The sequence below is a fragment of the Microbacterium sp. ACRRU genome (assembly GCF_022346945.1).
GTDB lineage: Bacteria > Actinomycetota > Actinomycetes > Actinomycetales > Microbacteriaceae > Microbacterium > Microbacterium mcarthurae.
Map to the genome: position 1 here is coordinate 1 of NZ_JAKRNI010000017.1, position 57,671 is coordinate 57,671.

The 57,671-nt window shown below is 70.2% G+C and carries 45 protein-coding genes (1 of these 45 running past the window's edge); 18 read left to right on the top strand and 27 right to left on the bottom strand.

Features of this window, described 5'->3' with window-relative positions; all coding sequences use genetic code 11:
• The first annotated feature begins 24 nt into the window (after positions 1-24).
• Positions 25-1,395 carry a deoxyribodipyrimidine photo-lyase gene (locus MHY30_RS09525; RefSeq protein WP_239276668.1) on the top strand — a complete coding sequence of 457 codons (1,371 nt, stop codon included), beginning with the start codon at positions 25-27 and terminating at the stop codon, positions 1,393-1,395.
• 58 nt (positions 1,396-1,453) lie between these two features.
• Here the strand turns inward: MHY30_RS09525 and MHY30_RS09530 are convergent, their stop codons facing one another.
• Together MHY30_RS09530 and MHY30_RS09535 are read right to left on the bottom strand one after the other, a co-directional pair.
• The gene (locus MHY30_RS09530; protein ID WP_239276669.1) at positions 1,454-1,882 is read right to left on the bottom strand and encodes an Asp23/Gls24 family envelope stress response protein; all 429 of its coding nucleotides are present in this window, start codon (positions 1,880-1,882) and stop codon (positions 1,454-1,456) included.
• A gap of 121 nt (positions 1,883-2,003) precedes the next feature.
• Positions 2,004-2,249: a hypothetical protein gene (locus MHY30_RS09535; protein ID WP_239276670.1), complete on the bottom strand. Its 246-nt coding sequence runs from the start codon at positions 2,247-2,249 to the stop codon at positions 2,004-2,006.
• Between the two features lie 129 nt (positions 2,250-2,378).
• Between MHY30_RS09535 and MHY30_RS09540 the strand changes: the two genes are divergently transcribed.
• Positions 2,379-3,440: an LLM class flavin-dependent oxidoreductase gene (locus MHY30_RS09540; protein WP_239276671.1), complete on the top strand. Its 1,062-nt coding sequence runs from the start codon at positions 2,379-2,381 to the stop codon at positions 3,438-3,440.
• 112 nt (positions 3,441-3,552) lie between these two features.
• Here MHY30_RS09540 and pheA read toward each other — a convergent pair whose 3' ends face one another.
• On the bottom strand, positions 3,553-4,515 hold the full coding sequence (pheA, locus tag MHY30_RS09545) for a prephenate dehydratase (protein ID WP_239276673.1): 963 nt from the start codon (positions 4,513-4,515) through the stop codon (positions 3,553-3,555).
• A gap of 203 nt (positions 4,516-4,718) precedes the next feature.
• On the opposite strand from pheA, the gene pgm reads away from it, so the two are divergent.
• Positions 4,719-6,365 (top strand): phosphoglucomutase (alpha-D-glucose-1,6-bisphosphate-dependent), encoded by a 1,647-nt coding sequence (pgm, locus tag MHY30_RS09550; RefSeq protein WP_239276674.1) that lies wholly within the window; start codon positions 4,719-4,721, stop codon positions 6,363-6,365.
• A 771-nt stretch (positions 6,366-7,136) separates the two neighbouring features.
• Here pgm and MHY30_RS09555 read toward each other — a convergent pair.
• On the bottom strand, positions 7,137-8,177 hold the full coding sequence (locus MHY30_RS09555) for an NAD(P)-dependent alcohol dehydrogenase (protein ID WP_239276676.1): 1,041 nt from the start codon (positions 8,175-8,177) through the stop codon (positions 7,137-7,139).
• A 173-nt stretch (positions 8,178-8,350) separates the two neighbouring features.
• On the opposite strand from MHY30_RS09555, the gene MHY30_RS09560 reads away from it, so the two are divergent.
• Entirely contained in the window at positions 8,351-9,817 is a 1,467-nt protein-coding gene (locus MHY30_RS09560) for a sodium:alanine symporter family protein (protein ID WP_239276677.1), read from the top strand.
• Positions 9,818-10,053: 236 nt separating this feature from the next.
• Here MHY30_RS09560 and MHY30_RS09565 read toward each other — a convergent pair whose 3' ends face one another.
• Entirely contained in the window at positions 10,054-11,013 is a 960-nt protein-coding gene (locus tag MHY30_RS09565; RefSeq protein ID WP_239276678.1) for a LacI family DNA-binding transcriptional regulator, read from the bottom strand.
• A 49-nt stretch (positions 11,014-11,062) separates the two neighbouring features.
• On the opposite strand from MHY30_RS09565, the gene galT reads away from it, so the two are divergent.
• On the top strand, positions 11,063-12,238 hold the full coding sequence (galT, locus tag MHY30_RS09570; RefSeq protein WP_239276680.1) for a galactose-1-phosphate uridylyltransferase: 1,176 nt from the start codon (positions 11,063-11,065) through the stop codon (positions 12,236-12,238).
• Complete coding sequence (gene galK, locus MHY30_RS09575; protein WP_239276682.1) at positions 12,235-13,386, top strand: galactokinase; 1,152 nt, start codon at positions 12,235-12,237, stop codon at positions 13,384-13,386. Before galT ends, galK begins: the two co-directional genes overlap by 4 nt.
• A gap of 88 nt (positions 13,387-13,474) precedes the next feature.
• Here galK and MHY30_RS09580 read toward each other — a convergent pair whose 3' ends face one another.
• The 10 genes from MHY30_RS09580 to MHY30_RS09625 all read right to left on the bottom strand — a co-directional run bounded on the left by MHY30_RS09580 (position 13,475) and on the right by MHY30_RS09625 (position 28,102).
• Complete coding sequence (locus tag MHY30_RS09580) at positions 13,475-15,070, bottom strand: alpha-amylase family glycosyl hydrolase (RefSeq protein WP_239276684.1); 1,596 nt, start codon at positions 15,068-15,070, stop codon at positions 13,475-13,477.
• Positions 15,067-15,945 (bottom strand): carbohydrate ABC transporter permease, encoded by an 879-nt coding sequence (locus MHY30_RS09585; protein WP_239276686.1) that lies wholly within the window; start codon positions 15,943-15,945, stop codon positions 15,067-15,069. Before MHY30_RS09585 ends, MHY30_RS09580 begins: the two co-directional genes overlap by 4 nt.
• Positions 15,942-16,868 (bottom strand): carbohydrate ABC transporter permease, encoded by a 927-nt coding sequence (locus MHY30_RS09590; protein WP_239276688.1) that lies wholly within the window; start codon positions 16,866-16,868, stop codon positions 15,942-15,944. The genes MHY30_RS09585 and MHY30_RS09590 overlap by 4 nt, the downstream gene beginning before the upstream one ends.
• 106 nt (positions 16,869-16,974) lie before the next feature.
• Positions 16,975-18,285, bottom strand: a complete 1,311-nt coding sequence (locus tag MHY30_RS09595; RefSeq protein WP_239276689.1) for an ABC transporter substrate-binding protein — start codon at positions 18,283-18,285, stop codon at positions 16,975-16,977.
• Complete coding sequence (locus MHY30_RS09600) at positions 18,282-19,307, bottom strand: LacI family DNA-binding transcriptional regulator (protein ID WP_239276690.1); 1,026 nt, start codon at positions 19,305-19,307, stop codon at positions 18,282-18,284. The genes MHY30_RS09595 and MHY30_RS09600 overlap by 4 nt, the downstream gene beginning before the upstream one ends.
• A gap of 216 nt (positions 19,308-19,523) precedes the next feature.
• Entirely contained in the window at positions 19,524-20,507 is a 984-nt protein-coding gene (locus MHY30_RS09605) for an LLM class F420-dependent oxidoreductase (RefSeq protein ID WP_239276691.1), read from the bottom strand.
• A gap of 61 nt (positions 20,508-20,568) precedes the next feature.
• The gene (locus MHY30_RS09610; protein ID WP_239276692.1) at positions 20,569-21,537 is read right to left on the bottom strand and encodes a site-specific DNA-methyltransferase; all 969 of its coding nucleotides are present in this window, start codon (positions 21,535-21,537) and stop codon (positions 20,569-20,571) included.
• Positions 21,534-22,583: a lipoate--protein ligase family protein gene (locus tag MHY30_RS09615; RefSeq protein WP_239276694.1), complete on the bottom strand. Its 1,050-nt coding sequence runs from the start codon at positions 22,581-22,583 to the stop codon at positions 21,534-21,536. Before MHY30_RS09615 ends, MHY30_RS09610 begins: the two co-directional genes overlap by 4 nt.
• A gap of 4 nt (positions 22,584-22,587) precedes the next feature.
• Positions 22,588-24,753 carry an efflux RND transporter permease subunit gene (locus tag MHY30_RS09620; protein WP_239276696.1) on the bottom strand — a complete coding sequence of 722 codons (2,166 nt, stop codon included), beginning with the start codon at positions 24,751-24,753 and terminating at the stop codon, positions 22,588-22,590.
• A 70-nt stretch (positions 24,754-24,823) separates the two neighbouring features.
• The gene (locus tag MHY30_RS09625; RefSeq protein WP_239276697.1) at positions 24,824-28,102 is read right to left on the bottom strand and encodes a family 16 glycoside hydrolase; all 3,279 of its coding nucleotides are present in this window, start codon (positions 28,100-28,102) and stop codon (positions 24,824-24,826) included.
• A 524-nt stretch (positions 28,103-28,626) separates the two neighbouring features.
• Between MHY30_RS09625 and MHY30_RS09630 the strand changes: the two genes are divergently transcribed.
• The 3 genes from MHY30_RS09630 to MHY30_RS09640 are packed head-to-tail and all read left to right on the top strand — an operon-like array spanning position 28,627 to position 30,544.
• A complete protein-coding gene (locus tag MHY30_RS09630) occupies positions 28,627-29,253 on the top strand; it encodes a hypothetical protein (protein WP_239276699.1) in 627 nt (208 codons plus the stop codon).
• Between the two features lie 23 nt (positions 29,254-29,276).
• Complete coding sequence (locus tag MHY30_RS09635) at positions 29,277-30,293, top strand: WxL protein peptidoglycan domain-containing protein (protein ID WP_239276700.1); 1,017 nt, start codon at positions 29,277-29,279, stop codon at positions 30,291-30,293.
• Positions 30,290-30,544: an LPXTG cell wall anchor domain-containing protein gene (locus tag MHY30_RS09640; protein ID WP_239276701.1), complete on the top strand. Its 255-nt coding sequence runs from the start codon at positions 30,290-30,292 to the stop codon at positions 30,542-30,544. Before MHY30_RS09635 ends, MHY30_RS09640 begins: the two co-directional genes overlap by 4 nt.
• A 127-nt stretch (positions 30,545-30,671) precedes the next feature.
• On the opposite strand, the gene tatA is transcribed toward MHY30_RS09640, so the two are convergent.
• Positions 30,672-30,899: a twin-arginine translocase TatA/TatE family subunit gene (gene tatA / locus MHY30_RS09645; protein ID WP_239276702.1), complete on the bottom strand. Its 228-nt coding sequence runs from the start codon at positions 30,897-30,899 to the stop codon at positions 30,672-30,674.
• Between the two features lie 436 nt (positions 30,900-31,335).
• On the opposite strand from tatA, the gene MHY30_RS09650 reads away from it, so the two are divergent.
• The 4 genes from MHY30_RS09650 (at position 31,336) to MHY30_RS09665 (ending at position 38,515) form a co-directional block, all read left to right on the top strand.
• Positions 31,336-34,863, top strand: coding sequence for a PQQ-dependent sugar dehydrogenase (locus MHY30_RS09650; protein WP_239276704.1), 3,528 nt, complete (start codon positions 31,336-31,338; stop codon positions 34,861-34,863).
• Between the two features lie 88 nt (positions 34,864-34,951).
• Complete coding sequence (locus MHY30_RS09655) at positions 34,952-35,977, top strand: sugar phosphate isomerase/epimerase (protein WP_239276706.1); 1,026 nt, start codon at positions 34,952-34,954, stop codon at positions 35,975-35,977.
• 15 nt (positions 35,978-35,992) lie between these two features.
• The gene (locus MHY30_RS09660) at positions 35,993-37,264 is read left to right on the top strand and encodes a hypothetical protein (RefSeq protein WP_239276707.1); all 1,272 of its coding nucleotides are present in this window, start codon (positions 35,993-35,995) and stop codon (positions 37,262-37,264) included.
• Positions 37,265-37,336: 72 nt separating this feature from the next.
• On the top strand, positions 37,337-38,515 hold the full coding sequence (locus MHY30_RS09665) for a DUF916 domain-containing protein (RefSeq protein ID WP_239276708.1): 1,179 nt from the start codon (positions 37,337-37,339) through the stop codon (positions 38,513-38,515).
• A gap of 132 nt (positions 38,516-38,647) precedes the next feature.
• Here MHY30_RS09665 and MHY30_RS09670 read toward each other — a convergent pair whose 3' ends face one another.
• The 3 genes from MHY30_RS09670 to MHY30_RS09680 all read right to left on the bottom strand — a co-directional run bounded on the left by MHY30_RS09670 (position 38,648) and on the right by MHY30_RS09680 (position 42,452).
• Positions 38,648-39,829: an ROK family transcriptional regulator gene (locus MHY30_RS09670; RefSeq protein WP_239276709.1), complete on the bottom strand. Its 1,182-nt coding sequence runs from the start codon at positions 39,827-39,829 to the stop codon at positions 38,648-38,650.
• Between the two features lie 101 nt (positions 39,830-39,930).
• Complete coding sequence (locus MHY30_RS09675) at positions 39,931-40,980, bottom strand: ABC transporter permease (protein ID WP_374204601.1); 1,050 nt, start codon at positions 40,978-40,980, stop codon at positions 39,931-39,933.
• Positions 40,977-42,452, bottom strand: coding sequence for a sugar ABC transporter ATP-binding protein (locus MHY30_RS09680; protein ID WP_239276710.1), 1,476 nt, complete (start codon positions 42,450-42,452; stop codon positions 40,977-40,979). The genes MHY30_RS09675 and MHY30_RS09680 overlap by 4 nt, the downstream gene beginning before the upstream one ends.
• 313 nt (positions 42,453-42,765) lie before the next feature.
• On the opposite strand from MHY30_RS09680, the gene MHY30_RS09685 reads away from it, so the two are divergent.
• The 3 genes from MHY30_RS09685 to MHY30_RS09695 all read left to right on the top strand — a co-directional run bounded on the left by MHY30_RS09685 (position 42,766) and on the right by MHY30_RS09695 (position 46,094).
• Positions 42,766-43,815 carry a substrate-binding domain-containing protein gene (locus tag MHY30_RS09685; RefSeq protein WP_239276711.1) on the top strand — a complete coding sequence of 350 codons (1,050 nt, stop codon included), beginning with the start codon at positions 42,766-42,768 and terminating at the stop codon, positions 43,813-43,815.
• Positions 43,816-43,906: 91 nt separating this feature from the next.
• Positions 43,907-45,049 (top strand): Gfo/Idh/MocA family protein, encoded by a 1,143-nt coding sequence (locus tag MHY30_RS09690; RefSeq protein WP_239276727.1) that lies wholly within the window; start codon positions 43,907-43,909, stop codon positions 45,047-45,049.
• 40 nt (positions 45,050-45,089) lie between these two features.
• Positions 45,090-46,094, top strand: coding sequence for a sugar phosphate isomerase/epimerase (locus MHY30_RS09695; protein WP_239276712.1), 1,005 nt, complete (start codon positions 45,090-45,092; stop codon positions 46,092-46,094).
• A 63-nt stretch (positions 46,095-46,157) separates the two neighbouring features.
• Here the strand turns inward: MHY30_RS09695 and MHY30_RS09700 are convergent, their stop codons facing one another.
• The 7 genes from MHY30_RS09700 to MHY30_RS09730 form a co-directional block, all read right to left on the bottom strand.
• The gene (locus MHY30_RS09700; RefSeq protein ID WP_239276713.1) at positions 46,158-47,549 is read right to left on the bottom strand and encodes a nucleotide pyrophosphatase/phosphodiesterase family protein; all 1,392 of its coding nucleotides are present in this window, start codon (positions 47,547-47,549) and stop codon (positions 46,158-46,160) included.
• Complete coding sequence (eboE, locus tag MHY30_RS09705; protein WP_239276714.1) at positions 47,549-48,697, bottom strand: metabolite traffic protein EboE; 1,149 nt, start codon at positions 48,695-48,697, stop codon at positions 47,549-47,551. The genes MHY30_RS09700 and eboE overlap by 1 nt, the downstream gene beginning before the upstream one ends.
• A gap of 1 nt (position 48,698) precedes the next feature.
• Positions 48,699-49,598: a TatD family hydrolase gene (locus MHY30_RS09710; RefSeq protein ID WP_239276715.1), complete on the bottom strand. Its 900-nt coding sequence runs from the start codon at positions 49,596-49,598 to the stop codon at positions 48,699-48,701.
• Position 49,599: 1 nt separating this feature from the next.
• Positions 49,600-51,081, bottom strand: coding sequence for an EboA domain-containing protein (locus MHY30_RS09715; RefSeq protein WP_239276716.1), 1,482 nt, complete (start codon positions 51,079-51,081; stop codon positions 49,600-49,602).
• Positions 51,078-51,935 (bottom strand): SCO3242 family prenyltransferase, encoded by an 858-nt coding sequence (locus MHY30_RS09720; RefSeq protein WP_239276717.1) that lies wholly within the window; start codon positions 51,933-51,935, stop codon positions 51,078-51,080. The genes MHY30_RS09715 and MHY30_RS09720 overlap by 4 nt, the downstream gene beginning before the upstream one ends.
• Positions 51,932-53,131 carry an inositol-3-phosphate synthase gene (locus MHY30_RS09725; protein ID WP_239276718.1) on the bottom strand — a complete coding sequence of 400 codons (1,200 nt, stop codon included), beginning with the start codon at positions 53,129-53,131 and terminating at the stop codon, positions 51,932-51,934. Before MHY30_RS09725 ends, MHY30_RS09720 begins: the two co-directional genes overlap by 4 nt.
• A gap of 320 nt (positions 53,132-53,451) precedes the next feature.
• Positions 53,452-54,300 carry an alpha/beta fold hydrolase gene (locus MHY30_RS09730; protein WP_239276719.1) on the bottom strand — a complete coding sequence of 283 codons (849 nt, stop codon included), beginning with the start codon at positions 54,298-54,300 and terminating at the stop codon, positions 53,452-53,454.
• A gap of 1,226 nt (positions 54,301-55,526) precedes the next feature.
• Between MHY30_RS09730 and MHY30_RS09735 the strand changes: the two genes are divergently transcribed.
• A complete protein-coding gene (locus MHY30_RS09735) occupies positions 55,527-55,988 on the top strand; it encodes a MarR family winged helix-turn-helix transcriptional regulator (protein ID WP_239276720.1) in 462 nt (153 codons plus the stop codon).
• A 5-nt stretch (positions 55,989-55,993) separates the two neighbouring features.
• Entirely contained in the window at positions 55,994-57,370 is a 1,377-nt protein-coding gene (locus tag MHY30_RS09740; protein ID WP_239276728.1) for an MFS transporter, read from the top strand.
• A 10-nt stretch (positions 57,371-57,380) separates the two neighbouring features.
• Here MHY30_RS09740 and MHY30_RS15355 read toward each other — a convergent pair whose 3' ends face one another.
• Positions 57,381-57,671, bottom strand: partial view of a helix-turn-helix transcriptional regulator gene (locus MHY30_RS15355; protein ID WP_239276721.1) — the end only. 1,143 nt of this gene lie beyond the right edge of the window; 291 of the gene's 1,434 nt are visible here — the last part of the coding sequence; the start codon falls outside the window, past its right edge; the stop codon is at positions 57,381-57,383.

Here is a 57,671-nt window from a genome sequence, read left to right on the forward strand (position 1 = left end):
GGGGTGGCTGGATAGCGTCGGGGGATGGGTTCACCGTCTATTGTGTGGTTCCGCGACGACCTGCGGCTCACCGATCACCCGGCACTGCGGGCGGCCCTCGATCGGGGCGAACCGATCATCGGGCTGTACGTCCTCGACGACGAGTCCGACGGGGTGCGTCCCCTCGGCGGGGCGGCGAAGTGGTGGTTGCACCACTCGCTGGCATCCCTCGCCGAACGCCTCGGCGACCGGGGTTCCACCCTGGTGCTGCGACGAGGGCGCGCGTCCGACGTGCTCCCCGCGGTGGTCGACGAGACCGGAGCGGGTGCGGTGTTCTGGAACCGCCGCTACGGCGGGGCCGAGCGCGAGATCGACCAGGGCATCAAGGAGAGACTGCGCGACGACGACGTCACGGTCGCGTCGTTCGCGGCGAACCTGCTGTTCGAGCCGTGGACCGTCCGCACCGGCGCCGACAAGCCGTACGGCGTGTACTCGCCGTTCCGCCGGGCGGTGGAGAAGATGCCCGCGCCGCGCGCGCCGCTCCCCGAGGCGCGGAAGATCCCGGGGCCGTCGAGCACGCCGGACTCCGACGACCTGGACGCGTGGGCGCTTCTGCCCACCACACCGGACTGGGCGGGTGGTCTCCGGGAGACGTGGGAGCCCGGCGAGCCCGCAGCGCTCGCGCGGCTCCGCGAGTTCCTCGACGACGACCTCGGCGACTACGCCTTCTCGCGCGATGCGTTCGCCGGCGGAGCGACATCGAACCTGTCGCCGCGACTGCGGTGGGGAGAGGTCAGCCCGTACCAGATCTGGCACGCGACGCTCGAGCACCGCGGGTCGGGGAAGCACGCCGAGTCGGCGACCGGCTTCCTGTCCGAGATCATCTGGCGCGAGTTCGCGTGGCACGTGCTCTTCCACTCCCCCGATCTCGCGACCGTCAACTGGCGCCGCCAGTACGACGACTTCCCCTGGCCTCGGCTGAACCGCGCGCACCTGGAGAAATGGCAGCGCGGCGAGACCGGGATCGCGGTCGTGGATGCCGGGATGAAGCAGCTGTGGCACACCGGGGTCATGCACAACCGGGTGCGCATGGTCACGGCATCCTTCCTCACCAAGAACCTGCTGATCGACTGGCGCCTCGGCGAGCAATGGTTCTGGGACTGCCTCGTGGACGCGGATGCCGCCAGCAACCCGTTCAACTGGCAGTGGGTCGCGGGGTCCGGGGCGGATGCCGCGCCGTACTTCCGGGTGTTCAACCCGGAGACTCAGCGCGAGAAGTTCGACCCGCACGACGAGTACATCCGGCGATGGGCGCCCGAGCATCTCGACGGCGGAGCCCCCGAGCCCATGGTCGACCTGAAGCAGACACGACAGCGCGCCCTCGACGCGTACGACCGGGTGCGCCACGGCGGCTGATCACCCGCACGCGGAAAGGGGCGCCACCCGAAGGCGGCGCCCCTTGTCACGGGATTCGTCAGTTGACGCGGGAGTCCGCCGCGTCGTCCTCGTCATCGTCACCGGGGATGAAGACGTCGACGACGGTGACGTTGATCTCGGCGACCTTCATGCCCACGAGCTCGGTGATGGCCTGGTGCACGGCGGCGCGGACGTTCGAGGCCACGCGCTGCAGCTGCTCCGGGTAGTCGACCTGGATCGCGATGTCAGCGGCGACCTCGGTCTCGCCCACCTCGACGGAGACGCCCTGCGCGTAGTCCTTGGAGCCCACGGCCTGTCGGATGTTTCCGATCACGCGCGCCGCGCCGCCGCCGAGGGCGTGCACGCCGGGAACCTCGGCCGCGGCGATCCCGGCGACCTTGGCGACGACGGCGTCCACGATGACGGTCGAGCCGCCGTCCTTCGTGGGCGTGACGGGGGTGGTGGTGGCGGTGGTGTTCTGAGCCATTGCGCTTCCTTCCGTGATCTGCGGAACCGGATGTTCCGCGAAGTCACAGTGGAGACGTGCCGGGCCTGTGGTTCGTCACGCGTTCTCGACTGAGAGATTCCTGAGCGTCGCCGGGCGGCCCTTACTCGTCGAAGAATCCCCCGAACGGCACATCCAGGTTGCCGTCGTCACGCTCGTCGTACATGACGGTCTCGACCGAGAGCGCCACTTTTGTGCCGGGGGAGAAAAGAATGCTCACCTGCCGGTTGCCAACGGCGATGAACGAGACGAACCGCCCGCCGAGGTCCACGGCGGTTTCGATCCTCCTCCTCAAATCGTCGAGGTCCTGGCCCTGGGCCAGCGCGAAGACGGCGTCGTTGACGGCCATCTGGGTTCGAACCATGGTCTGTGCCCCACTCATGGGCGTGACGGTAGGGCCGTGCGGGAAAGGGCCGTGAGGGGGTTGCGGTGGGTGCACGATCGGAATACCCGGCATCGCGGAAGGGTTGACTCCGGAGTGACCGACGCGATCCCCTCCCTCTCCGTCCTGGACCTCGTCCCCGTGCGCTCGGACCAGAGCAGCGCACAGGCCGTGGCCGCCTCTCTCGATCTGGTGGAGCGCGCCGACCGGCTCGGGTATCGCCGCTACTGGTTCGCCGAGCATCACAACATGCCCGCGGTCGCGTCGACGGCGCCGCCCGTCCTGATCGCCGCGGCGGCCGCCCGCACGTCGCGCATCCGGGTGGGGTCGGGCGGGGTCATGCTGCCGAACCACTCCCCGCTCATCGTGGCCGAGCAGTTCGCCGCGCTCGAGGCTCTCGCCCCGGGCCGTATCGACCTCGGTATCGGTCGCGCGCCCGGTAGCGACCCCGTCATCACTCAGCTGCTGCACCGCTCGGGCACGACGAGCGACGTCTCACGCTTCCCGGACCACGTCACCGACATCCTCGCGCTGACCTCCCCCGAGGGCGCCACGGTGCGCTTCACCTCCGGCACCGAGTACCAGGTGAAGGCGACACCCCTGGCATCCGGGATGCCACAGGTGTGGCTGCTGGGGTCGAGCGACTACTCCGCGCAGCTCGCGGCGAGCTTCGGCCTGCCGTATGTCTTCGCGAACCACTTCGCCGGCGAAGGGCTCGACCGCGCCCTGCGCCTCTACCGCGACCAGTTCCAGCCGAACGAGTCGGGTGAGGGGCCCCGCACCTTCGTCACGGCCAACGTCGTCGCCGCCCCTACCGCCGAGGAGGCCGAGGAGCGTGCTCTCCCGCAGCTGCGCATGATGGCGCGGCTGCGCACGAACCGTCCGCTCGTTCCGCTCGAGACCGTCGAGCAGGCGAAGGCCGATCCGTTGGACGCGATGGCCGAGTCGATCATGGCATCCACCCGTCAGAAGTGGTTCGTCGGAACGGGCGACGACGTGCGGTCGCAGCTCGCGGCGTTCGCAGCCCAACACGGTGTCGACGAGATTATGCTGTCTCCCGTCGCCGGGGCGTACGACGGCGAGTCGCTGGAGACCTCTGAGGCTCGGACGCAGACGCTCGAGCTCGTGGCGTCCCCGTCCGCCGTCACCGCCGCCTGAGACGGGCGGCCCCACGGCGCCGCCGACCGTTTCTCGCCACCGGGTCAGTGCCCGGCGTGTCAGAGCGCCGCTTCCTCGGGCTGGCCGCGCGGGATCCCGCCCGGGGGTCTCGCTAGGACTCCGGCTCGCCGCTGAGCAGACCCCGCAGCCAATCCCGAGCCTCGACGAAGACGTCGTCGGAGTACCGCTGCGGATAGCGCACGATTGCGCGGTCGGCGCGCGCGTAGGAGCCGAGGAAGATCACCTTCGGGCTGAAGCGACGGAGGCCGAGCAGAGCGTCGGCCATGCGCTCGTCGTGCACGTGCCCGTCCGCGTCGATCACGAAGCGGTAGCGACCGAGCGCATCGCCGATGGGGCGGGATGCCAACAGGCTCAGGTTGATCCCCCGCGTGGCGAACTGCTCGAGGAGTTCGAGAAGCGCACCGGGGTGGTCCTCGGGGAGTTCCACGATGAGCGAGGTCTTGTCGGCGCCCGTGGGGGGCGCGGGGGCCACCGTGCGGCTGACGAGCACGAATCGCGTCACGGCGTTCGGGTTGTCGCCGATCTCCTCCGCGAGCACCTCGAGCTCGTGATGCGCGACGATCCCGGGCGCGGCGATCGCGGCATCCGCCCCGCTCGACCCGTCGAGAACGCCCAGCGCGCTGGCGACATTGCTCGCCGCGGGCAGGTGAGCGTGGGCCGGAACGTGATCGCGGAGCCATCCGAGGCACTGGCCGTAGGCGACGGGGTGCGCGGCGACGAGCGAGACGTCGGCGAGCGTCATCCCGGGACGCCCGACCAGCACGAAGTTGACCGGTACGAGGTATTCGCCGACGATCCGCAGGCCGGGCACGGTGGCCAGAGCGTCCTGCGCCGTCGAGACGCCGCCGTCCACCGAGTTCTCGATTGCGATCATCGCGGCATCCGAGCGTCCTTCGACGACGTCGGCGAGCGCTTCTCCGACGTTGCGCACGGGTCGCCAGATCTGGTCCCGCGCCTCGGGTACCTGCGCCAGGGCCGCCTCGGTGAACGTCCCCGCCGGGCCCAGGTAGCTGTAGGTACGGCGGGCGAGCGGGGTGTCGGTGTCGGGCAGCACGGCGTACAGCCTAGACCGGGGGTGGTGCCGCGGATGCCTCGGGATCGCCCCCGTCCACGGCCCGCCCCGGCCGGGGCCCGAGGAACCCGCGGCCCACCGCCGGCTCCACCCCGAACCGGGTCTGGGCACATTCCCGGGATGTTCTGCGCCGCGAATGGGCCGGCGCGTGTGCGCCGGGGCTCCGCAGCGGGCAGACTGTGGGCATGAGCAGTCGCGCAGGACAGCCCGCCGAGGCATCCGATCTCATCGACATCGACGAACTGATCGCCGCCTACTACGACCGCAAACCGGATGCCGCGGTGCCCGAGCAGCGCGTCGCGTTCGGCACGAGCGGCCACCGCGGGTCGTCGCTGAGCACGAGCTTCAACGAGGACCACATCCTCGCCACCACCCAGGCGATCGTCGACTATCGCGCGTCGCAGGGCATCACCGGACCGCTCTTCCTCGGGCGCGACACGCACGGCCTGTCGCTGCCGGCGGAGCGCAGCGCCATCGAGGTGCTCGTCGCGAACGGCGTCGACGTGCGCGTCGACTCCCGCGACTCGTGGGTGCCCACCCCGGCGCTCAGCCACGCGATCCTCACCTACAACCGCGGCCGCTCGATCGATGACCCGGGCCGCGCCGACGGCATCGTCGTCACGCCCTCCCACAACCCGCCCCGCGACGGCGGCTTCAAGTACAACCCGCCGCACGGCGGCCCCGCCGACACCGACGCCACCGGCTGGATCGCCGACCGTGCGAACGAGCTCATCGCCGCGGGACTGACGGGCGTGCAGCGCACCCGCCACGCCGACATCGACCTCGACGGCCTCGGCCAGTACGACTTCCGTGACGCGTACGTGCGCGATCTGGCATCCATCATCGACGTCGACGCGATCCGCAACGCCGGCGTCCGCATCGGCGCCGACCCCCTCGGCGGGGCGTCGGTGGAGTACTGGGCGCTCATCGCCGAGGTCTACGACCTCGACCTCACCGTCGTGAACCCCGAGGTCGACCCGACGTGGAAGTTCATGACGCTCGACTGGGACGAGAAGATCCGCATGGATCCCTCGTCGCCGTCGGCCATGGCCTCGCTCGTCGCCGCCCGCGCCGACTACGACATCCTCACCGGCAACGACGCCGACGCCGACCGGCACGGCATCGTCACCCCCGACGCGGGCCTGATGAACCCCAACCACTACCTCGCGGTCGCGATCGACTACCTCTTCTCGCACCGCGAGGGATGGCCGACGGATGCCGCGGTCGGCAAGACCCTGGTCTCGTCGATGATCATCGACCGCGTGGCATCCGCTCTCGGGAAGACGCTGCTGGAGGTACCGGTCGGGTTCAAGTGGTTCGTGCCGGGCCTGCTCGACGGCTCGGTCGCGTTCGGCGGGGAGGAGTCGGCGGGAGCGTCGTTCCTCCGCAAGGACGGCACCGTCTGGACCACCGACAAGGACGGCATCCTGCTGTGCCTGCTCGCCGCCGAGATCCTGGCCGTGACCGGCAAGACGCCGTCGCAGCGGTACGCCGAGCTCGAGGCCGAGTTCGGCGCGTCGGCCTATCAGCGCGTCGACGCCCCCGCCTCGCCGGCGCAGAAGTCGGCACTGTCGAAGCTGTCGCCGGAGGCGGTCACCGCCACCGAGCTGGCGGGTGAGCCGATCACCGCGAAGCTCTCGCACGCGCCCGGCAACGGCGCCGCGATCGGCGGCCTCAAGGTGCAGACCGAGTCGGCGTGGTTCGCCGCTCGCCCCTCGGGCACCGAGGACGTGTACAAGCTGTACGCCGAGTCGCTCCGCGGCGAGGAGCACCTGCGCGCCGTGCAGGAGGAGGCCCGCGCGGTCGTCTCCGCCGCCCTCGGCCAGGCCTGACGCATCCCGTGAAGCGGCGCCGTTCCCCCGGGAGCGGCGCCGCTTCTTCGCGGCACGCATGAACGCGATCCGCGCGCATCGGCGAGGGGCACGGCAGGCAGAAACGCGAGTCGGGGCGTCGGGATGCCACGGCCCCGACGCTCCGCGGCCCCGCCTGCCGCGGGCGACGCGCATCCGGCGCATGTCGCGCGACGGGCACGGCACGCATAAACGCCATCCGCGCGCAGAAACACGGTGACAGCGCGTTTACGCACGCAGATCGCGTTTATGCGTGTCGGGCGGTGCGGATGGCCAGCCCCGGGCGGTACGGATGCCGCGGCCCGCCGGCCCCGGGCGGCCCGGAGCTCCGTGGAACGCCGGCCCCGGGCGGTGCGGCATCCGGCACATGTCGCGCGATGGGCACGGCACGCATAAACGCGATCCGCGCGCAGAAACATGGGGACAGCGCGTTTACGCACGCAGATCGCGTTTATGCGTGAGCCGGGGCGTCGGGATGCCGCGGCCCGGCCCGCCGCGGCGCCGCCGGCCCGCCGCAGCCCCGCCGCAGCCCCGCCGGCCCCGGACAGCGCGGATCCGGCGCACATTCGGCGACGGGCACGGCACGCATAAACGCCATCCACGCACAGAAACACGGGGACAGCGCGTTTACGCACGCAGATCGCGTTTATGCGTGAGCCGGGGCGACGGAATGCCCCGGCCCCGGGCGGCGCCGGGCGTCGGGATGCCGCGGCCCCGACGCTCCGTGGAACGCCGGGGCCGTGGCATCCGGGATCAGGCGAGGGTCGCGGCGTCGATCACGAAGCGGTAGCGCACGTCGCTCTTCAGCACGCGCTCGTACGCCTCGTTGATCTGCTCGGCCGAGATGACCTCGACCTCGGGCGCGATGCCCTTCTCGGCGCAGAAGTCGAGCATCTCCTGGGTCTCGCGGATGCCGCCGATCGACGACCCCGCGAAGGAGCGGCGGTTGGTGAACAGCGTGAAGACCTGGATCGGCAGCGGCTCCGGCGGAGCGCCGACGTTGACCATCGTGCCGTTCAGGGTGAGCAGCCCCAGGTACTTCTTCAGCTCGAGCGGCGCGCTGACGGTGTTGACGATCAGGTCGAAGTGGTTCTTCAGCGTCGTGAAGGTCTCGTCGTCCTTGGTCGCGTAGTAGTGGTCGGCGCCCATCGCGAGGCCGTCGTCCTTCTTGCTGAGCGTCTGCGACAGCACCGTGACCTCGGCGCCCATGGCATGCGCGATCTTGACCGCCATGTGACCGAGACCGCCCAGGCCGACGACGGCGACCTTCTTGCCGGGACCGGCGTTCCAGTGGTTCAGCGGCGAGTACGTCGTGATGCCGGCGCACAGCAGGGGCGCGGCCTTCTCGTAGGGGATGGACTCCGGCACGCGCAGCACGAAGTCCTGGTCGACGACGATCTTCTGCGAGTAGCCGCCCTGGGTGACGGTGCCGTCACGGTCGACGGCGCCGTACGTGCCGATGTTGCCGTTGAGGCAGTACTGCTCCTCGCCGGCGCGGCAGTTGTCGCACTCGCGGCAGGAGTTGACCATGCAGCCGACGCCGACGCGGTCGCCGACGGAGTACTTCGTCACGTCGGCGCCGACCTCGGCGACCGTTCCGACGATCTCGTGGCCGACGGTCAGCGGGTAGGGCACCTCGCCCCACTCGCCGCGGATGGTGTGGATGTCGGAGTGGCAGATGCCGGCGTAGGCGATGTCGATCAGGACGTCGGCGGGACCGACCGGCCGCCGCTCGATCGTGGTGGGTTCAAGGGGGGATGTCGCGGATGACGCCGCGTAGGCGTTGACGTGCATGAGGCTCCTCACCGGAGGGAATGTCGAACCTCTCCATCCTTCCCTGGTTCGCCGCTCGAGGGGCGAGATCGGCCAACAGGGATGCCGCCGGGCTCGGCGAATGCGCGCCGCGCAGCGGTTCCGCGACCGTCGGCGAAGTGGCGGATGACGGCCGCGGCAACCAGACTGTCCGGATGGATGCTGTGAACGCCTGGCTGCTGACCTGGGGCGACAACCTGTGGACGTGGATCGTCCTTCCGATCGTCGTCGTCCTCGGCGTGTACTTCACGGTGCGCTCCGGCGTCGTGCAGTTCCGGCTGATTCCCGAGATGTTCCGCACGTTGCGGGATCGGACTCCGCGCACCGACACCGGAGAGCCGCAGTCGATCTCCTCCTTCCAGGCGTTCACGATCTCGGCGGCCTCCCGGGTCGGCGTCGGCAACATCGCGGGGGTCGGCACGGCCATCGCGATCGGCGGCCCCGGTGCGATCTTCTGGATGTGGCTGATGGCGTTCGTGGGTGGCGCCTCCGCCTTCATCGAGTCGACGCTGGCCCAGCTCTACAAGACGCGCGACAAGGACGGCTTCCTGGGCGGCCCCGCGTACTACATGCAGCGCGGGCTCGGTGCGCGCTGGATGGGCGTGCTGTTCGCCGTGATCCTGATCGTCTGCTTCCCCATCGCCTTCAGCTCCCTGCAGGCGAACACCATCCAGGCGACCATCTCCGGAAGCTTCGGCGGCGATGCCGCGGGGTGGCTCCCGGTGGTCATCGGAGCGTCGCTCGCGGTCCTCATGGGGCTCGTCGTCTTCGGCGGCGTCCGACGCATCGCCTCGGTCACGCAGACGCTCGTGCCCGTCATGGCGCTGCTGTACCTGCTCCTGGGTCTCGTGATCGTCGTCATCCACCTCGATCGGCTGCCCGGCGTCGTGGCGTTGATCTTCACCTCGGCGTTCGGGCCGAACGAGGTCGTCGGCGCCGCCCTCGGCTACATCATCCTCACGGGCGTCAAGCGAGGCATGTTCTCGAACGAGGCGGGGCTCGGCTCGGCCCCCAACGCCGGCGCCAGCGCGGCGGTGACCCACCCCGTGAAGCAGGGCCTCGTGCAGACCCTGGGCGTCTACTTCGACACGTTCCTGGTGTGCTCGATCACCGCGTTCCTCATCCTCGTCTCGGTTCCCGATCTCGCGGGCGCCGAACGCGGCATCGGGCTGACGCAGGGGGCCGTGGTCGACGCGCTCGGCAGCTGGTCCAACGTCCTCCTGGTCGTGATCATCTTCCTGCTGGCATTCAGCTCGATCCTCGGCAACTACTACTACGGCCAGACCAACATCGAGTTCATCACCTCGAACCCGTCCGTGCTCCTGGGCTACCGACTGTTCGCCATCGCGGCCGTGTTCGTGGGGGCGCTCGTCTCGGCGGACGTCGTCTGGAACTTCGCCGACGGGGCGATGGGCTTCATGGCCATCGTCAACCTGGTCGCCATCGCGCTGCTCTCGGGCGTCGCCTTCAAGCTGCTGAAGGACTACACGCAGCAGCGGCGGGAGGGCCTGGACCCGGTCTTCACGCAGGCCCGGCTCCCCGGGCTTCGCGGCGTCGAGGTGTGGGAGAACGAGCTGGCAGTCACGGGTCCGATCGATCTGCCGACGTCGCGGCGACGCTGACCGCCCACGGACTCGACAGCCGCCCCAGCCCTCGGCAGCGCGAACGACGGGGCCGCCCGACGGTGCGCCGGTCCCGGCACCACTCGAGGAGGAGGCACCCGGGCGTTCGGGGCGGGATCCGTGCACCGGGCGTTCGGGGCGGGATCCGTGCACCGGGGCGTTCGGTGACCGCCCCGGTGCACGATTTGCGCCCCGCCGCCGAGGGGACGCGCGCAAGCCGCGGGGGCGACGGGAGTTCAGCGGGTGCTGTCGCGGACGATGAGGGCCGCGGGGACCGTCTCGCTGGCGTGCGCGCCGCCCTCGATCGCGGCGACGAGCGCCTGCACGGCCCGCGCGCCGAGGGCGTCGAAGTCCTGCCGCACGGTCGTCAGCGGAGGCCGGAACTCGGCGGCATCCACGATGTCGTCGAAGCCGACGACCGCGACGTCGTGCGGGACGCGCCGCCCCGTGTCGGCGAACGCCCGCAGCGCACCGAGCGCCATCTGGTCGTTCGCGACGAACACCGCCGTCGCGTCCGCGAGCGCGGCGACGGCCGCATGACCGGATGCCGACGTCCAATCGCCGCGCACGGGCTCGGGCACCGGCCGCCCCGCGTCGTCGAGCGCGGCGCGCCATCCCCGCTCGCGTTCGGTCGCGGCGAAGGACCGCGCGGGACCCGCGATGTGGTGCACGGTGCCGTGGCCGAGCGCGAGCAGGTGCTCGACCGCCGCGCGCGCACCGGACGCGTGGTCGGTCTGCACGATCGAGAACCGCTCGTCGGGCGGCGAGTCGACAACCACGAGATGCAGGTCGCCCGGCGGGTCGACGTCGCGGGCGAGCTCGGTCGCCTCGTTGAGCACGACGGCTCCGTCGACGCCCTGCGAGCGCAGACGGGCGAAGGCCTCGCGGATGCCGCGCTCCCCCACCGTGACCACCGCGAGCGCGTAGTCGCGTGCCGCGGCGGCTTCGGAGATCGCCTGCAGCATGCGGGAGTTGCCGACGGATGCCAGGGTCGACACAACCAGTCCGATGGTGGAGGTCTGCCCGGTGCGCAAGGCGCGGGCCGCGCGGTGCATGCGATACCCGAGGTCGCTCATGGCCCGCTCCACGCGGGCACGGGTTGCGGGATCCACGCGCGGACTGCCGTTCGCGACGCGCGAGACCGTCTGCGCGGACACACCGGCCGCAGCAGCCACATCCGCCATCGATACGCGCATTCCACCCCCTCGTGTTGACGATATCACGCCCGGTCTGTAGCGTGTTATCGTGAACACGGACAACCCCCTGCCGGTGACCCTCGGCGCCGGAGTCGTCAAGCGCCCCACGCGCTTGGCCGATGGTCGCGAGCTCATCTACTTCGACGACGCCGACACCACGCTCGGCGCCGAGCGCTCCGTCGACGCCCGCACGCTCGACCCCCGGCCCACGACGGCGACCATGCGGCAGGACGTGCTCACCGGCGACTGGATCACCGTGGCATCCAATCGTCAGAACCGTGCCTTCCTGCCTCCCGCGCACCTCGACCCGCTGGCGCCGCAGACGCCGACGAATCCGTCCGAGATCCCCTCGCGCTACGACGTGGCGGTCTTCGAGAACAAATCCCCCTCGTTCGGCCCCGCGCTCGACATCGCCACCGGCGACGCCCCCGCGGCGATCGATCCGCCCCGCGACGACGACGACCTCGAGCACCTGGGCCTCGGCCGCACCCGCACCTCCGTCGGGCGGTGCGAAGTCGTGTGCTTCAGCCCCGAGCACGAGGGCTCGTTCGGCACGCTCTCCCGCACCCGCGCCCGCACCGTCATCGAGGCGTGGGCCGACCGCACGGCGGCGCTGTCGGCGCTTCCCGGCATCCGGCAGGTGTTCCCGTTCGAGAACCGTGGGCAGGAGATCGGCGTCACCCTCCCCCACCCGCACGGCCAGATCTACGCCTACCCGTACGTCACGCCGCGCACGCAGCGTCTGCTCGACACCGTCGCGCGCACCTCCCCCGACCTGTTCCAGCGCATCCTCGAGTTCGAGGCATCCGGTCCGCGCGTCGTGCTGCGCGGCGAGCACTGGACCGCGTTCGTTCCGTTCGCGGCGAGGTGGCCCACCGAGGTGCACGTGCTGCCGCACCGGCACGTCGCCGACCTCGCCGAGACGACGGATGCCGAGCGCGACGAGCTCGCCCCGTTCTACCTGCGGCTGCTGCGCGGCATCGACGCCCTGTACGACACCCCCACGCCGTACATCGCCGCGTGGCACCAGGCTCCGGTCGGGCGTGCGCGCGACAGCGTGCGGCTGAACCTGCAGATCACGTCGCCGCGTCGCGCGGCCGACAAGCTCAAGTACCTCGCCGGGTCCGAGGCCGCCATGGGCGCGTGGATCGGCGACATCACCCCCGAGGCGCAGGCCGACCGTCTGCGCGCCGCCCTCGACACCGTTCCGGAGGTGACGGCATGACCGCCGTCGACGACGCCCGCGCCCTGCTCGCCCGTCCCGCCGTGGGGGTGTGGTCCGCGCCCGGGCGCGCGAACCTCATCGGCGAGCACACCGACTACAACGAGGGCTTCGTGCTGCCGTTCGCGATCGCGCAGAGGACGGTCGCCGCCGTCGCGCTCCGCGACGACGACGTCATCCGTGTGCGCTCGACGTTCGCCCCCGGCTCGGTCGAGGTGTCGCTCGCCGAGCTCGACGCCCGCATCGCCGCCGGCGGGCTCGACTGGGCGGGGTACCCGTTGGGCGTGGCGTGGGCGCTGCGCACCGCGGCGCCGGATGCCGCCCCCCGCGGCGTCGACATCGCCCTCGCGTCAGAGGTGCCGGTGGGCGCGGGGCTGTCGTCGTCGGCCGCGATCGAGGGCGCCGTGGCATCCGCCCTCAACGACGTGTGGAACGCCGGGCTCGACAAGATCGCGCTCGCGCGGGTGGGCCGCACGGCGGAGAACGACGCGGTCGGAGCCCCCACCGGGATCATGGACCAGATGGCGTCCATGCTGGGCGAGGCCGACGCGGCGACGTTCCTGGACTGCCGCACGCTCGAGACCCGGCCGGTCGCCCTCGGCTTCGACGAGGCCGGGCTCGCGATCCTCGTCGTCGACACCCTCGTCGAGCACGCGCACTCCTCGGGCGGCTACCGCGAACGCCGCGCCTCGTGCGAGCAGGGTGCGGCGGCGTTCGGCGTCCCGGCCCTCCGCGACCTCACGGTCGACGATCTGCCCCGCGCCGCGGAGATCCTCGACGACGTGACCTTCCGCCGTGTGCGCCACATCGTCACCGAGAATCAGCGCGTCCTCGACACCGTGGCGGCCCTCGACGCCGACGGGCCGACCGCGATCGGCGACCTGCTCACGGCGTCGCACGCCTCGATGCGCGACGACTTCGAGATCTCGGTGCCCGAGCTCGACCTCGCCGTCGAGACGGCCCTGTCCGTCGGCGCGCTCGGGGCGCGCATGACCGGCGGGGGCTTCGGTGGTGCCGCGATCGCGCTGATCCCCACCGAGCTCGTCCCCGCGGCGACCGAGGCGGTGCACGCCGCGTTCGCGGCATCCGGCTTCCGCGCCCCGAACGTGTTCACGGTGACGCCGTCCGAGGGCGCCCGCCGCGACGCCTGACACCCCCGGTGCGTGAGTCGCCAGGATTTGTCGCCGGCGAGTCATCGCGGGCGAAATCCTGGCGACTCACGCGTTGAGGGCGGCGGCGTCAGCCGACCCAGGCGGTGGCGTCGGGCGGAAGCAGCCCCTCGATCAGCGGCTCCGACGAGAACAGAAGCTCGCCGGGTGGCAGCACGACCGGGCCGTCCCCCATCGCCACGACGACGCTCACCCCACCGCTGCGTCGCGCGATGAGGCGCACGGGGGTGTCTCTCGCCGCGGTGCCGCCGTCGTCCGCTCTCCACGACACCCCCTCGCCGGTCGAGAATCTGCCGGACGCGTGCAGGTCGGACCGTCGCGCCGTGGCCCGGCGGAACAGCGCCAGACTCGAATCGTCCGAGCCCTCCTGCGTTTCGACGGAGAAGCGCCCCCACCCCTCGGGCGTCGGCAACCACGACCGCTCCCCCGTGGAGGGGGAGAAACCGTGCGCACCGTCGGCGTCGGCCGACCAGGGCAGGGGAATGCGCGCGCCGTCGCGGCTGACGCCCCCGTGGTGCCACATCGGATCGACACGATCCGCCAGCGGCACGTCGACCTCGGGCAGGCCGAGTTCCTGTCCCTGAAAGACGTACACGGCGCCGGGAAGCCCGAGCAGAGCCGCCAGCGCAGCCCTCGCCCGGCGCCGGCCGCGTGCTCCGCCTCCGAACCGGGTCGCGGTCCGCACGATGTCATGGTTCTCGAGCGCCCAGCTCGGCGATGAGCCCGTCTCGTCCCGCACACGCGCGAGCTGCGCGCCGACCTCCTGCCAGCTCGCGGCATCCCACCCGAGCTTGATGAAGGCGAACGCGAAGGTCTGGTGGAGCTCGTCCGGCCGGGTGTAGCGCGCCGACCGCTCCGGAGGCAGATTCACCTCCCCGACGAGCAACCGGCTCGGCGAATACGAGTCGGCCACGCGTCGCCAGTGCCGGTAGACGTCGTGCACCGGTTCCTGGTCCATGGCGAGCGGGTTCGACCGCAGCCCGTCGATGACGGTCGGCACGGTCGGCGAGTCGGGCAGCCCTTCGGCCTTGAACAGGCCGTGCGCGACATCGACACGGATGCCGTCGACGTCGCGGTCGAACCAGAAACGCAGCACCCGTTCGAAGTAGTCGCCGACGCGCGGGTTCTCCCAGTTCCAGTCGGGCTGCCCCGGTGAGAACAGGTGCAGATACCACTCGGGATCCGTCTGCGAACCCGGGGCGGCACGGTGCCACGCGGGGCCGCCGAAGACGCTGAGCCAGTTGTTCGGCGGGAGTTCGGATGCCTCGCCCCGGCCACGCCGGAACACGAACAGGTCACGCTCGGGCGACCCCGGGCCCGCGGCGACCGCCGCTTCGAACAACGGGTTCTCGACCGACGTGTGGTTGGGCACGATGTCCACGAGGACGCGCAGTCCGTGGGCGTGCGCGGATGCCAGGAGCTCATCGAAGTCGGCGAGAGTGCCGAACAGGGGGTCGACATCGCAGTAGTCGCTGATGTCGTAGCCCTGATCCTCCTGCGGCGAGCGTTGGAACGGGGTCAGCCAGAGGCCCTCCACACCCAGCGACGCCAAGTAGGGCAAACGCGCGATGATCCCGCGTAGATCGCCCACCCCGTCGCCGTCCGCATCGGCGAACGACCGGGGATACACCTCGTACACGACGGCGTCGTCCCACCACCCGCTCACTTGTTGGCGCCCGAGGTGAGCCCGTCGACGATGCGTCGCTGGAAGATGAGCACCATGATCATCAGCGGGATGGTCACGACCACTCCGGCCGCCATCTGCGCACCGAAGGGCGCCTGGAAGTCGCTCGCGCCGGTGAACTTCGAGATCGCCACGGTCGCCGTCTGGATCGCGGGGTCGTTGGCCATCGAGAGGGCGATGATGAACTCGTTCCACGAGTGGATGAAGGTGAGGATCGCGGTCGTGAACACCCCCGGCGCGGCGAGCGGCAGGAGGATCTTGGTGAAGGCCTGCCACTTCGTGCAGCCGTCGATCATGGCCGCCTGCTCGAGATCGTACGGAAGTTGCCGCATGAAGGTGGTCAGGTTCCAGACGGCGAGCGGGATCGCGAACGACAGGCTGGGCACGATCATCGCCTGGTAGGTGTTGATCCAGCCGATGTCGGTGAACAGCCGGAGCAGAGGCACGACGACCGCGATGCCCGGGAACATCGACGTCGCGATGATGACGGCGAGGATGCCCGTCTTGAACCGGAACTTCAGCCGGGCGATGGCGTAGGCGGCGAAGATCCCGAGCACGAGCGCCAGGACCGTCGTCGTTCCGGCCACGACGAGACTGTTCAGCAGCGACCGGCCGAAGTCGTTGGACGCGTCGAACACCTGCGCGTAGCTCTCGAGAGACCAGGTGGTGGGCAGCAACGAGGTGTCGAAGATGTCGTTGGTGGTGCGGAAGCTGGAGACCAGCATCCAGTAGAAGGGCGCGAGGCAGTAGACGGCGACGACCGCGATGCCCGCCGTTCGGGCGATCGTGCCGCCGACGCGACGTGGCCGCTTGCGCGCGGCGCTCGCGGCGGGGGGTGCTTCCGCGAACACGGTCATCGTGACGCCTCCTTGGCTGCTCGTGCGGCCTGCTTGCGGGCCGCCTTCCGTTCCTGCTTGTCTGCGTCGCCCACGACATCGGCCCCGAGCACGCGGATGAACACGAACGCGATGACGGCGACGTACACGAGGAGGATGATCGCGAACGCCGAAGCCGTGCCGTACTGCAACTGGTTCGACTCGTCCCACGCGAGGATCGACAGCGTCTCGACGGAACTCTTCCGCGGCCCGATCAGCACGAACGGCAGATCGAACATCCGGAGGGCGTCGAGCATCCGGAACAGGACGGCGACGAGGAGCGCCGGCCGCACGAGCGGCAGAGTGATGGTGGTGAACTGCTTCCACGCGTTCGCGCCGTCCAGTTTCGCCGCCTCGTACACCTCCTCGGGGATGAGCTGCATTCCCGCCAGGACGAGCAGCCCGATGAACGGCGCGGTCTTCCACACCTCGGCGATGATGACCGCGGCCTGCGCGGCGAAGCCCTCGGCCGTCCACAGCACCTGGGTGTTCAAGAGTTCGTTCGCGATGCCGTTGGACTGGAAGATCCATCGCCACAGCAGGCCCGAGACGGCCGTGGGGATCGCCCACGGAATCAGGATGGCGGCGCGGAGGAATCCGCGTCCGCGGAAGGCGCGGTTCATGGCGACGGCGAACGCGACACCGATGACGGTCTCCAGCGCGACCGTCACGAAAGTGAACAGCGTGGTGTTCCACAGAGCGTTGTAGAACCGACCGGACTCGGCGCCGGCGAAGATGTCGACGTAGTTGCCCAGCCCGACGAACGCCTCACCCTCTACGACGAAGCCGTCGGCATCCAGGCCGGACTCCGCAGCGAACAGCGACTGGTACACCGCCGACATGAGCGGATAGGCGATCACGAGGGCGAGCACGAGGAAGGTCGGCGAAAGCAGCAAGCTCGCCATTCCCCCCTCTCGGGGCCCGCGCACCCGCGCGCGGGGGGAGGTCGGCCGGCGGGCGGGCCCCGGGGGAGTCGCCCGAGGGGCGATGGTGGTCGTCATCGGCGTCTGCTCAACCGTTCACGATCGCGGTGAGCGCATCCTGGAGGTCGGCCAGCGCCGTCTCCGGATCCTTGTCGCCGGTGAGGGCGGCGTAGATCTCGTCCTGGATGGCAGCGGTGGTGGCCCCGTAGGCGACGACCTTCGGACGCGGCTGGGCGTTCTCCAGGGAGGTGAGCAGCGTCGGCAGGTAGGGGTAGGTCGTCGTCACGGTCGGGTCCTCGAAGAACTCCGGGAAGACAGGTGCACGCGAGCTGAGGGCGAGGCGCGCCTCCTCCTGCTCGCGGCTGGTGAAGAAAGCGATGAAGTCCACGGCCGTCGCCTTGTTCTCCGCGAAGCTCGAGATGGCGATGTTGCGGCCGCCGAGAGTGGAGACGCCGGGTCCGTTCTCGCCCGGGATCGCGCTGACGCCGAACTTCCCGGCGACGGCGGATGATCCATCGTCCGCGGACAGCGACTTGTAGATGTAGGGCCAGTTGCGGTGGAAGACGAGCCCACCCTCCTGGAACGCTTGACGACCCTGCTCCTCCTGGAAGGTGATGGCGTCACGGGGGATCATGCCGGAGGCGAATCCGTCCACGAGGAAGTCCAGAGCCGCGCGCGCCTCACGGGTGTCGACCGTGGGCTGACCCTCGGCGTCGAACAGGGACCCCCCGGCGGAGGCCACCGCCTCGCTGAAGTTGACGGTGAGCCCCTCGTTCTTGTCGAACTGACCGGCGTAGCACGACATCCCGGCCGCGTCGGGGAGGGCGAGGACGGCGTCGCACGCGGACTGCATCTCGGCCCAGGTGCGCGGCGGCTCCGTGACTCCGGCGGCCGCGAGCAGATCGGTGCGCGAATACAGCAGCGCGCCGTCCGTGTAGTACGGGGCGCCGTAGAGCGTGTCGCGGTAGCTGGCGGCCTCCACGGTGGCGGGGACGAACTCGTCCACCGGCAGCGCGTCCTCCGGGAGGGCGGTGATCCACCGGTTCGCGGCGAACTCGCTCGTCCAGACCACGTCGAGGTTCAGCACCGAATAGGCGTCGCCTTCGACCTGGGCGTTCTGGACCATCTGCTGACGCTGCTGGTCGGCGTCGAGCGGGAGTTCGACCCAGGTCACCTGCTCGTCGGGGTGGTCGGCGTTCCAGGCGTCGATGGTCGCCTGGGCGGCGCCGGAGGCGTCGGGGCTCGAGACGTACTGGATGGGACCTCGACCCTCCAGTTCCGCCTCTTCTGCCGGCGCGCTCGTTCCCGAGTCGGAGGCCGAACAGGCGGTGAGGGTGATCGCCGCGGTGGCGGCGAGCGCGAGGCCGACGAGTCGTCGATCACGGCGTCGTTGCATCATGATTGCTCCTTGTTGCGAGGGGGATTCGGTCGTGCGGGTCGGATCGGCGCCGTCGAGCCGCGCTCGATGAGCCGGTGGGGCAGGATGCGAGGGACCGGGCCGGTGGAGGGCAGGCCGTCGGTGAGCAGCCGCTCGACCGCCAGCTCACCCATGCGTTCGAGCGGCTGAGCGATCGTGCTGAGGGCGGGGTGGACGTGCTGAGAGGTGCGGGTGTTGTCGAACCCCAGCACGGACACGTCGTCCGGAACCCGCCGGCCGCGCCGCTGCAGCTCGTTGACGACAGCGGCCCCCATCTCGTCGCTGAGCGCGAAGACGGCGGTGAGCCCGGCATCCCGCGCCAGGAGGTCGGCGAGCGCGGGCGGAGCCGAGTCGTACAGCGAGTTGCCGTGGGCGATCACCGGCACCAGAGCGGCTTCGGACATCGCCCGCAGGTAGCCGCGCTTGCGCGCGGTGTTCACCAGCACCGAGTCGGGGTCACCGGCGAGAAGGCCGATGCGTCGGTGTCCGAGGGCGATCAGGTGTCGCGTGCCGTCGTAGGCGGCGACCTCGTCGTCGATGGCGAGGCTGGGGAAGCGCTGCCCATCGCGGATGGCGACCGACACGAGCGGGATGCCCGATCCGAGCGCGCGACGCATCTCGGGTGTGATCGCGGCGGAGATGAGGATCACACCCGCTGCCCGATACGTGCGCAGGGTGCGCAGGTAGCCGGGGGCGAACGTCGATCCCGGGCCGGTCCTGCCGAGCATCACGGAGTAGCCGCGCACGCGGGCGGCAGCCTCGACGCCGCTCATGATCTCGGATGCCAAGGCGTCCGACACCACCGGGGCGAGCACGCCGATGACCGCCGTCTGCTTCGTCCGGAGTCCGCGTGCCAAGGTGTCGGGCTCGTACCCGAGTTGCGCGATCGCGTCTTCGACGCGGCGCTGCGTCTCGGCGGAGTAGCCGATCAGTCCGTTGACGACGCGCGACACGGTGGCGGGCGAGACGCCGGCGACACGGGCGACATCACGAATCGTCGTCATGAGCCCTCCCTTGGGTCTGCCCGGCAGCGAACACAATCGTTTGCGGGCTCGACGCTAGAAAATCGACCCCGAACCACGCAAACGTTTACGAAACGTCAGCGGGTCGGAGCAGGACGCCCGCAGCGAGCTGCCCGCCGTGAACGCCCCTGCCCCGGGGAACGCGCGCTGTGTGCGTTTCCCGGGGCAGGGGCGGTTCGCCGGAGGACCGGACGCGACCTACAGGTTCGGGACGACCTCGCGCTCGAACAGCGAGATGCCCGAGGTGTCGTAGGCCGCCTCCGGGAAGTACTGGATGGCGTAGCCGAGGCCGTGTTCGGCGCGCGCACGCAGACGCTCGACGATCTGCTCGGGGGTGCCGAACGTGTCGGAGGAGCGGTAGTCGGCCTCGATGGCATCCGCCCGCTCATCACCGACGTGGGGACGCAGGCGCGCGACGACCGCGGCGAGGCGCTCGTCGGCCTCGGACTCGGTGGGCGCGATGATCGTGTTGAAGTTCGTCGAGCGGGTGATCTCGGTGAAGTCCCGTCCGAGGGTGTCGCAGTGGGCGCGCAGAACCTCCGACTTGTGGTCGAACTCCTCGAGCGAACCGCCGAAGTTCGTGTAGGAGGCGTACCTCGCCGCCACCTTGAGCGTGACCTTCTCGCCACCGCCCGCGATCCAGAGGGGGATGCCACCGGCCTGCAGCGGCTGCGGCTGAACGATGGCGCCATCGACCTGGTAGTACTTCCCGTCGAGGGTCGCCGAGCCCGAGGTCCAGGCCTGGTGCATGATCTCGACGCCCTCGCGGAGGCGCCCGAGTCGCTCGGCGATGGGCGGGAATCCGTACCCGTACGCGCGCCACTCGTGCTCGTACCAGCCGCCGCCGATGCCCATCTCGGCGCGACCGCCCGAGATGAGGTCGACCGTCGCGGCGACCTTGGCCAGGTACGCCGGGTTGCGGTATCCCATGCACGTGCACATCTGCCCCAGCCGCACGCGGTCGGTGACCGCCGCGAACGCGGCCATCAGCGTCCATGCCTCGTGCGTGGCCTCCGCGCTCGGCACCGGCGTGGTGTGGAAGTGGTCGTAGACCCAGATCGAGGCCCACGGGCCCTCGTCGGCACTCTGGGCGAGAGCGCTCATGGCGCGCCACTGCTCGGCGGGGTCGATGCCCACCAGATCGAAGCGCCAACCCTGCGGGACGAAGATGCCGAATTCCATGCGTTTCACCCTAGGCCCGTCTTCGGCGTGCGCGTCGCGTTTCGCCTCCGGGGCGCGACCGTCAGCCGCGGAACGCGGCCCCGGGCAGCCGCTTGCGCATCACCGCGACGGCGTCGGCATTGTCATCGATGAGCACCGAGTGCCGGCCGAGGGGCGCCGCGACGGCGCCGAGCGTGCCGCTGCCGGCGAACATGTCGAGCACCCGGTCGCCGGGGCGACTGGACGCCTGCACCATGCGGCGCAGCACCCCCTCGGGCTTCTGCGTCGGGTATCCCGTCTTCTCACGACCCGTGGTCGGCACGATCGTGTGCCACCACACGTCCGTGGGGAGCTTGCCGCGTGCCGCCTTCTCGGGGGTCACGAGCCCCGGCGCCATGTACGGCTCACGGTCGACGGCATCCGAATCGAAGAAGTACGCCGACGGGTTCTTGACGTACACGAGGATCGTCTCGTGCTTCGTCGGCCACCGGCGGCGCGTCTTCGCCCCGTAGTCGTAGGCCCAGATGAGCTCGTTGAGGAAACGCTCGCGCCCGAAGAGCGCGTCGCACATGACCTTGGCGTAGTGCACCTCGCGGTAATCCAGGTGCAGGTAGAGCGTGCCGTCATCGGCCAGGAGGCGCCAGGCCTCCTCGAGCCGCGGCTCGAGGAACCCCCAGTAGTCGTCGAACCGGTCGTCGTACGTCCGCAGGTCGCCGCGCAGCCGCGAATACTCACGACCGTGGAAACCGCGGTGGATCACGGGGGCGGGCGCGGGTTCCTCTTCGCCGGGGAAGACGAGCATCGCCGGGTCACGGGGAGGTTCGGATGCCAGGACGAGCGGCTCCTCGACCTCCGCTGTCTCGTCCGCCGCCGGCGCCCGGCGGGCCGACTCCACCGCTTTCGACCGGGTGCGGCCGGTGTTGAACGGCGGGTCGAGGTACACGAGGGTGAACGAGCCGTCGGCGAGGGCCGGGGTCACGGCGAGGTTGTCGGCGTGGTGGATCTCGACGGTGCCGTGGTCGAGCCCACCGGCCAGGGTCTGTCCGCTCACGGAACGCGCTGCAGCCACGCGTCGGTGGCGAACTTCGACGCGACGAGCGCCTCGGCCTCGGCGTACTCCTCTTCGGTGATGTGACCCGTGGTCGCACCGTAGAGCGTCGTGAAGGTGTCGATGAAGCGCTGGATGACGGCATCCCGCGGAAGACCCGTCTGACTGCGCAGGGGGTCGACGCGTTTCGCCGCCGAGACGGTGCCCTTGTCGCTCAGCTTCTCGCGACCGATGCGCAGCACCTCGGTGAGCATCTGACCGTCCATGTCGTAGCTGAGGGTCGCGTGGTGGAGCACCCCGCCGTTGGCGAGGCGCTTCTGCGCCGCTCCCCCGATCTTGCCGTGGGGGCCCGCGATGTCGTTGAGCGGCTGGTACACCGCGTCGATGCCGAGCGAGCGAAGAGCCTGCAGCACCCAGTCGTCGAGGAAGGCGTACGAGTCGGCGAACGTCATCCCCGCGACGAGCGAGGCGGGGACGTAGAGCGAGTAGGTGACGATGGAGTCCGCGGCCATCAGCATGGCGCCGCCGCCGGAGATGCGACGGACGACGTCGAAGCCGAACTTCGCGGCCCCGGCGGGGTCCACCTCGTTGCGCAACGACTGGAACGAGCCGATCACGACGGCGTTCTCGTTCCACTCCCACAGGCGCAGCGTCGGTTTGCGCAGGCCAGCCCCCACCCGCGCGGTGAGCACCTCGTCGAGGGCGAGGTTCATGCGGGGAGAGACCGCTGTATCGTGCACGACCTCCCACTCGAAATCGCCCCAGCCCGGCGCGGTGACCAGAGCGCGGCGGATCGCCGTGGCGACGGCCTCGGGCGTGAACCCCAGCAGCTGCGCCCCCTCGGGCAGCGCGGCGCGGATCGCCGCGGCGACGGTCGGGACGTCGGACTCCACGGGCAGCCCGTTGACGGCCGCGTCGATGTCATCGAGGGCGTCGTCGGGCTCGAGGAAGAAGTCGCCCGCGAGGTGGAAGCCGGCGATGCGGCCGTCCTTCTCCTCGAGGTCGACGACGACCAGCTTTCCGCCGGGGACCTTGTACTCGCCGTGCATCCCCTCAGCCTACGACCGCGAGGGGAGGCGCGAGCGTGCCGGCGGGGCTGGATGGCGCGGGACGCCGTCGAGCACCCGGCCACCAGTTCGCACGACCGAGGAGCGTCATCACAGCGGGCAGCAGAAGTCCGCGCACAACGGTCACGTCGATGACGACGGCGACCACCATGCCGATGCCGATCTCCTTCATCGCCACCAGCTCGCCCACCGCGAAACCCAGGAACACCACGCAGATCGCGGCCGCGGCGAGGGTCACCACCGGCCCGGTGCGCGCGATGCCGTGCCGCACCGCTTCAGCGTTGGCCGCGCGCGGATCCGCGGCGAGGTCGCGACCGCGCCAGCGCTCGGCGATGCGGGCCAGGAGGAACACCTCGTAGTCCATGGTCAAGCCGAACGCGAGGAGCCCGATGAACAGCGGCGTCGTGACATCCAGGGCTCCGACCGGCTCGAAACCGAGCAGCGCGCTTCCCCAGCCCCATTGGAAGACGGCCACGAGCACCCCGAGGGTGGCCGCCATCGTCAGCGCCGCGAGGATCAGCGCCTTCACCGGCACCACCAGCGAGCGCGTGAGCGCGAACAGCAGGAGCAGGCTCGCCACCGCCACGACCCCCGCCACCCAGGGCAGACGCTGCAGCATGCTGTCCCGGGTGTCGATGAGGGATGCTGCGGGCCCGGTGACCTGCATCGGAAGCGACGTGTCGATCGACCGCGCCTGCTCGACCAGGCGCTGAGCGGCGGATGCGGTGGCGCTGTCGCCGACCGGGGTGAACTCCACGACGGTGATCTCCGGCGGGGCGCTCTGCACGACGTCCGCGTCGGCGACTTCGGGGAGCGCGGCGATGCGGTCGAGGACGCTGATGACGGCCGCATCCTGAATCGGTCCGTCGATCAGGACAGTCACCGGCTCGATACCGAGACCGGTGAAGCCGGTGGTCGCGGCCTCGTACGATTGTCGCTCCTCCGCGGCGACGGGAAGCGAGCGGATGTCGGAACTGTCGACGGCGATCGCCGCGAGCGGCGCCGCCAGGGCGAGCAGAACCGCGGTGGAGGCGACGGTCAGCAGCACCGGACGACGCTGAGCCGCACGGGTCGAGCGCACCAGCAGCCCGTCGCGCGGCGAGGTGCGGCGCCCGAGCCAGGGTCGCGCCCACGTGCGCACGTGTCGCTCGGGAAGCGCCCGGTGAAGGTATGCGAGGGCCGCCGGGACGAGGGTGAGGCCGGCGAGCGTGGCGAAGACGACGACGATCGCGCCGCCGAGGGCCATTCCGGAAAGGAGCGGATCGCCCAGCAGCCAGACGCCGGCGAGGGCGACGCACACGGCGAGGCCCGACACCAGGACGGCACGCCCGGCGGAGCCGACGGCCCGCGCCATCAGGTCGTCGATGGATGCCGCCGGGGTGGCGGCGCGCTCCTCGCGCAACCTCAGGACGACGAGGAGGCAGTAGTCCACCGCGAGACCGAGGCCGAGGATGGTGACGATGTTCACGGCGAAATCGTTGACGGCGGTGACGCGGGCCGCCTCGCCCAATACGGCGAGGGTCGGGACGATGGCGGCCAGTGCCGCAATCACGGGGATGAGCGCGATGCGCAGGGAGCCCAGCACCGCGGTCAGCAGCACCGCCAGAACCACGATGGCGATGCCCTCTCCGGTGGCGGCATCCGCCATGGCGCGATCGACGAAGGCCTGCTCGGCCAGCAGCGGACCGCCCACCAGCACCTCGGGCGCGGCGATCGAATGCAGCAGGTCGGCCACCTGGGACGCCGCGGCGAGCGCGACATCGTCATCGAGGCCGAGGGCGAGCTCGACCACCACGAGCGACGAGCGGCCATCGTCGCCGATCGCCCCACCGGCGGTGTAGGCGTCGATCACCTCGACGACGCCCGGCACGTCGCGCACCTGAGCCATGACGGCGGTCGCGCTGTCGCGGAGAGTCGGGCTGAAGAAGTCCTCGCCCCGGATGACGGCGGTGACGATCTCGCCTTCGGGGTCGAGCGCGTCCAGGCGCTGCTGGCCCAGGAGCGACTCGGTGCCCGCGGGAGCGTCGTCGACCGGCACCGTGCGGTCGAAGAGTCCACCGGCCAGAGCGACCCCGACGACGAGGAGCAGCGCCCAGGCGCCGAGGACGAGGAGACGGTGCCGGCTCATCCGGCGGCCGAGGGAGACGAGCATGAGGTTCTTCCTCCGTGAAGGGGGACACCTCCGGTGACGGGCACGGGGCCCGTCACCGGAGGTGCAGGGATCAGCCGCAGGCCTTGGCCGCGTAGGCGGCGGAGGCCTCACCGGTGCGGCCGTCGCCGGATGCCGAGACGATCGCCTCGCCGGCCGGCACCGAGGCCGCGCGGGTGGTGAAGGTGTGGAACACCGTCTTGCCCGGCTGGACGCCCGTGATGGTCCGCTCGCCCCAGGCCGTCTCGAGGGTCACGTCGACCGGCACCGAATCGGTGTTGGTCGCGCGCACCGTGAGCGAGGCCTTCTTGGCGAGGCAGCGCACCTCCGCGGTGGCCGTCACCGCGAGCGGGTCCGGTTCTTCGATGTCCATGACGCGGACGTTGCGGTAGGAGACCGCCTCCCCTGCGCCGTGGTTCTGCAGGCCGATGAAGCCCTGCGAGAGGTCACGAGCGGGGTCGGTGCTGGTGAAGTCGTTCACCAGCGTGCCGTTGAGGAAGATCTTGATGTTCTGCCCCTTCACGACGATCTCGTACGCGTTCCACGACCCCACCGGCTTCAGGGCGCCGGCGACGGCTTCGGGGTTCGCGCCCTGGAACGTGTAGACGGCGCCCGTCGTACGGTCCGCGGCGTCCGTGGCGTCGATCTGGATCTCGTACCCCTGGTTGACCGCGATCCACGGGTCGTTCTTCGGGTCGGGGAACCCGACGAAGACCCCACCGTTGTGGTCGGCCACGAGCTTCCAGTCCAGCTTGAGGCTGTACTCGTTGAGCTCGGCGGCGCGGTGCCACAGCAGGCCCATGCCACCCTCACCACGGATGCTGCAGTCGTTCTGACGGCCGAAACCGCCGGGGCCGGCCATGCGCCACCCATCGAGGCTCGCGAGGGTGCCGTCGAAGAGCGAGCGGTAGCCGTCTTCGATCTCGGCCGGCGCGCAGATGTCCGCGGTGCCGATCGACAGCACATCGACGTTCAGATTGCCCTTCGTGCCGGTGTCGTACTTCAGCGTGATGGTGTTCGCCCCTTCGACGAGGTTCATGTCGCGCGTGATGGTGCGCCACGTCTTCCAGTCGGTGGTGGAGGGGAACTCCCACGGGCCGATCTTCTGGCCGTTGACGTAGAGGTTGACGTCCTTCGCGCCGGGCGCCGGGTTGGGGCCGTTGGCGTAGCGCACGTTCACGGGGTAGGTGCCCGCGGCGTCGACGTCGACGGTGAACTCGAAGGCGGCGCCCGCGTTCCACATTCCGCCGGCGAAGCCCGAGCCCGAGTAGCCGCTGTGCTCCCAGTCGACCTTGGCGCCGCCGGTGAGGCGAGCCTCTTCGGCCTCGTACCATCCGCGGTCGGCGGGCGAGACGTAGCCGGGCAGGGCGTTGAGGGTGTACCACGCCTCGGTGCTCCACAGCTTCTCGCCCGTGGCGGAGGCGAACGGCTGCGGCGAACGCAGGTGCACCACGCGTCCCTGCTTCAGACCGTCGAGCGAGAGGGTGACGGTGCGCCGATCCTCGGAGACGCGGGCATCGGAAACGCTCAGCACCTCTTCGTCGAGCTTCGGACCGCCGTACGTCGACGTGGGCAGGTAACGCCACTGCTGTGCGCGGTAGGCCTCGTCGATGTTCGCGACGGTCTCGTCCGACAGCGGCTGCGTGTAGGTGACCTCGAAGCCGCCCTCGACGACCTTCATCGAGACGATGTCGAAGGTGTTGTTCTGGTTCGGCACGAGCTTCTGCAGACCATACGGCAGCTTGCCGGCCTCGCCCCAGTTGCCGCCCTCACCGGTACCACCGACGTACAGCGACTTGTCGGGGCCCTCGATGACGCGGTTAACACCGACCTCGAAGCCCGCCGAGTGGCGGAACACGGCGCCCTGGAACTCGCCGTCGACCTTCTCGAGGAACGCCCGCTGAAGGCCGCCGTAGGTGACGTCGCCGAACATCATCTGACCGGCGAACGGACCGTTCTCGAGCAGGATCGGCGTGCTCGGAGAGTTGCCGATCTCGTTCTGCGGGATCCAGACGGCCGGCTGGGTCACGGGCTTGTCGTCGAAGGGTCCGGCCGGGTTGGTGAAGTGGTTGAAGAACCGGTCCTGCTCGACGTGGACGAGCTTGGAGCTGGGGAGCCACGCCCCCTGGTTGTCCATGGCGAACAGCTCGTTCTCGGGGCCGAAGGCGATGCCGTTCGGGGTGCGCAGGCCCCCGGCGACGTAGGAGATCTCGCCCGTGGACCGGTTGATCTTGACGGTCGTGCCGCGGTTCGCCGCGGGCTGCGGGTTAGTGGTGGCACCGCCGTTGTCGATCGCGACCGACAGGTTGACGTAGAAGTTCTCGTCGTCGTGGATCAGGCCGAAGGCGAACTCGTGGAAGTTGTTGCCCGACGGATACGAAGCGACTTTGCGCTTGGCGTCGAAGAAGCCGTCGCCGTCGGGGTCGCTGAGCTCGGTCAGCTGGTAGCGCTCGGAGACGTAGATCTTGTCGCCGATGACGTCGATGCCCATGGGGTTCTGGAGGCCGCCGGCGATCTCGACGGCGGTGACGTCTTCGGGCCCGTCCGCGGCTTGGACGTTCTTCAGCAGGAAGATCTGACCGGGGGTGCTGGTGTCCCACCCGCCGGAGTTGACCGATCCGGTCGTGAGGACCGCGAGGTCGCCGGCATCCGTGAAGTCGAGGCCCGCGACCTTCGGGTTGAAGCCCGCGGGCCGCAGGTCCACGAGCGTGTAGTTGGGGTTCACGGCATCCAGTCGAAGACCATCACCGGCGGAATCGCTGCTGCCCTCGCAGTACTTGGTGCCGGGGGCGGTGACGCGCACGACCCCCGCCTCGGTACTGAGCACGCTCGAGGGGATGACCGTGAAGCTCGAGGATCCGGGGGTCTTCCACTCGACCGTCAGCTGCTGTCCGTTGGTGGCCTCGAACATCTCCACGAAGAGGTCGTGGACGCCGACGTCGAGCGTCACGGTGCCCTCGACCGACTCGGGTCCGTGCAGCCCGTCGTTGTCGATGATCTGCGTGCCGTCCAGGGTCAGGCGGGAGCCGTCGTCGCTGGTGAGACGGAACGTGTACTGGCCCGGCTGACTGATGGTGAGGTTGGCCAGCGCGTGAGTGATGAAGTTGTCGGACGCGCCGAACTGCTGGTCGGTGCTCCAGTCGATCGTCGACATGAGTTTGTCGACATTGGGGGTCTGCCCCGACTTGAGCGTGCACAGCTCGGCCAGCGGCGGAGTGGAGTAGGTCCGCAGGGTCACCCCCGGTTCCTGCTGGGGGAGGTCCGCCGGGGTGTTGACGGCGGGGCCGACGGCGGCGCCCGCGGGCAGGACGGCTCCTGTCGCCACGAGCGCGCCGCCGAGGGCGCCGGCCATGAGGATCCTCATGGCTCGGGTGCTGCGCCGGCGCGGGCCGGACAAGACAGCGGGTGTGGGCATCATTGCTCCTTCGGATCGGTGTCGGGAGTCCGACGCCGACCGTGCGGGCAGCCGTCGTCCTCGACCGAGGTCATCGTAGGTGGCTTTTGCCGATTCGTCTACAAAACTTGCTAAACCACAGTTAAGAAAAGCTCTGGAGGACACCATCGGGTGCCCTGGGATGCGAACCAACGCTCAGAACCGACCCTTTAATGGACTCTGGTCTGGTATTTTCTTCCGTCACCACATTAATCAAGAGTCTGTCAACTTTTGCTTGACCGGCGAGGCTGGCAGGGCTACTGTCACATCGAACCCGGAGATCCCGCTCGTGACAGCGCCGCCACGAAGCCCGTGGCAACACGTGGCGCCGTCCGATTCCGGCCTCTCGTTCAGCGGTCGGCCCGTGCCGGCCGTTTCGCACCTCGAGCAGTCGCCGACCGTGGCGACAGCGCCGCCACGGCGTCGCAGAAACGGAGCTTGCCATGATCACGACCACCTCTCGTTCGCGGGGACTCGCCGCGCGGATCGGTATCGCCGCGTTGGGAGTCGGTGCCCTTGCCGTCGCCGGCGCCGGAAGCGCCTTCGCCGCCGACGAGGAGACCATCGACGTGCAGGTCGAGATCGCGCCGGACGCTGAACCCGGCGTCCTCGCCCTGACGGTCGCCTCGGGGAGTGCGACGCTGACCGAAGGAGAAGACGCCGGTACGGACCGCACCTTCACCGGAACCCTTCCCACCGTGACCGTGACCGATACCCGCCTGCCGGAGAACGTCGCCGACGACGCGTTCTGGTACGTGATGGGGGCGATCTCGGACTTCACCGGCGACGCCGGCCAGCCGGACATCGTCTCCGCCGACACTTTCGGCTGGTATCCCTCCATCCTCTCGGGCAACCCCGAGGGCGAGGACCAGCTCGTCGCGCCCGGCGACGACGTCGACCCCGGCACCGGCGGCTTCGTCGACGCCGAGCTGCTCTCCATCGCGGACAGCGCCGACGCAGCAGCCGGCGGCGCCTACTCGGCGACGGCCGACCTGTTGCTGCGCACCCCGGCGACCGTCGCGCCCGGCACCTACGGCGCCACGATCACCCTCACCCTTCTCGAGGGGTGAGCAGACAGCAGGGAGCGCGAATCGTGCCTTCTCCCCGTGAGCGACCTCGCCGCCGCCTGCGAGGGGGTGTCGCCCTCGCCGCCGCCCTCGCCGCCGCGTTCGTCGCCGCACCCGTCTCCGCCACCGCCGCGGAGGACAGCCCCGTGACATGGGCGGTCACCCCGGCGGACGAGAGCGGCCCCGACGGGCGCCGCGTCGTCGATCTGAGCCTCGACCCCGGCGAGAGCGTGATGGAACATCTCGCCGTGCGGAACCTCAGCGAGCGCGAGGCGACGTTCGCCCTCGGCGCTTCCGACGGGTACTACACCGCGACGGGACGATTCACGATGCTCCCGCAGAACGAGAAGTCCGTGGATGCCGGAACCTGGGTGTCGATCGAACCGAGTGTCACCCTCGCCCCCAACGAGACCCGGGTCGTGCCGTTCACCGTCACGGTTCCGGCCAACGCCACCCCCGGCGACCACGCCGCGGGCGTCGCGGCATCCGTTCGATCGGCGGGCACCGACGAGGCCGGCGCGCACGTGGGCGTCGACAGTCGAGTCGGCTACCGATTGTCGGTCCGCGTGACGGGCGATCTGGCACCCGCATTGACGGTGGGCGCCGTCCACGCCGACTATGTGGCCTCGGGGAGCCTGTTCGCCCCGGGTCGCGTCGACGTCTCGTACGAGGTCACCAATTCCGGCAACACCGCGCTCGACGTCGCCGACAGCACCGGCGACTCCCCGTCGGCGCGGGGAACGCTGCTACCCGGCGAGTCGCGACGGGTCGAGGTCGACCCGGTGACGGCCTGGCCGGTGGGACTGGTGTTCCTCGGTCTGGAAGTGATGGCGACGGCGCCGGGCACGAGTCTGTCGGCCGCGCCGGTCGCCCACGAGCTCGTCGTCTGGGCGGTGCCGTGGCTGCACCTGCTCGCCGTCGTCGGCATCGTCCTCCTCCTCGTCGCCGTCTTCGCAGACCGGCGGCGTCGGCGGCGCCGTCTCGACGACCTCCTCCGTCGCGCACGCGAAGAGGGACGACGAGAGTCGGTGGTGGCACCGTGAGCGCCGGAGGGGTCACGCCATTCGGCCGCGTCGAAGGCGAAGGCACCGTCGGCGTCACGGTGGAGATCACGCCACGGGACACCCAGTGCACCGTCGGCTGCGGAGGCGAGTCCCCCGCGACGCCACCGACGTCGCTGCCAGCGACCGGAAGCGAGCCGGTCTCGGCCGTGCTGGCCGGGGCGCTGCTCCTCGCGGGCGCCGTGGCCCTCATGACCGCACGGCTGCGAGACAGGCGCGCATCGCAGGACTAGGAGTCGCCGGCACCACCGGGGGGGCGCTCACGCAAAAACGGGTCCCGTCATCGCACTCATGCGATGGCGGGACCCGTTCCGCGTCTCGGGGGCCAGCGGCGCGCCGAGACCCCCGGGCCGGGCAAGCTCAGGGCGCGGATGTCGGACCGGCGGGTGGGACGGCGGGACCCGAGGAGGGCGGAGGCCCCGGATCGGCGGGCGTCTCGTCAGCCTTCATGGCCTTCATCTCCCCCTTGAACACGCGGGCCGACTGTCCCAGGCTCTGCGCGAGCGCGGGCAGTTTGGCCGCGCCGAAGAGGAGCAGGATGACCGCCAGGACGATCAGCAGGTGCCATCCGGTCAATCCGTGAAGCATGTGCGCCCTCCTTCGGGCGGGCCGGCGTCTGCGCGCGGCGGGTCGGTCGTACAGGGGGATCGGACGCGATGCGCGTCGGTCGTCGGCGATGCTAACCGTCGACGCGTAACAAATACAAGGCTCCAGACTCTTAGTTCTTTCCTGACGGTCTACTGCGCAACTTTTGATTGACGCGTAGACAAACTTGGGTCAGGATGACCACAGAGCGACCGTCCGCCGCAGACCGGCGGGTCGCTCGATCCCCCCACGGCTCGTCGTTCACGCTCACCCCCCGGGCGTCGTCGGCGACCCATCCGGACTCGACGAAGAGCGGAGGAGAACACGCGCGGCTGATCGCCGCCGCAGATGGGCCCGGGTCGCCACGTTCAGCCGTTGAGACCGGCTGGTGACGACCCGGTGAAAACAACTCGAACGCATTCACAGGAGCTGTTTCACGATGAACTCTACTTCTCGGCATCCCGCCGTGCGATCCCGACTGACCGCCGTTTTCACCGCGGTCGCCCTGGGGCTCACCGCCGTCGGCGCCACCTCTCTCCCGGCCGTCGCTCACGACGGCCAGGACCACGGGACCGACCCCGGCGGAGACCACGGCGACCCCACCGATCCCGGAACCCCCGAGCCCGATCCGGGCGACGGGCAGGGCGACCTCGACTGGTCGAACTACGAGCGCGTCCTGCTCACCAAAGATGTGGGCGAGCCCATCGACCTCGCCGTCCTGCCGGACAAGCGCGTGCTGCACACGGCCCGCAACGGCGACGTCCGGCTCACCGATCCCGCCACCGGTGTCACGACCGTCACCAATACGCTCCCCGTGTACCTCAACTCCGAGGACGGCCTGCAGACGGTCGCACTGGACCCCGACTTCGAGAACAACAACTGGGTCTACCTCGTCTACTCGCCGCTCGATGCGGACGGCGACGGTCAGCCCGATACACCCTCGGGAAACGCTCCCAACACGTTGCCCGCGGGCGCGGATGAGTCGTACTGGGATCAGTGGGTCGGCGTGAACCGCCTGTCCCGCTTCCAGTGGACCGGCTCCGAGCTCGACCTCAGCACCGAACAGGCCATCCTCGACGTCGAGGTCCAGCGCGGACAGTGCTGCCACGTCGGCGCGGACATCGGATTCGACGGTGACGGCAACCTGTACCTGAGCACGGGCGACAACACGCCGGCATCCACCCCCGGCGCCAACGGCTTCGCGCCGAACAACGACGCCCCCGGCTTCAACCCCGGGTTCGATGCCCGCCGAGGGGCTGGCAACACCAACGATCTTCGCGGCAAGATCCTTCGCATCCATGTCGAGGACGACGGCTCGTACACGATTCCCGAGGGCAATCTCTTCGCACCGGGAACCGAACTCACCCGTCCCGAGATCTTCGTGATGGGCGTGCGCAACCCGTTCCGCATCGAGGTCGATCCCGTGACGCAGACGCTCTCGTGGGCCGACTACGGTCCGGACGCCACGAAGGCCGTCGCCGAAACGGCGGGCCGCGGCCCCATGGGCCTGGTGGAGTGGAACATCGTGCGCCTCGACGAGCCGCACAACGCCGGCTGGCCGTACGTGCACGCCGACAACTTCGCCTACAACGACTGGGACTTCGCCACCGCGGCCCCGGGGGACTTCTTCGACCCCGAGAACCTCGTGAACGACTCGCGATGGAACACCGGGCTGACAGAGCTGCCGGCGGCACGAGCCGCGACCCTCTACTACGGCGACAACCCGGGCGACCAGCCGTGGGACGAGCTGGTGAACTTCGGCGCCGGCTCCGGCCAGGGCCCCATGGGCGGACCGGTCTACCACTTCGACGAATCGAACCCGTCGGTCACGAAGCTGCCCCGGCACTGGGACGGCAAGGCGTTTATGGGCGAGTTCTCGCAGGACTACATCGCCGCCTTCACGCTGGACTGGGAGAGCCTCGAGGTGACGGCCATCGAGGACTTCCTGCCCAACGCGGCACTCAGCGCCGCCGCGCAGCCGACGCACGACAACCCCATGGACATGGAGATCGGTCCTGACGGGTCGATGTATGTGCTCGACTACGGCGACGGCTTCTTCCGCGCGAACCCCGATGCGGGGCTGTACCGCATCGACTACGTCGCCGGGAACAAGTCGCCCCAGGCGGCCTTCACCGCCACGCCGACCTCGTCGTCGTCCGCTCCCCTCGCGGTCGAGTTCGACGCCTCCGGGTCGATGGACCCCGACGGAGACGCGCTCACGTACGAGTGGGACTTCGACGGCAACGGCACCTTCGACGCCACCGGCGTGGGCGCGTCGTTCACCTACACCGAACTGGGGACCTACACCGCACGGCTGCGGGTGTCCGACCCGGCGGGACGCTTCGGACTGACCTCGCGCACGATCTCGGTGGGGAATCAGGCCCCCGAGGTGACGGTCGAGTTCCCTGAGAACGGCGCGTTCTTCGACTGGGGTCAGGCGATCCCGTTCCAGGTGACGACGACGGATGCCGAGGACGGTGACGCCACGGAATGCTCCCGCGTCGCGTGGACCTACGGTCTCGGTCACGACGAGCACGCGCACCCCGAGGTCTCGGGCACCGGATGCACGGGTGTGTTCCGCACCGACCCGAACTCGCCCGAGCACGGCCCCGGCGCCCTGCTCTACGGCGCGGTCGTGGTGACCTACACCGACGCGGGCGCCAACGGCCTGCCGCCGGCGACGGGCGAGGCGACCGTCCGTCTCAACCCCAAGGAGCAGCAGGCCGAGCACGCCATCCGTCGCGAGGGCGTCGAGTCCTACGCGGATGCCACGGCCTCCGGCGGTAACGCCGTCCGCGGTCTCGCCGAGGGCGACTGGCTCGCCTTCGATCCCGTGAGCTTCGTCGGCATCGATGGGGCCGTCGTCCGCGCCAGCGGCGCCGGTGAGGTGCAGCTGCGCTGGAACGCCACGGACGCCGAACCGTTCGCCACGGCGACGATCCCGGCGGGCGAGGGCTGGCAGGACGTGGAGATCGCGTTCGACGCCCCCGTGGGTACGGGCGCACTGTACGTGACCTCGGGCGACGACCTGGCTCTGGACTCGCTGACCATGGTCGGCGACGGCGTGGGCGACGTGACGCCGCCGACGGTGGCGCACACCCTGAACCCCGCCACCCCCACGGGCGTGGACGGCGTGTTCAACGAGCCGGTCCGTTTCTCGGTGCAGGCCACCGACGACGGCACTCTCGCCAGCGTTCAATACTCGCGCGACAACGGCGAGACCTGGACGAACCTCGCCGCGAACGAGCAGTACGGCGTGACGTTCTCCGAGAACGGCACGTACGACCTCCGCTACCGCGCCACCGACACCGGAGGCAACGTCTCCGAGCTGGGATCGGTCGCCTTCACCGTCGACCTCGACGCGCCGAACGAGCCCACCGTTCCCACGCGCACGCTCGTGACGCTCGACTCCCCGCGCGCCACCTACGGCGCCCCGGGCGAGGTCACGGTCTCCGTCCGCGGGGAGGACGGGGTTCCCACCGGCGAGGTCGTGCTCACGGTGGGTGAGCGGGAGCTCGGACGCGCGACGGTGGACGCCGACGGCAGCGCCGTCATCGCCCTCCCGGTCGATCTGCCGGTCGGCACGCACACCTTGCGGGCCACGTACACCACCGATGGAACCTTCATCGGATCGGCCGGTATCGGACGCCTCACGGTGTCCCCCGCGCGGTCGACCACGTCGGTCGCCGTGTCGCCCGACCCGGTCAAGCCCGCGGTGGCCGCGACCGCCACGGTGACGGTGACATCTTCGACGGGCGTCTCCCCGACCGGAGACGTCACGGTGACGCTGCGTCGCAACAACGCGGTCGTCGCCACCCTGACCGGCACGCTCGACGCGGACGGCACCGTCGCGGTGACGCTGCCCAAGCTCAGCACCACGGGCCGCTACCAGGTGCAGGCGGCTTACGTCGGATCCACCGGCGTGGCCAAGAGCAGCGCGATCACGAGCTTGACGGTCACGCGTTAATCCCCCCGGCGGGGGCTGCGCCTCGGCGCGGCCCCCGCTCCTCCGGCCGTCCCGGGCCCACCGGGCGGACCCACCTCGAAGGAGAGTCATGAGTCACCACCACGACCACGCGCACCCGACGGTGTCGGCGAAACCGATGAGCCGACGGACGCTCTTGAAAGCCCTCGCCGCCTCGTCGGTCGCCATCGGCATCGGCGCCGCGGCAGGACCGGCGGCTGCGGCGACCACGGGCCTCGGCGCACGCGCCGCCGCACCCGGTGTCGGCACCGGCAAGCGGCTCGTTCCCGTCAACCGCATCGGCATCCAGCTCTACACGATCCGCGACAAGGTCAGCTCGCTGGGCTTCCGCGCGGTGTTCGAAGAGCTGGCGAGCATCGGCTACTCGGAGATCGAGTTCGCCGGATACACGCAGGGCCAGGTCGGCGCCATCACGCCGCAGCAGATCCGGCAACTGCTCGACGACAACGGCCTGCGCGCCGCCGGCTCGCACGTCAACCTCACACCGGAGAACATCGACCAACAGCTCGAGATCGCGCACATCCTCGGCACCCCCCACCTGGGGCAGGGAGGACCGATCGCGGGCGGTTACGGCGGGCCCATCGCGCGCGACGCCTGGGTGTCGGCGATCGAGGTGTGGAACCAGATGGGAGCGAAAGCCAAGGCATCCGGGATCAAGCTCTACTCGCACAACCACGCCCAGGAGTTCGGCTTCACCACCGATACGCAGGAGCGCGTCTACGACCTGCTGTGGGAGGGCTTCGACCGCGAGCTGGTGTTCTTCGAGATGGACGTGTACTGGGCCCACGTCGGCAAGCACCTGTACCCCGGGTTCGAGCCGATCGACTACATCACCCGTGACCCGCGACGCTTCCCGATCCTGCACCTCAAGGACGGAAAGGTGAACCCGGAGAGCGCCAACGGCTACGACATCATCGAGTTCGGCGCGGGCGACATCGACTACACCGCGTTCCTTTCGCAGCTGCGCGATCGCGGCCAGCGCTACGGCATGTTCGAGCAGGACAACGCCGCCACCTCGGCCGTCGGCGGCAACCCGCTGAACTCGCTCGGCAACGCCGACCGCAGCTACGACCGGATCGCCGCTCTGCGCGGCTGAGACCAGGAAGAAGAGATGAACAGACTCAGCAAACTCAGCACGGTCGGCCTTCTCGTCGTCGGGGGCAGCGTCGTCGCCGTTCCCGCGTACGCGGCCGACCTGTCCTGCACCGAAGACCTGGGGAGCCAGACCGTCTCCGGCTCGCTCGTCGTCCCCGGCGGCGCCGACTGCGTCCTGGGCGGCGCCACCGTCGAGGGCGACATCATCATCGAACCGGGCGGCTGGCTGGATGCCACGTCGGTCACCGTGACCGGGGATGTCATCGCCACCGACGCGTACGGGGTGTCGCTGGACGGCACCAGCGTCGCGGGCGACATCAGCGCCTACTCGGCCGACACCACCGTCGGCTTCCTCTACGTCACGGACCTGCGCGTCGGTGGCTCGGTGGAGGCGGGCGGCATCGACGTCGAGGTGACCGACAGCGCGATCAGCGGCTCCCTGCTCACGCAGCAGGCGAACTACGTCGACCTCGTCCGCACGTCGGTCGACGGCGACGTGTCGGTCGACGGCTCGGGGTGGGGGGTGTCCCTGACCGGAGCCATCGTCAAGGGCGATGTCGCCGTGAGCAACAGCGCACGCGACGTGCTCGTGGGCGCCACCGCCGACGGGGAGGCCGACGCCTTCGCCAACACCATCGGCGGCGGCCTGTCCATGACCGGCAACAACGCCAACCTGCGGGTCGCGGCCACCACCGTGTACGGGGCGCTGACGCTGGACGGCAACTCCCCCGTCGCGGCACTCGGCGGCGGGGTACGCGCAGGATCGACGACCGGGGACTACACCGGCGACGAACCCGCAGCGCCCCCGGCGGGCGACCAGTCCATCGCCGTGACCGTCCCCGATCAGGGCTCGGGCGAGCTCACATGGTCGATCGAGGGCACATCGGCGCTCGTCGATCTGGGTGTGGCGTCGGAGGAGCTCGACCACTACCACGCCTCCGGCGAGATCGTCCCGATCCGCATCCAGGACACCCGCGCCGGCAACCCCGGGTGGTCGCTGACCGCCCAGGTGTCGGACTTCCTCGCCGGTGGCGAGGCGGTCTCGAGCAAATACCTCGGCTGGACGCCCGAGGTGCTCGAGACGGCGGGCGGCGCTGTCGCCGGTGCGCCGGTCGCCTCGGGCTTCGACGAGGGCCAGGGACTGTCGATCGCCCGCACCCTCGCCCAGGCCAACGACGGCCACGAGCGGGGATCCTCGCTCGTGGGCGCCGACCTGGATCTCAAGCTCCCGCTCGAGACCCCCCGCGGCACCTACACCGCGACCGTGACGCTGACCGCCCTCAGCTGACGTTCCGCCCGCCGGGGCCGTGGCATCACCCCCACGGTCCCGGCGGATCCCCTCGACCGAAAGCCTCCGCCCATGTCCCCGGCGATCCCGTCCCCCTCACCCCGTCATCCTCGCGGCGCCTTGCGTGCCCTCGTCCCGGTCATCCTCGGCCTCGCTCTCGCTCTGGCGCTCCCCGCCGGAGCCCAGGCCGCGAGCGCTCCCGCTCCCGACACCACGGTCACGTGGAGCGTGAAGCCCGCCGACACCGCGCAGGGCAGCGACCGCCCCAACTACGCGTACGAGCTCACCCCCGGCGGCACCGTCGGCGACGCGCTGTCCGTGACCAACCGCAGCCCGGCGCCGATCACCCTGCGCGTTTACGCCGCGGACGGTTTCCTCACCCCCGACGGCGCGCTCGACATCCTCGCCGGCGGCGAGGAATCCACCGAGCTCGGCAGCTGGGTCGACATCGACAGTCCGCAGATCACCCTCGACAGCGGCGCGAGCACCGATGTGCCCTTCCGCATCGCTGTTCCCGCCGACGCGCCGCCCGGCGACTACGCGGCAGGGGTCGTGGCATCCATGCTCGTCACCGCCGACACGGGGACGGTCACCGAGCGTCGCCTCGGTTCGCGCGTGCACGTGCGCGTGCTCGGAGACATCGCACCCGCCCTGACGCTGACGGACGTCGCGGTCGATTACCGCGGCGGCCTGAACCCCGTCGAGGCGGGCTCGGCCGTGGTGACCTACACCGTGGCGAACACCGGCAACGCGCGACTCGACCCGGGCGTCGAGGTCGCGCTGGGTGGACCGTTCGGCTGGGCGACCGTCTCGACGAGCGACGACGTGCCCGAGCTGCTTCCGGGCAGTCGCCTGGAACGCACCGTCGAGGTCGCCGGTGTGGCCCCGCTCGGTCTGCTCACGGCCGATGTGACCGCAACTTCGCAGGTCGTCTCGCGTACCCTGACCGGAACCGAGCCATCGACGTTCGACCCGCTGGTGACGGTCGGCTCCGCAGCCACCGCAGCGATGCCATGGACGACGCTGGCGATCGTCGCGCTGGTGGCGGCCCTCGTGGCCTGGCGGATCGTCGCCGCCCGACGGCGGCGCGCGGCGCACGCGCGCGAGATCGCCGCCGCCGTCGCCGCGGCCACAGCCGACCGTGACGCGTCCGGCTTCCCCACCGATACGTCCCGATCCCCCGCCGAAGCATCGACGGACACGACCGACGCCGCCGCCGAACCCGAGCCGGCCGCGCCGCGGTCGCCGTGAGACCGCTCGCGGCGCGCGGAGGGACACTGCGCGCCGCGAGCTACACCCGATGCCCGTCGCGCCCCGCGCGGCGGGCATCGTCGTGAGCGCAACGAATCTCCGCCCCCGGCGGGGGCGGCGACCCTGTGTGACTCAGACCCGCAGGAAGCCCGTGCTCAACGACTCCGGCGACAGGGCGTGCTCGACGGCGAGCATGCTCGCGCCGATCACACCGGCCTTCTCGGCCGTGAGCGACTGCACGATGGAGAGGTATTCGGTGGCCAGCGGCGTGGAGCGCGTGTACACGACCTCGCGAACACCCGCGATCAAGTGCTCGCCCACGCGCGCCATCGACCCGCCGATCGCGATCACCGAAGGGTTCATGAGGCTCACGCAGGTCGTGAGGACGTCCCCGATGTCACGGCCGGCCTGGCGGACGGCCTGGATCGCGTCGATGTTGCCGCGCTTGACGAGGTCGACCACGTCCGAGCCGGTGTGGGCCTCGATGCCGTCGCGTCGCAGAGCCCGGGCGATGGCGGGACCGGATGCCAACGCCTCGAGGCACCCACGATTACCGCACTGGCACGGGATGTCGACTCCGCGAGCGACCTGGACGTGCCCGATGTCGCCGGCGATGCCCTGCGCACCGCGCTGGAGCTCACCACCGGAGATGATGCCCGTGCCGATACCCGTGGCCACCTTGACGAACATGAAGTGGTCGATGCTGGGCCACGCGATGCTCCGCTCGCCGAGCGCCATGATGTTGACGTCGTTGTCGACGAGCACAGGGACCGGCATGTGCTGGTAGATCCAGCCGGGGATGTCGAAACGGTCCCAACCGGGCATGATCGGGGGATTCACCGGCTGACCGGTGGAGTGCTCGACCGGTCCGGGGACACCGATGCCCATGGCCGCGACGTCCGACACCGATCGGCCGGACGCCGAGAGCAGTTCCGTGGCCCCGTCGACGAGCCAGCTGAGCACCGGTTCGGGGCCGAGGGCGATGTCGAGCTCGCCGGTCTTCTCGTTCAGGACTTTTCCCGTGAGGTCGGCGACGGCGACCGTGGCGTGGGAGGCGCCGATGTCGACGGCGATGACCACTTTGGCGGCAGGGTTGATCGCGAACTGCGAGGGCGGCCGACCTCCCGTGGAGACCGCGTCGGCCACCGGGGTGATGAGCCCCATGCGCATCAATTCGTCGACACGGACGGCGACCGTCGAACGAGCCAGGCCCGTCGACTTGGCCAGCTCGGCCCGGGTGCGCGGGACCCCGTCGCGGAGCAGCTGGAACAGCTGGCTCACGCCGGTCACCGGCTGCGCAGAATCCGTGGTCATTCTCTTCACACCCTCAGTACACCACTAGCTCGTCTGTGTGCGGTTCACGCACCGACGGCGACCACGCGGAACCCCGCGGCCGCCGTCGGCGTTCATGTCCGTCAGTTACGTCCGGGCGAGCGCGCGAAGCGCTGCTGCAGCAGAACGGCGACGACGATGATGACGCCCTTCGCCACCGCTTGGAAGGACGACGACAGGTTGTTCTGGACGAACACGTTCGACAGGGTCGAGAAGATCAGCACACCGAACACCGTTCCGGTGACGGTGCCTCGCCCGCCCACGAGCAGCGTTCCGCCGACGACGACGGCCGCGATCACGTCGAGCTCCAGCAGGAGACCGTGCGTCGAGGTTCCGGCGGTGGTTCGCCCGAGGAACATGATCGCGGCGATGCCGGATGCCAGACCCGTCAAGCCGTAGAGCCACATCGTGTGTCGCCGCACGTTGATGCCGGCCAGTCGCGCCGCTTCGCGGTTGCCACCGATGGCGACCGTCCGGCGACCGAACGTGGTGCGGTTGAGCAGGACCCATCCCAGCGCCGCGACGATCGCGAAGATCCAGATGAGGATGTCGATACCGAGGAAGTCGGCGTTCATCACGGTGACGAAGCCGCGGTCCTCCACCACGAGGGTGCGACGATCCGCGAGGATCTCGGCGAGACCGCGGGCACCGACGAGCATGGCCAGCGTCGCCATGAAGGCCACGACGTTGCCGTAGGCGATCACGAGACCGTTGATGAGCCCCGCGCCCACGCCCACCAGGAGGGCGATGACGACCATCACGCTCCAGTGCAGAGAATCGGCGAGGTCCTGGACGGCCGCCAAGGTGGCGGCCACCGAGGCGAGACCGACGACGGAACCGACCGAGAGGTCGATCCCCCCGGCGATGATCACGAAGGTCATGGCGATGGCGACGACACCGGTCGTCGAGGCGAGCCTCAGGATGACGAGGACGTTGTCGAGGCTCGTAAAGGATCCCGGCGCCGTGACGGCGCCGACGATCACGATCAGCAACAGCGCGACGACGAGGCCGAGATTGCGTCCGGCGGGGCCGGAGAGGAGGCGGCGCCACGCGGGCGTGGCCGTCGTGACAGGCGCGGTGCCGGTCTCGGTCGGCACGGTCCGCGCACGGGTCGGGGTGGTCGGCTCGCTCACGCGGCGGATCCTTTCATAACGAGGTCGAGCACGCCGTGCTCGTCGATCTGGTGGGAGGGAAGCGTGCGGAGGACACGGCCGTCGGCGACGACGAGGACGATGTCGGCGAGGCCGAGCACCTCCTCGATCTCGCTCGAGACCACGACCACGGCGTTACCGGCCGCGGCCAGGCGACGGATCAGGGCATAGATTTCGGCACGTGCGCCGACGTCGACGCCGCGCGTGGGCTCGTCCAGCAGAAGCACGCTCGTGCCGTGGATGAGCCAGCGCGCGAGGAGGATCTTCTGCTGGTTGCCGCCGGAGAGGGTGCGGGCGGCGCGGTCGGGATCGGCGGGGCGGAGTTCTAACGCCTCGATCTGCTCGGCCGCGACACGGCGCGCGCCCTTGTCGTCGAGGAAACCACCGCGCGCGAAGCGCGACATCGAGGCAAGGGTGGCGTTGACGTAGATCGGCTCGTCGAGGACGAGGCCCTGGCTCTTACGCTCCTCGGGCGACAGCCCCACCCCCGCGCGAACAGCAGCGGTGACCGAGCCCCGAGGGAGTACCCGGTCGCGAACGCGCACTCTTCCGGCGGTGGCCCGGCGGGCGCCGTAGACGGTTTCGAGGATTTCGGAGCGACCGGAGCCGACGAGTCCCGCAAGTCCGACCACCTCGCCGGCGCGAACACGGAACGAGACGTCGGAGAAGACGCCGTCCAGAGCAAGATCCTCGACATCGAGGATCACCGGGGCATCGGAGGCAACCGGCGACCGCTCGGGGAACACGTTGCTGACGTCACGGCCCGTCATGAGCCGGATGAGTTCCGCCGTGGGGGTGTCGGAGGCGGGGAGCCCGACCGCGGTGGTACGCCCGTCCTTCAGAACGGTGATGCGGTCTCCGATCTCTCGGATCTCCTCCAGACGGTGGGTGATGTAGACCACGGCGATCCCCGCGGCCGTGAGCTCGCGCACGACGGCGAAGAGGTTCTTCACCTCCTCGCTGTCGAGGACGGCGGAGGGCTCGTCCATGATGATCAGCTTGATGTCGTGTGAGAGCGCGCGTGCCATGCTGACGATCTCTTTGTTCGCAGCGCTGAGCGTCCCCACCTCGGTGTGCGGGGACAGGCTGGCATGCCCGAGGCGTCGGAGCAGCTCGGTTGTGCGCCGTGCGGCCTCGGAGCGCTTCGTGAAGCCGCCGCTGGCCAGTTCGTGGCCGAGGAAGATGTTCTCGGCGATCGTGAGCCCGTCGACGACGTCGAGCTCTTGGTACATGGTGGCGATGCCCAACTCGATGGCGGCCTGCGGCGTGGGGATTTCGACGGCCTCTCCGAGCCACGAGATCTGTCCGCCGTCCGGGCGGTGAACACCGGCGAGGGTCTTGATGAGCGTGGACTTCCCCGCTCCGTTCTGACCGAGCACGCAGTGCACCTCGCCGGCGCGGACCTCCAGATCAACGCCGCGGAGGGCGCGCACGCCGGCGAACGACTTCGTCACGCCGCGAACGTCGAGTAATGACGATGGATGGTCAACTTTGATCACCGGCCGAACATAACACGCCCCTAGAACGCGGCGCGACCCCATCCGGCGGGAATTCTGCTCCGGGAGATGTAAGGCCCTCGCGCACTCGCCGCGGCCTTCTGCGGCACGATCCTGTCGATGCCACCGACTTATAACCGACAGATAACAAAAGTTGACTACCCGAGCGTCACTTCTGCTAGCGTGAGCCACGTCAACGAGGACCTCCGTGAATCCGAACGCCCGGGGCCCCGATGGCACCCCAGCTGCATCACATTCAAGGAGGAAGAACATGCGCTCACGTCTGAAGTCGCGCTCCCGTCTGGTCCTGACCGGCGCCGCCGTCATCGCCGCGGTCGGCCTGCTCGCCGGCTGCACCGGCTCGGGTGGCGACAGCGAAGACATCGTCGACCAGGGGACGACGACGGAGGAGAACGCCGCCACGGGCGACACCGTCACCATCGGCTTCTCCGGGCCTGCCGCCGACCACGGCTGGCTCGGCGCCATCAACTCGGGCGCCCTCGCAGCCGCCGAGAGCTTCCCTGACGTCGACCTGCAGGTCGCCGAAGGCACGAACGACGTCAACGCCCAGATCGCCGCGGTCGAGACCTTCATCAACAACGGTGTCGACGCCATCGTCCTGCTGCCCAGCGACGGAGCCGCCCTCACCGAGGTCGCCATCCGCGCGATGGAGGCCGGCATCCCGGTCATCAACGTCGACCGCGAATTCTCGAGCCCGTTCGCCGCCCGGACGACCGTCCTCGGAGACAACTACGGCATGGGCGTCAGCGCCGGCACCTACATCTGCGAGCAGCTCGGGGGCAACGGCGATGCCGTCGTGGCCGAGATCGCCGGTATCGACTCGCTGCCGCTGACCCAGGACCGCTCGGCTGGCTTCGCCGACGCGCTGTCGGACTGCGGCCTCTCGGTGGGCCCGCGGGTCAGCGCCGACTTCACCGTGCAGGGCGGGGAGTCCGCGACCTCGCAGCTCCTGTCCGCCAACCCGCAGATCGACGCGATCTGGAACCACGACGACGACCAGGGCATCGGCGTGCTCGCCGCCATCACCGCGGCCGGTCGCGACGAGTTCTTCATGGTCGGTGGGGCCGGAAGCCGCAACGCGATGGAGGCCATCGAGGCCGACGACACGCCCCTGAAAGCAACGGTCATCTACCCCTCGACGCAGGCGGCCGACGGCATCGCCCTGGCTCGACTGATCGCCCAGGGCAAGACCGCGGGCGACCTGATCACCCCGAGCGTCCCCAACCGGATCGTGCTCGACGCGCCGGTCGTGACCAAGGACAACGTCGCCAGCTACATCGACCTCGCGTTCAACTCCTGACCGACCGGGGGGCGCCCGCCCGGTGGGCGTCCCCCGCTCGCACTCCCCCCACAGAAAGACGACAATCGTGACCCAGTCCCTCCGCATCGCCATGGTCGGCGCCGGATTCATGGGCGCCGCGCATTCCCAGGGATGGCGCGTGGCACCCCGCTTCTTCGACCTTCCCGCTCGACCCGAAATGAGCGTGCTCGTCGGTCGCGACGCCGAGCGCACACGCTCGTCCGCGGCGGACTGGGGCTGGACGGAATCCTCGACGGACTGGCGCGCGGTGATCGCGCGCGACGACATCGATGTGGTCGACATCGTGACCCCGGGCGACTCGCATGCCGAGATCGCCATCGCCGCCCTGGAAGCGGGGAAGCACGTCCTGTGCGAGAAGCCGCTGGCCAACACCGTCGAGGAGGCTCAGCGCATGACGGACGCCGCCGAGCAGGCCCGGCGTCACGGCATCCGCTCGATGGTGGGCTTCACGTACCGGCGGGTTCCCGCCACCACCTTCGCCCGGGACCTCGTCGCCTCGGGTCGTATCGGCGAGGTCCGTCAAGTGCGGGCCGAGTACCTGCAGGACTGGCTCAGCGACGCCGACGCCCCCCTCACGTGGCGGCTGCAGAAGGAGCGCGCTGGGTCGGGCGCGCTCGGAGACATCGGCGCCCACGCCGTCGATCTCGCCGAATACATCACGGGCCAACGCGTCGAACGCGTCTCCGGTGTGCTGGAGACCCTCGTGTCCGAGCGCCCCGTGCTGGCGGAATCGTCGGGCCTGTCGGGCTCCGCGGGTACGGAGCGCGGCGCGGTGACCGTCGACGACGTCGCGCTGTTCACGGGGCGGCTTTCGTCCGGCGCCCTCGCCTCGTTCGAGGCATCCCGCTTCCGCACGGGCCGCAAGAACGCGCTGCGTATCGAGGTGTCCGGTTCGCTCGGCGCTCTCGCCTTCGACCTCGAACGCCTCAACGAGCTCGACCTCTACGTCGCCACGGATGCCGAGACCGAACTCGGCTTCCGGCGCGTGCTGGTGACCGAGCCCGGCCACCCGTACGTCGGTCGCTGGTGGCCGACCGGCCATATGCTCGGCTACGAGCACGGGTTCGCGCACCAGGCCAAGGACTTCATCGAGGATGTCGCCGGCGACCGTGACCCACGGCCCTCGTTCGCCGACGGCCTGCACGTGCAGAGCGTGCTCGACGCGGTGGCGCGCAGTTCCGCCGCCGACAGCGCGTGGGTGTCCGTCTCCTGATCCACCTCCCCCACGGCATCCCTCTTCGAAAGGACACGCAATGACGCGACCGATCACCCTCTTCACCGGCCAGTGGGCCGACCTCCCCTTCGAGGACGTGGCCCGCCTCGCCGGCGAGTGGGGCTACGACGGCCTCGAGATCGCCTGCTGGGGCGACCACCTCGACCCGTGGCGGTGGGATGACGACGCCTACGTACAGGGCAAGCTCGACGTGCTCGGGCGCAACGGCCTGAAGGTCTTCACGATCTCCAACCACCTCAAGGGCCAGGTCGTCTGCGACGACCCGATCGATCAGCGTCATCGTGACATCGTGTCGGACCATGTGTGGGGTGACGGGGAAGCGGAGGGCGTGCGGCAGCGCGCCGCGGAAGAGCTGAAGAACACTGCGCGGCTCGCGGCGAAGCTCGGTGTCAGGACGGTCACGGGCTTCACCGGCTCCTCGATCTGGAAGTACGTCGCGATGTTCCCGCCGGCCACCGCCGACATGGTCGCCGCGGGGTACCGGGACTTCGCCGACCGATGGAACCCCATCCTCGACGTGTTCGACGAGGTCGGCGTGCGCTTCGCGCACGAGGTGCACCCATCGGAGATCGCCTACGACTACTGGACCACCAAGGCCGCTCTGGAAGCCATCGGGCACCGCGAAGCGTTCGGCCTGAACTGGGACCCCTCGCACATGGTGTGGCAGGACATCGACCCGGTCGGGTTCCTCTGGGACTTCCAAGACCGGATCTACCACGTGCACTGCAAGGACACGAAGAAGCGGCTCACCGACGGGCGCAACGGACGCCTGGGCTCCCACCTTCCATGGGCCGACCCTCGGCGCGGGTGGGACTTCATCTCGACCGGCCACGGCGATGTGCCGTGGGAGGACGCCTTCCGCATGCTCAACGCGATCGGGTACCAGGGTCCCCTCTCGGTGGAGTGGGAGGACGCCGGGATGGACCGCATGGTCGGGGCCCCCGAGGCGCTCGCCTTCGTACGCAAGCTGTCGTCGTACGAACCGTCGGGTGCGGCGTTCGACGCGGCGTTCAGCCAGCGCTGATCCGTAACGAGCGAGGGGCCGGGTGCATCACGCACTCGGCCCCTCGCGCTGTTCGGCGTCGATTCAGTCCGGCGTCCCGAGAGCGCGCAGCACGAGGTCGCGGACGGCGGTCGCGGCCACGGACTCGGTGTCGTCCGCCACGAGCGCGGCGTCCGAGGTCAGCAGCAGCGGGGCGTCGGCGCGAGAGTCGGGGAGGCGCCCGTGCGTACCGCGGACGCACGACGGGTCCAGCGGCACCGTGCTCATGGCGTAGCGCAGGCCGAGCTTCTTCTTCACCAGGTTGGCACCCGCCTTCGCTTTGGCGAGGCGGTCGGCCGGATCGAAGAACAGCTCGGCGGGGTCGTAGCCGGGCTTGCGGTGGATGTCGACACCGCGCGCGTACTCGGGCGCGCGGTCGTCGTCGAGCCAGAAGTAGTAGGTGAACCAGGCGCCGGGGTCGGCCACCACGACCAGCTCACCCGCACGCGGATGGTCGAGTCCGTACCGCCCTTGCGCCGCGCGGTCCAGTACCTCGTCGACCCCCGGCAGCGCGCGCAGCACATCGCGTACGCGCGGGACGTCGGCGGCGTCGGCCACATAGACGTGGGCGACCTGGTGGTCGGCCACGGCGAAGGCGCGCGAGGTCCACGGGTCCAGCTGCTCCCGGCCGTCCTGCACGTACACCTCCAGCAGCCCCTCCCGTCGCAGCGCGCGGTTGACGTCGATCGGACGCGAAGCCTGCTCGATGCCGTACTCCGACACCGCCACGACGGTGTACTCCCGGTCGGCGGCGTCCTCCAGAAGCGGCGCGAGCGCGTCATCGAGCTCGCGGGCGGCACGGTCGGCCTCGGGCCCGTTCGGGCCGAAGCGCTGCAGGTCGTAGTCGAGGTGCGGCAGATATGCCATCGCCAGGTCGGGAGCGGCCCCCCAACGTTCACCGATGATGCCCCGGGTGGCCTCGATGAGCCACGAGGTGCTGTGAAGGGACGCCGTCGGTCCCCAGTACTGGAAGAGCGGGAACTCCCCCAACGCACCGGTGAGCTGATCGTGCAGCCCCGCGGGGCGGATGTAGGCGTCGGGGCTCTTGCGCCCGTCGGCGTGATAGATCGGTCGCGGAGTCACGGTGACGTCGGTGCTGGCTCCCATGGCGAACCACCAGCCGAGGTTGGCCGTGCGCAGGTCGGGGCGGTGTCGGCGAGCGGTCTCCCAGACCTTCTCCGCCTCCACGAGAGCGTTGTGCTGGCGCCAGAGGAGCGGATCCCCCAGGCCGCGGAAGTACCACCCGTTGCCCACGATCCCGTGATCGCGTGGCATCCGGCCCGTCAGAATGGTCGACTGCACACTGCAGGTGACCGCCGGGAGGATGGTGTCGAGACCGACCGCACGGCCTCCCTCGCCGAGCGCCCGGAGGCGGGGCATCGACGCCAGAGCCCGCGGGGTGAGCCCGACGACGTCCAGCAGAAGCACCTTGCTCATCACGGCCTCCTTTCAACGGCGGCGGATGCCACGGCCGCGCCGAGGTTTGCGCGAACCCACCGGAGCTCCGCGGCGATGCCCTCGATCAGGCTGTCCGGCTGCAGAGATGCCGGCAGCACCGACCACGTGTAGGTCTCGACGTCGAGGTGGGCCGCATCCCCGTGGGGCGCGGACAGGACCGCATCCACCGCGGCCGTCAGCACCCCGCCCGTACCGCGCAGCGGCGGCGCGGGGCGCGCGTGCAACGGGATGTGCACGTGCACCCGCCAGGGCACATCCGTCGGCCACGGCTCGTCGGCCGCGAACAGCTCGGGCAGGTCGTCGGCGGCCCGGATCCCCCCGGCTGCCCGCGCCTGGTGAAGGTAACGCTCCTCCGCGAAGGGAGCGAGGGCCGCGCGCGTGCGCGGGTCGGCGGGGTCGGCGACCTCGAGAGCGACGGAGGCCTGGACCTTGACGATGCGGATACCCGCGGCCGTCACGGCCGCGACGGCCGCGGCGGGGTCGGCGAACGACACCGCCAGGTGGCAGGTGTCCAGGCAGAGGCCCACGAAGCCGTCCTCGGTGAGGTGGGGCCGCGCGCCGAGCCATCGCACCACGTCGGCGACGTCGTCGAGGATGCACCCGGGTTCGGGCTCGATCGCCACGCGCACCGTACGCCCGGTCTCCCGCTCGAGAGCGCGCAATCCCTCGACCAGCCGCCTCAGGGCGTCGTCGGCCGCCTCGTCGTGCGCGGCATCCCACCCCTCGCGCCATCCGAGGGGGAGCGTGGAAATACTTCCGTCGACCCCCTCCGGGAGGGTGGCGGCGAGCACGCGGGCGCAATCGAGCGTGTACCGCAATCGCTCGGGCGTGGTCCAGTCGGGTCGATAGACCGCGAGCTTCACGATCCCGTCGTGGAACCCCCGGTAGGGGAAGGCGTTGACGGTACGGAGCTCGAGTCCGTTGCGCTCGAGGGCCGCGACCAGCAGCGTCCGCGCGGCGGCGTCGGCTGCGAGGAGTGCGGCGGTGTCGGCCGGCAGCCACAGCCCGACCCCCAGGCGGTCGAGATCCGCCGCGACGCGGACGGGACCGGCGTGCTCGTCGAGCTGCCGCACGATCCCCGGGAGGTCTTCGGCGGGGTGGACGTTCGTGCAGTACGACAGGTCCACGTCAGACTCCCTCGGGAGACGGGATGCCGCGCGAAACGGCGCCCCGCAGCACCGAATTGCCCTCGAAGGTGTCGGGGCCCTGGTGGGCGGGCTCGAATCCCGGTACGGGATCGGCGATCACCCGCCCGCTCTGGGCGTAGAACTCCAGGGGGTTCCGCCACAGGACGCGATCGACGTCGTCGTCGGTGAAGCCCGCGGCGAGCATGGCGAGACCCGTCTTGGCCGTCTTGAGCGGATCGGACCGGCCCCAATCCGCAGCGGAGTTGACGATGATGCGGTCGAGGCCGAGACGCTTCATGATCGCGACGACCCGTGTCTCGTCCATCTTGGTGTCGGGGTAGATCGAGAAGCCCATCCACGCGCCGCTGTCCGCGACGTCGTCGACGCACGTCTCATTGAGATGGTCGACCAGCACGCGCTCCATCCCGATTCCGGACTCGGCGACCACGTCGAGTGTGCGGCGCGTCCCGACCGCCTTCTCCCGGTGCGGGGTGTGCACCAGGACGGGGAGCTCGAACTCGATCCCGAGCGCGAGGTGCTGGCGCAGCACCTCGTCCTCCTCGGGGGTCATCGAGTCGTAGCCTGTCTCGCCCACGGCGACGACACCGTCCTTGACGAGATAGCGCGGGAGCTCCGCCATCACCTCACGGCAGCGGGGATCGTTCGCCTCCTTGGGGTTGAGCGCGATCGTGCAGTGGTGACGGATGCCGAACTGCGCCGCACGGAACCTTTCCCACCCGATCAGGGCGTCGAAGTAGTCCAGGAACGATCCGACGTTCGTGCGCGGCTGACCGAGCCAGAACGCGGGTTCCACGAGGACGCGCACACCCGCGTCGTACATGGCCTCGTAGTCGTCGGTCGTTCGCGCCGACATGTGGATGTGGGGGTCGAAGATGCGCACGTCAGAACCTTTCGGAGGTGGGAAGGACGAGGGTCAGGTCGTCGGGCACGGGGCGGCCGGCCGCGCGCCGCTCGACCGCGAACCGCTCGGCCATGGCGGCGAGCTCCTCGTCCGCGCGATCGGCCAGCGCGTCGACGACCGAGAGCGGGATGCCGAGGAACACCAGCTTGAGGACCCCGTGGCGCCACGCGTGGTCGTCGAGGTGGCGGCCCGCGAACGGCCCCATGGCGGCGGCGACCAGGCGCGCGTCGTTGGTGCGCAGCGCATCGTTCACGATCTCGATGCCGGTTTCGCGCCACCGGTCGTCGACGCTCGCACTCACCCGATCGAGGCCCCGGAGGACGCCGCGACGCTCCGCATCGTCTCCGCGGCGGTAGAGGGACTCGAGGATGGCAGGCTCCGCACCCCCGTCGACGAGCGCCGCCACGATCGCGGCTCGGGCCTCGTCATCCGCCGTCGGACCGAACGGAGTCTTTCCCCTCGGTTCGCGCCCCACCGCACGCCCTGCCTCGGCGAACCGCCGCGCCGCACGCGTGGCATCCGCGCGCACTTCGTCGACCGCGCGCGCCGTCCACGGATGGTCGCTCGTCGCGCGGCGCGACGGAGCGTCGTCGCGCACGGCCGATGCCGCGCCGGGCATCGCCGACCCCGCGGCAGCCTCCAGCGCAATGATGCTCTCGCGCGCGAGCTTCGGCGCCGCGTGCGAATGACGCGGCAGCTCGACCGCGACCACGCCGCGGTAGTCGATCTCCCGCAGCGTCCGCAGCGCCGCCTCGAGGTCGAGATCCCCCTCCCCGAAGGGCAGGTGCTCGTGGGCGGTCGCGCGCATGTCGTCGGCCTGCACGTTCCGCAGCAGGGAACCGGCCGCGCGAAGGGCGCCGACGACACCGGCCCGCTCGACGACGACGCAGTGGCCGAGGTCGACCGTGAGTCCGAGGTTCGCAGGATGACCGAGGCGTGCCCGGACGGCCAGCGCGTCCTCGACGGTCTCGACGAGCATGCCCGGTTCCGGCTCGAGCGCCAAGACGACGTCGCGATCGGCGGCGGATTCGACCAGGGCAGCGAGCCGTTCGTCAAGGAGGACACGGGCAGCATCGGCGGTGACGTCGTCGGGAAGCACACCGCTCCACAGCGAGACGCAGTCCGACCCGAGGATCCCGGCGATCTCGATCGCGCGCCGCAAGAACTCCATCCGCGCGTCGGCCTCGCGGTCGACCAGCGTCGGGCGGTGTTTGGTCCAGGGATCGAGGAGATACCGAGCGCCCGTCTCGACGACGGACCGGAGGCCGCGACGGCCCAAGTCGGTGGCGAGGTGCTCCGTGCGTGCGCGCCAGTCCGGGGCGAACGGGTCGAGGTGCGGATGCCCGAGCGTGAGCGCGACGGCCCCATACCCGCATCCCTGCATGACGTCGAGAGCGGCATCGAGCGGATGGTCGGCGAACCCGTTCGTCCCGTAGCCCCACGTCCACGCGTACTCGCTCATGTGATGTCTCCCTTCGCGCGGCGGCGCCGCAGCAGCCGACCGGCCGTCTCCACCGCCAGCAGCACCGCGACGACCGGCAGCGACCCCGTCCGCGCGGCGAGCGCGATCTGCAGGGGAACCAGGGCCAGGATGGCGCCCCGGGTGGCCGCGCGCGCCTCGATCGCCCCCGGATGCCGGGCCACGGCCCGGTGGCCCGGAAGCACCGCCGCGAGGTACCGCGCACCCCCGACGAGACCCGCCGCGCGGTCTCCCGGGGCCGCGACGGCCGCAGCGGCGACCGCGATGCTCGTGGCGACGGCCGCGCGCCCGGTGGCGGCGGTGGTCCCCGTGACCTCACCCCGGGACACCGCGGTCAGCGCGGCGGTGTGCGCGGCGACCGCCGTGGCCGGGAGCACGGCCCGTCGCCACCCGCGGCCGGCGCCGCCGAGCATCACGTCGAGTCCGCGGCACGCGGCCATGACCACGGGACCGGCCGGTGTCGAGGAGAACACCAGGTCGTAGGACCACAGCGCCCCGGCCAACGCGAGCGAGACCAGGCCCGCGGCACGGCCACCAAGGAACGCTGCGCCCACCCCGGCACCGGTGAGGACGACCCCCGCTGCCAGAGCGTGCGGCCGCGGCACACGCCCGGAGGGGATCGGGCGTTCGGGTCGCTCGCGCGCATCGAGGTCGGCATCCGCGTAGTCGTTGAGCGCCATCCCGGCGCTGTAGAGGCATACCGACGCGCCCACGAGAGCCACGCTCCGCCCGCCGACGCCACCCCGCGCGCTGGCGGCTCCGACGAGAGCGTCGCCGATGACGGTCAGCGAGGCCGGCGCACGAACGAGCTCGAGGTAGTCCGAGACACGGCTCACGATGCTGCGACCGAGGCCGCGACGACGGCGTCGGACGAGCGGCGGGCCCATCCGACGAATCGAGCGGTCTGCTCGGCGAACGCGTGGACGTCGCTGCCCCACGGGTCCTTGAAGAAACACGCGAGGTCGGCGACGACCCCCCGGTGGCCCGCACGCGTGGCGAGCGCGAGGGCACGGACGAGGTCGATGACGAGGGGCGCCGCGAGGGCGGAGTCGTAGGCGCTCCACGTCGTCTGCAGGGTCACGCGACTGCCCAGGAATCCGACCGCGCTCACGTGGTCCCAGGCGGTCTTGACGTCGCCGAGGTCGGGCACGTTGTCGATGTGCAGGGGCGCGACGACGTCGTCTCCCACGAGCGAGTACAGGCCCCGGTTCTTCGAGACGAGCTTGGACCGGACGGCCTCGGGGTCGGACAGCGTCGCCCCGTCACCCCCGCCGAGGAGGTTGGTTCCGGCCCACGACCGGACCGAGAGGCCGCGTGCCGTAAACATGGGCGCCAACACGGTGCGCAGCAGGGTCTCGCCGGTCTTCCCGTCCTGTCCGGCGTAGGCGATCCCGGCGCGATCGGCGCGTTCGCGCAGCGCGGGCAGGTTCAGCGAAGCCGAGGGCGTGAACGCGGCGTACGCCGCGCCCGCGGCCACCGCGGCGGCGGCGGCACGGGAACTCGGCGGAAGGATGCGCACCCCGGGCGTCGACAGAGCGACCGTGAGTGCCGTGTCGTCGTCGAATCCCGGGTGGTACGGCGGCAACGGCTCGGTCGAGGAGACGTCGATCACGACGACGTCGCGCAGGCCATGGCGTTCGCGGAAGTCGACGATGTCCGCGGTGAGCTGATCGATCTCCTCCTGCTGCGTCGTGAGCCCGGTGGGAACCTGGCGCAGGTTCCGGTCGGTGGCGGCCACACGCTCGCTCACGCGGTCGACGAGGGATGCCGGGAACATGCCGCCCTCGGCGAGCGATCGCGCCCTGTCGACCAGCGGCGTCGTCGTGATGTCGTGCCCGCCCACGACGATGTCGGCGAGGCCGGGGAAGGCCGAGTCCCTCAGGGCGGGTGTCTCGGTCGTCAATCCGATGGGCTCGACCAGGCCGGCGGCGACCGCGTGCAGGCCGACGATCGCCGTCGTGGCGAGCGACCCGCGAGCGCCGATGAACCAGGCGCCGACCTCGGGCGATGCGGGAATGTCAGAACTGTTCACGTGGAGATCCGTTCTTCATCGAGGGACGTGAGCTGCCGAGGCGCGCGTCAGCGACGCGCGGGGCGGGTGCCCCGATGGCGTGCGACGTGTCCGCGGGGGGACGAACACGGCGCCTGCGGCCTGACCCTTCTCTGCGCTGAGCAGCCCTGGCTCGACCGACACTATTCGCGCTTTTGCAGAATGGCAAGCAAAAGTCTCCACAATTGCAGGCATCTATTGCAGTCAAGGCCGCGCAGAGTGCCCCCTGCGTCCCGCGTGGGGGGCACGCGTGACGAGGTACCCTCGCGAACCCGCGGACCGGGACGGGGGGCGGCGGCCGGTCAGGCTCGCGCCGGGAACCGGGTGTCGAGCCAGGCCAGCAGATCGGCACGCACCTCGGCCTGCTGCACTTCGGCGAAGATCTCGTGGCGCGCGCCGGGATAGACCAGCGTCGTGACGTCGGTGAGTCCGGAACGCGCGCGATAGGCGTCCGCCAACCGATGGACGCTGCGCGGCCCCCCGACGGTGTCGTCGCGCCCGACCATGAGCAGCATCGGCACATCGTGCCCGAGATCGCGCCGGGGGCGGCCGAAGAGCCTGAGGGTCTCGAGCGGGCCGAACAGCCGCAGGAGCGGGGTCGAGGTCGTCAGAGGGTCGGCGATGAAGTCCCGCCCGACCTGCTCGTCGCTGGAGAGCCACTCCATGCCCGAGCCGCGCACGTGCTTCCACGGGGCGTTCAAGTCGCCCGCGTTGAGGGCACCGGGCCAGCGCAAGGCCGATCCGCTCAGGATGACCGCGTCGAAGGCATCCGGATGCCGGTCCACCAGCATCTGCGCGAGGAACGAACCCCACGAGTGCCCGAGGAGCACCAGCGGGAGATCGGGGTGGGCCTCGCGGATGATCTGCGTCAGGGTCCACACGGCGTCGCGCGCGGCACCGAGGCCTCCCGGGCCGAGCCGACCGAGCTTGCGGTGGTCACCGTTCCACTGGCGCAGGCCCGTGCGACCGTGTCCGCGGTGGTCGTCGGCGTAGACGGTGTAGCCGTCGTCGACGAGCGCCTCGATGAGCCTTTCGTACCGGCCCGCGTGCTCCCCCACCCCGTGCAGCAGCTGCACGATCGCCCGCGGCGACTCCGCCGGGTACACGTCGTAGACGATCGGGATGCCGTAGGCGTCGACGAACTCGGGCATGCGGCGAGTCTAGGGCGCGTTGACTTTGGTGGTTTGGGTGGGGTTCGGGGATTGTCAGTGAGATGAGTCGGGATGTGATTCCGGATCGGGCGTGGTCGGTGGTGGAGCCGCTGATGCCGCTGCATCGGATCAGCGGTGGTCGTCGTCGGCATGATGACCGGGCGTTCCTGGAAGCGGTGGCCTGGAAGTACCGGACGGTTGGGTTACTGCCGGCCAAAATATGGTGGTCACACCCGGAAGTTATCCCGGTCCGGGGCCTGCCAGCAGCCGTCCCGTTCTTGGCGACTGGCGCAACGAGAGGGCTCTAGAAATGTGCTGGACGTCCTTGAACTATGGCAACAATGCACCCGTCTTCTGGGATTGCAACAGTGGATGGTGATCGCATGAAGAGCAGGTCGACCCGGCCGACGATTCTTGTCGTCGGCTGGGTCAGCTTGTTCGTGGGGTTGAGCGTCCCGTTTGCTGTTTCCATAGCCGCGGTGCGGCTATTTTGGAGCCTGCCATGCCTAGAGGGGGTCCAGTGGTCCTTCGCGCCTCTCGTCGTGGCATGCGAACCCGTTGGAGCGCTACGCAGCGGCCTAGGGTGGTTCGCAACGATCGTCTGCGTGACGGCTCTCACCATTGCAACGGTCATCGCGGTGGTTTCGATCCTCAGATGGGTTCGCACTTCGTCGAAACGTGACGCGATGCCTTCTTTGCTCTTCTCGACCACAGTCGGAGGGGTTGCAGCCATCACGGGAGTCGTCATCGCGATCAACCCCGATGCAGCTACACACTCGCGCGGTGCCTGGATAACCCTGTCCTCTTTCGCTGCATTGGGCTCGGCTACCTTGTTCGCCGTCGCTTCCATGATCCTCTGGAGCGCCGCATCGGCACGCGCTAACCGATCCTCTCCCACGAGACCCTGAGTTGATAACGACGGCGAGGTTGCCGGTGATGGTCCTGGTGCTCATCTGTCGTCTCCTGCTCGTGCGGTTCGTTCTCCCCGTCGACGTCGACGGGATGCCGGTCCTCGGATCGGCCTCGGGGGTTGGTGCAGCGTCATCCTCGGGAACGTCGATGCCCCAAGATGCGAGCGCGTTGCGGCGGGTGATTTCCACCGGCGGCTCCGAAAGCGATCGCCGCTGCTCGAGCTCGGCGCGAGTGACGTAAGGGCGGCGCTCGGCCGGAAAACGACGAAACGAACCGTTAGCAAGACTAATCAGATACGCTAACTATCGAGAACCATGAATGACCGCGTCGACGAATCCCCCCGGTCCGACTCGCGTGACGCCCTCCGTTCCGCAGCCTCCGAGCTGCGGATGGCGACGTTCCGACTCGCCCGCCGCCTGCGCTCCCAACGCGCGGTCGACACCATGAGCGACGGACAGTTCGCCGTGCTCGCCGCGCTCACGATGCACGGTGAGCACACCCTCGGCCAGCTCGCGGAGCGCGAGCGCGTCACGGCCCCGTCGATGAACCGCACGGTATCGCTGCTCGAAGAGGCGGGGTACGTCTCGCGCACCCCCGACGAGGACGACCGCCGCAAGGTCACGATCGCCCTGACGGATGCCGGTCGCCTCGTGGTCGACGAGACCGTTCGGCGTCGGGACGCCTGGCTCGAGCAGGCCCTGGCGGACCTGTCCGGCCATGAGCGGCAGACGCTCGCGGCGGCGGCCGAGATCATGCGAAAGGTGGCAGACACGTGAGTGCGATGTTCCGCTCGTTGTCGGTCTACAACTACCGCGTCTGGTTCGTCGGTGCGCTCGTGTCCAATATCGGCGCGTGGATGCAGGCGACGGCGCAGAACTGGGTGGTCCTGACCGAGCTCACCGCCAACGACGCCGCCGCCATGGGCGTGACGATGGCCCTGCAGTTCGCTCCCCCGCTGCTGCTGGTGGGGGTGACCGGGTGGGTCGCGGACCGCTTCGACCGCCGGAAGCTCATCATGTGCACGCAGGGCGCGATGCTGCTGCTGGCCGTCACGATCGGCATCCTGCTGGTGACGGGCGTGATGACGCTGCCCTTGATGTTCGTCTTCGCTCTCGCGCTGGGTCTGATCACGGCGTTCGACAACCCCGCGCGACAGGCCTTCGTCTCCGACCTCGTCGCGCGCGAGAACGCCTCGAATGCCGTCGCCCTCAACGCCGCCTCCTTCAACACGGCCCGGCTGATCGGGCCGGCCGTGGCGGGCCTGATGATCGTGGTCGTCGGAACCGGCTGGGTGTTTTTGGTCAACGCCGTGACATTCCTCGGCATGATCGCGGCGCTCCTGCTCATGAGACCTCACGAGCTGGTCGTCCACCACCGCCGCGGCGGACCCGCGCGTCTGGCGGACGGCTTCCGCTACGTCGCGAAACGTCCGGACCTCGTGGTGATCTTCGCCATGGTCTTCCTCCTCGGCGCGTTCGGCATGAACTTCCCCATCTTCGCGTCCACGATGGCGCTCGAATTCGGGCGGGGCGCCGACGGCTTCGGGCTGCTCAGCTCGTTCGTCGCGATCGGTTCGCTCGCGGGAGCCCTGCTGGCCGCACGACGGGACCGCGCCCGCATGCGCGTGGTGATCCTGGGCGCCGGCGGCTTCGCCGTGGCATCCGGTCTCTCGGTGGTGGCGCCCAGCTACGAGACGTACGCGGCGACCCTCGTCCTCACGGGCTTCTGCGTCGTGACCATGCTCACCACGGCCAACGGCTACGTCCAGACCACCACCGATCCGGCGCTGCGCGGTCGCGTGCTCGCGCTCTACATGGCGATCCTGCTCGGAGGGACGCCGGTCGGAGCTCCCATCGTCGGAGCGGTCGCCGAGGAGCTCGGGCCGCGCGTGGCGATCGGTCTCGCCGCCGTCGTCGCCTTCATCGCGTGCGGGGTCGGGGTGACCTGGACGCTGGCGTCGGGGCGCCTGCACCGGCACGAGACCAAACGGTTCCGGCTGACCCTCGACGAGACGCGCCCGCTGGCCACCGTCCCGGCCGAGCCGGAGGACTTCAGCGACGAGATCGCGGGAACCACACCGATTCCGCTGCCGCCGACGGAGCGTCCCCGCGGCGCCGGCCGCACGCGACCCGACCCGCACCCGCGCCCCTCGGCCTGAGCGGACCGCGTTACACGTAGAAGCCGTGCGCCTCCAGCACCGCCACGGCGGCATCGCGTCCGGACACCTCTAACTTCGCGTAGATGGACCGCAGCTGAGACTTCACGGTGTTGGGTGACACCTCGAGCGCTTCCGCGATCTGCGGAAGACTGCGCGGCCCGCGCAGGAACAGCGCCAGGCGCTCCTCGCGAGGGCTCAGCGCCGGGAGCGGTGGACGCGGCTCCCGCGCGGGCACGTACGACAGCGCCGCGCAGACGCGTGCCGCGGCTTCGGCCGATTCCGGGTGAAGCGTCGCCAGCCG

What these genes read in the sequence shown, in the direction of transcription:
- MHY30_RS09525 (WP_239276668.1), top strand. Translation starts at nt 25, where the DNA reads ATGGGTTCACCGTCTATTGTGTGGTTCCGCGACGACCTGCGGCTCACC.
- MHY30_RS09530 (WP_239276669.1), bottom strand. Translation starts at nt 1,882, where the DNA reads ATGGCTCAGAACACCACCGCCACCACCACCCCCGTCACGCCCACGAAG.
- MHY30_RS09535 (WP_239276670.1), bottom strand. Translation starts at nt 2,249, where the DNA reads ATGGCCGTCAACGACGCCGTCTTCGCGCTGGCCCAGGGCCAGGACCTC.
- pgm (WP_239276674.1), top strand. Translation starts at nt 4,719, where the DNA reads ATGAGCAGTCGCGCAGGACAGCCCGCCGAGGCATCCGATCTCATCGAC.
- MHY30_RS09555 (WP_239276676.1), bottom strand. Translation starts at nt 8,177, where the DNA reads ATGCACGTCAACGCCTACGCGGCGTCATCCGCGACATCCCCCCTTGAA.
- MHY30_RS09560 (WP_239276677.1), top strand. Translation starts at nt 8,351, where the DNA reads ATGGATGCTGTGAACGCCTGGCTGCTGACCTGGGGCGACAACCTGTGG.
- MHY30_RS09565 (WP_239276678.1), bottom strand. Translation starts at nt 11,013, where the DNA reads ATGCGCGTATCGATGGCGGATGTGGCTGCTGCGGCCGGTGTGTCCGCG.
- galK (WP_239276682.1), top strand. Translation starts at nt 12,235, where the DNA reads ATGACCGCCGTCGACGACGCCCGCGCCCTGCTCGCCCGTCCCGCCGTG.
- MHY30_RS09585 (WP_239276686.1), bottom strand. Translation starts at nt 15,945, where the DNA reads ATGACCGTGTTCGCGGAAGCACCCCCCGCCGCGAGCGCCGCGCGCAAG.
- MHY30_RS09590 (WP_239276688.1), bottom strand. Translation starts at nt 16,868, where the DNA reads ATGGCGAGCTTGCTGCTTTCGCCGACCTTCCTCGTGCTCGCCCTCGTG.
- MHY30_RS09595 (WP_239276689.1), bottom strand. Translation starts at nt 18,285, where the DNA reads ATGATGCAACGACGCCGTGATCGACGACTCGTCGGCCTCGCGCTCGCC.
- MHY30_RS09600 (WP_239276690.1), bottom strand. Translation starts at nt 19,307, where the DNA reads ATGACGACGATTCGTGATGTCGCCCGTGTCGCCGGCGTCTCGCCCGCC.
- MHY30_RS09605 (WP_239276691.1), bottom strand. Translation starts at nt 20,507, where the DNA reads ATGGAATTCGGCATCTTCGTCCCGCAGGGTTGGCGCTTCGATCTGGTG.
- MHY30_RS09615 (WP_239276694.1), bottom strand. Translation starts at nt 22,583, where the DNA reads ATGCACGGCGAGTACAAGGTCCCCGGCGGAAAGCTGGTCGTCGTCGAC.
- MHY30_RS09620 (WP_239276696.1), bottom strand. Translation starts at nt 24,753, where the DNA reads ATGCTCGTCTCCCTCGGCCGCCGGATGAGCCGGCACCGTCTCCTCGTC.
- MHY30_RS09625 (WP_239276697.1), bottom strand. Translation starts at nt 28,102, where the DNA reads ATGGCCGGCGCCCTCGGCGGCGCGCTCGTGGCGACAGGAGCCGTCCTG.
- MHY30_RS09630 (WP_239276699.1), top strand. Translation starts at nt 28,627, where the DNA reads ATGATCACGACCACCTCTCGTTCGCGGGGACTCGCCGCGCGGATCGGT.
- tatA (WP_239276702.1), bottom strand. Translation starts at nt 30,899, where the DNA reads ATGCTTCACGGATTGACCGGATGGCACCTGCTGATCGTCCTGGCGGTC.
- MHY30_RS09650 (WP_239276704.1), top strand. Translation starts at nt 31,336, where the DNA reads ATGAACTCTACTTCTCGGCATCCCGCCGTGCGATCCCGACTGACCGCC.
- MHY30_RS09655 (WP_239276706.1), top strand. Translation starts at nt 34,952, where the DNA reads ATGAGTCACCACCACGACCACGCGCACCCGACGGTGTCGGCGAAACCG.
- MHY30_RS09660 (WP_239276707.1), top strand. Translation starts at nt 35,993, where the DNA reads ATGAACAGACTCAGCAAACTCAGCACGGTCGGCCTTCTCGTCGTCGGG.
- MHY30_RS09665 (WP_239276708.1), top strand. Translation starts at nt 37,337, where the DNA reads ATGTCCCCGGCGATCCCGTCCCCCTCACCCCGTCATCCTCGCGGCGCC.
- MHY30_RS09670 (WP_239276709.1), bottom strand. Translation starts at nt 39,829, where the DNA reads ATGACCACGGATTCTGCGCAGCCGGTGACCGGCGTGAGCCAGCTGTTC.
- MHY30_RS09685 (WP_239276711.1), top strand. Translation starts at nt 42,766, where the DNA reads ATGCGCTCACGTCTGAAGTCGCGCTCCCGTCTGGTCCTGACCGGCGCC.
- MHY30_RS09690 (WP_239276727.1), top strand. Translation starts at nt 43,907, where the DNA reads ATGGTCGGCGCCGGATTCATGGGCGCCGCGCATTCCCAGGGATGGCGC.
- MHY30_RS09695 (WP_239276712.1), top strand. Translation starts at nt 45,090, where the DNA reads ATGACGCGACCGATCACCCTCTTCACCGGCCAGTGGGCCGACCTCCCC.
- MHY30_RS09700 (WP_239276713.1), bottom strand. Translation starts at nt 47,549, where the DNA reads ATGAGCAAGGTGCTTCTGCTGGACGTCGTCGGGCTCACCCCGCGGGCT.
- MHY30_RS09715 (WP_239276716.1), bottom strand. Translation starts at nt 51,081, where the DNA reads ATGAGCGAGTACGCGTGGACGTGGGGCTACGGGACGAACGGGTTCGCC.
- MHY30_RS09730 (WP_239276719.1), bottom strand. Translation starts at nt 54,300, where the DNA reads ATGCCCGAGTTCGTCGACGCCTACGGCATCCCGATCGTCTACGACGTG.
- MHY30_RS09735 (WP_239276720.1), top strand. Translation starts at nt 55,527, where the DNA reads ATGAATGACCGCGTCGACGAATCCCCCCGGTCCGACTCGCGTGACGCC.
- MHY30_RS09740 (WP_239276728.1), top strand. Translation starts at nt 55,994, where the DNA reads ATGTTCCGCTCGTTGTCGGTCTACAACTACCGCGTCTGGTTCGTCGGT.